We start from the raw sequence: 57,062 nt of genomic DNA, 5'->3' as shown, positions 1-57,062 counted from the left end.
GTGCGCGAACGACATAAGGCGTGGCGCGATGCGGAAACCGCATTGTCGCGTCACCGTGCTCGCGTGGAAGCGGCTGAGCGCGAGGGCGATTATCTGCGCTCCTCCGTTGAAGAACTGACCAAGCTCGATCCGCAGCCCGGCGAGGAAGATGAACTCGCCGAACGCCGTGCGGTGATGATGAAATCCGAAAAGATCGCCGGTGATGTGAATGAAGCGGGCGAACTTCTGTCGGGCAATGGTTCTCCGGTGCCGACGCTGGCAAGCCTCGTGCGCCGTCTGGAACGTAAAATCCCGGAAGCGCCGCATCTGCTTGAGCCAGTCTGCAAAGCCATTGATGAAGCACTGAACAGTCTGGCTATTGCGCAGGATGGCATCGACCACGCCATGCGGGAGATCGATTTCGATCCGCGTGTGCTGGAGCAGGTGGAAGAACGCCTGTTCGCGCTGCGTGCGGCTGCGCGCAAATATTCGGTCGCGGTAGAAGGCTTGCCTGCTCTGCGCGACAAGATGGATGCCGACCTTGCAGAGCTGGATGCAGGTGCTGAAAAGCTGGTGCAGCTTGAAGCGCAAGCAACCGAGACACGCGCCGCTTATGACGCGGCGTCGGCGGGGCTTTCCGCCCGACGCAAGGATACGGCGGAGCATCTCAAAGCGGCCGTTATGGCTGAGCTTCCGGCGCTCAAGCTGGAACGTGCCGAATTCCTCGTCGAGATGATCACGGACCCGCAAGCGCGTGCTGCCGAAGGCATCGACACGGTGGAATATTGGGTCCGCACGAATCCGGGCACGCGCGCCGGTCCGATGATGAAGGTTGCTTCCGGTGGCGAGCTGTCGCGTTTTCTTCTGGCGCTGAAAGTGGCGCTGGCGGATCGCGGTTCTGCGCCGACGCTGGTTTTCGACGAAATCGATACGGGTGTGGGCGGCGCTGTGGCGGATGCCATCGGCCAGCGTCTGGCGCGGCTGTCGTCGCGGGTGCAGGTGCTGTCTGTAACCCATGCGCCGCAGGTGGCGGCCCGTGCCTCGACGCATTTCCTCATCGCCAAGTCTGCGACCAACGAAGATCGCATGTCGACCTCGATCCGGTCTATCGGCGTGGATGAGCGGCAGGAAGAAATCGCCCGTATGCTTGCCGGCGCCAGCATCACCGATGAGGCGCGCGCGGCAGCAGAACGTTTGCTGGCGGAAAACAGCGCTCTGGCCTCCTGACAGCTATCTGACAGTATCCTCTGTTCGTAAAGTCTGGCGGCTGTAGGCTAAATGACATTTCTTGGATATGTTTCTGCTCGATTCAGATAGCCAGGATGCTTGCCGCATATGTCCGAAATTCTCGTTGAAAAACTGACCGACCTTGAAGCTGCTGCCGAACTGGAGCGACTGGCGCGTGAGATTGCTCATCACGATGAGCTTTACCATGCCCATGATAGGCCGGAGATTTCGGATGCGGATTATGATGCCCTCAAGCGGCGCAACGAGGCCATAGAGGCGCGTTTCCCGAAACTGGTGCGCGATGACAGTCCTTCGCGCCGCGTGGGCGCAGCACCCCTGCTGGCGACTTTTGCACCTATCGTTCATGCGCGGCCCATGCTGTCGCTGGACAACGCCTTTTCCGACGAGGACGTGCGCGATTTCGTCGGCAGCGTCTATCGCTTTCTGGGGCAATTGCCGGACAATTCCATTGCCTTTACCGCCGAGCCGAAGATCGACGGTCTGTCCATGTCGATCCGCTATGAAAATGGTGTGCTGGTTAGCAGCGCAACGCGTGGTGATGGCACGACAGGCGAAAATGTAACCGCCAATATCCGCACCATCGGCGAGATTCCGCACAGGCTTCCGGCTGGTGCGCCATCGGTGGTCGAAGTGCGCGGCGAGGTCTATATGGCCAAGAGCGACTTTCTGGCGCTCAACGTCCAGATGGAAGCGGATGGCAAGCAGACCTATGTGAACCCGCGCAACACAGCGGCTGGTTCGCTGCGCCAGCTTGACGCCAAGGTGACGGCAAGCCGCAAGCTTCGTTTCTTCGCTTATGCCTGGGGCGAAATGTCGGATATGCCTGCCGACACCCAGCTTGGCATGGTCGAGGCGTTCCGCGCCTGGGGTTTCCCCGTCAATCCGCTGATGAAGCGCCTTTCGAGTGTCGATGAACTGATCGCCCATTACCGGGCCATCGGTCTGGAGCGTCCCAATCTCGATTACGACATTGACGGCGTGGTCTATAAGGTTGATCGGCTCGATCTTCAGACACGGCTCGGTTTCCGCTCGCGCAGCCCGCGCTGGGCGATTGCGCACAAATTCCCGGCGGAACAAGCAACCACTATTCTGCGCGGCATCGATATTCAGGTCGGACGCACCGGCGCAATGACGCCCGTGGCGCGTCTGGAGCCGATCACCGTCGGCGGCGTGGTGGTGACCAATGCCACGCTGCATAATGAGGATTATATCAAGGGCATCGGCCAGAAGGGCGAGCCTATCCGCGAAGGGCGCGACATTCGCATTGGCGATACAGTGATTGTGCAGCGCGCTGGCGATGTCATTCCGCAGATCGTCGATGTGGTGCTGGAAAAGCGCCCGGCGGATGCGGTGCCGTTTCCTTTCCCGCATCAATGCCCGGTTTGCGGCAGCCATGCAGTGCGCGAGGAGGGCGAAGCCGTCTATCGTTGCACGGGCGGGCTGACATGCGCTGCGCAGGCTGTCGAGCGTATTCGCCATTTTGTGTCGCGCAACGCTTTCGACATTGAAGGTCTGGGCGAGAAGCAGGTCGAATTCTTCTTCCATGCCGACGATGAAAGTCTGCAAATCAAATCGCCTGCCGATATTTTCACGCTGCAAAAGCGACAGGCCGCATCGCCCCTGAAAAAGCTCGAAAACATTGAGGGTTTTGGCGCGACGTCGGTCAAGAAGCTCTATGACGCTATCAATGACCGGCGCCAAATTGCACTAAGCCGCTTCCTGTTTGGCCTTGGTATCCGTCATGTCGGCGAAGTCAACGCCAAGCGTTTTGCGCGGGCTTATCTGTCTTACGCTGCTTTCGAAAAGGCGGCGCTGGAAGCCGTGCCACCAAAGGGCGGGGATCGTACCGACAAGGGCAATGAAGCCTGGCAGGATATGCTTGCCGTTGAAGGCATCGGCTCTATCGTCGCGGAGGCGGTGGTTGATTTCTACGGCGAGCCGCATAATCGCGAAGTGCTGGCCGCACTTCTGGCGGAAGTGACCCCGCTGGACGAAGCGGCCCGTGTCGCCACCGGTTCGCCGGTGGAAGGCAAGACGGTGGTGTTTACCGGCAGTCTGGAACGTATGTCCCGCGATGAGGCCAAGGCCATGGCGGAGCGCTATGGTGCGAAGACGGCGGGTTCCGTCTCCAAGAAAACCGATCTGGTAGTGGCTGGTCCGGGTGCAGGCTCGAAGCTCGCGAAAGCCGCTGAGCTTGGCATCGAAGTCATTGATGAAGACGCATGGTTCACGCTCGTCGGGGAGGAATGATCGAATGGCGCCATTCAAGGGTTTTGGTGACAAGGCTATTCCTTTTCTGAAGGCGCTCGATTTCCACCAGAACCGGGAATGGTTTGTGGAAAACAAGGATCTGTTTGAAGAGCACCTGAAAGAGCCGCTTGGCGATCTGATTGAAGAACTGAGCACGCGCTTTGAAAAAGCGGGGCTGGGCTTCAAGGGCGACCGCGTGAAGTCGCAGTTTCGTATCAAGCGCGATACACGCTTCTCGAAAGACAAGGCGCCCTATAACCGGCACCTGTCGGCGCTGCTTTCACGCTCCGGCACGAAATGGGACGAAAGCGGCTGTTTTTATGTCTGCATCGGGCTTCCGGGTGTACGCGATTGCTATGCCGGGGTTGCCTGGTGGGGACCGAAACCGAAGCTCCTGCTGGCCATCCGTAAAACGATTGCGGAGAAGCCGGATGAGTATCGCGCCGTGGTGGCAAAGCTGAAGAAGAATGGTTTGCAGATCAGCGATAGTGACCGGCTGAAGCGCACGCCGCGCGGCTTTGAAAACGTGACCGAACAGGATCTGGTCGAAGCCATTCGCAATCGTCATTTCGCGGTGCGGATGGAAATCGATCCGGAGAGCATCACGCAGGCAGCGCTGGCGGACCGGCTGGTCGATTTTGTCGAGCGCTCGCGCCCTCTGGTCGACTGGATCAGAAAGATTGAAGGTACGCTACCTCCAGATCAACCGGATTGATCGCCGTATCAATAATCTGCATGAGTGATGCCTAAATGTTGCGTGCGTCAGATAAACTGACCGCAGCGTCTCTATTTGTATGATTTTTGCCGGGAACCTATTCCAACGCGTCATGGAATTGCCTAATGACTCCTCGTCTGGAGGAGGGGATTCCGTGGACCAGGGTTTCAGGCCGGCTAAGGCCTCTGCGAGCAGTGAGTTTCTGCACGGCGCGAAACGCGGCGTGCCAATTGTGCTGGCGGGCACACCTTTCGGGGTGCTGTTCGGCGCTGTTGCGCTCGATCACGGCCTTTCGGTCGGTGAAGCGGTGTTCATGAGCGCAACGCTCTATGCCGGTGCCAGCCAGATGGTTGGCCTTGATATGTTTGGGCAGAATATTGCTCCCTGGATGATCGTTCTCTCCATCTTTGCGGTCAATTTCCGCAATGTGCTCTATTCGGCGACGGTGGGGCGGCGCATCCGTCACTTCTCATTCTTGCAGAAGGCAGTGGCCTTTTTCGTGCTGGTTGATCCGCAATATGCGGAGGTCGAGATTCGCAGCGAGGCAGGCAAGAAGATCACCTTCTCCTGGTATATGGGGCTGGGGCTGATGACCTATGTCTGCTGGATACTGGAAACCTGGGTTGGCGCCATGTTTGGCGACCTGATTTCCAATCCTTATGCGATTGGCGTCGATTTCCTGCTGCCGATCTACTTCCTCGGCATGGTGATGAGTTTTCGTCATCGCAAGCATTGGTGGCCGGTGGTTGTCGTCAGCGCGATCTCGGCCATTGCCGCCTATAAATTCGTCGGTTCGCCCTGGCATGTGACGCTTGGCGCGGCTGGCGGCGTAGTGCTCGCAGCCATTCTTGCCAAGCCGCAGAATGTGAAGGCGTGACACCCATGGACACCACAACCTGGATCATCATTGTCGCCGCGTTCTTCACCTATCTGACCCGTATTGGCGGGCATCTGGTACTGTCGCGCTTTGAACGGTTGCATTTTCGTGTGGAGGCGGCGCTGAATGCCGTGCCTGCAGCGGTGCTGACGGCGATTGTCGCCGCACCTGCATCGGATCATGGTTGGCGGGAGCTGCTCGTGCTCGTCGTTTGTGTCATCCTGTCCTTGCGGGTCAGCATGCTAACGATGTTTTTTGCAGGCGCAGCGCTGTTGATCGCGCTGCGCCATTTCTTTCCAATTTGAACTTATAGTGGTGCAGTCGCCGTTTCGAGCCACTTGCGTTCGGCATCCTTCAGATGGCCGGACAGCTTTGCACGCACGCTGGCGTGGTAATTGTTGAGCCAGTCCAGCTCTTCTTGCGTCAGCAGCGACTTGTCGATCAGACGACGGTCGATCGGGCAGAAGGTCAGCGTCTCGAAGCCCATCATTGGAATGTCGCCACCTTCCGGCACTTCCGGTTCGGTGACGATGATGAGATTTTCGATGCGGATGCCAAACGAGCCCGGCTTGTAATAGCCCGGTTCGTTGGACAGGATCATGCCCGGCAGCAGTTCTTGCGAACCCGTCTTGGCAATCCGCTGCGGTCCTTCATGCACCGAGAGATAAGCGCCGACGCCATGGCCGGTGCCATGGGCATAATCGAAGCCGTTTTTCCAAAGCGCGATACGCGCGAGCACATCGATATCCTGCCCACGCGTACCTGCCGGGAAGCGCGCCGTGCTGATCCCGATCACGCCTTTCAGAACGAGCGTGAAGGCCTTGATGGTTTCAGGCGCAATCTTGCCGACCGGAACCGTACGGGTAATATCGGTGGTGCCGTCGCGATATTGTGCGCCGGAATCGACCAGATAAAGCTCGCCATCCTGAAGCGTGCGGTTGGTGTCGGTGTTGACGCGGTAATGGATGACTGCGCCGTTCGGACCCGCACCCGAAATCGTGTCGAAGGATACGTCTTCCAGCGGCATCTGGAAATCGCGTCCGGCATTGGCGCGTGATTCCTCCAGCTTTTGGGCTGCGCCGATTTCATCCACGGTACCGGGCTTTTGCCCATCAACCCAGGACAGGAAATTGACCATGGCCACGCCGTCGCGTTCATGCGCGGCACGCGAACCGTCAAGCTCAGCCTTGTTCTTCACCGCACGTGGAATGCGGGCAGGGTCCTTGCCGTCAATCACGGAGCCGCCTGCGCCGGTGACGATCAGGCGCAGCTTTTCGGCTGCAAGCGCAGGGTCGAGCAAAATGGCTTCACCCTTTGCGGCACGGGCGCTGAGATGGCCTTCCAGATTGCTGGGGGCCGACAGCTTGGCAAGCTGGGTGAGATAGGCGCGGGGCTCGATAGCGAGCTTGGCTTCGTCGATGAAGATTTCCGGTTCGCCCTTGGCGGGGATGATAGCGAAGCTCAAGGGCAGGGGCGTGTTGGAAACATCCTTGCCGCGAATGTTGAACACCCATGCGACGGATGACGGATCGGTCAGCACGGTGGCCGCAGCACCGCTTGCCGCAACCGCCTTCTGCATTTCCTTGATCTTGTCCTTGGCCTCATGACCGGCAAAACGGGCGGGCTGGATGGTCACGGCGGCGGTCGGTGCCGCTGGCTGATCATCCCACACGGCATCGACCAGATTAGTTTCGACCGGAACCAGCTTGCCGCCCTGCTTTTCCAGTGCTTCGCGAAGCGCATGGGCTTCGGAAATGGTGTGAAGCCATGGATCGAAGCCGATGGTCAGGCCCTTGCCATTCTCGGCCAGCCATGCAGCAGGCGGCGTGCTGACCAGACTTTCATAGGAAAAGATCTTTGGGTCAGTCTGCGCGCGAACCTGCAATTCGTAACGTCCGTCGATGAAGACATAGGCAGACTTCTTCAGGATGAGGGCTGCACCTGCCGAACCGGTGAAGCCGGTCAGCCATGCAAGGCGCTGCGCATGGGGCGGCACATATTCGCCCTGATGCTCGTCGGCGCGGGGCACCAGAAAACCATCGAGGCTGAGCGCCGCCATCTTCTCGCGCAGCTTCGCCACGCGGGGCGTGCCATTGGCTGGGTTGGTGGTGACGTCAAAGGTCTGAAAAGCCATGGGTCTAACTCACAACAGATGAAAGATAACCGTTTCTGGGTTCTGGTTCCGGAATCACATCACTTCAGATGGATCGCCACCCAGCCTTCGCGATGAAGCGTCTTTTGATGCGTCAGGCCCTGTGCCTGATAGGCAGCGAGCACCGCATCGTGCTGGCTTTCCAGAATGCCGGACAGAACAATCGAGCCGCTTGGAGCCAGATGCTGCTTCAACGAAGGCGCAAGTTCAATCAGCGGATTGGCAAGGATATTCGCCACGATCAGATCGAAAGGCGTATAGGACCGGAAGATCGAATGGTCGAAACCTTCCGCCGTCGCCGTAATGACGTGCTCGGCAACGCCATTCTTGGCGGCGTTTTCTGCCGCGACGGTGACCGCAATGGGGTCGATGTCGGTGGCGAGCACCGGGATCGGCGCGAGCTTTGCGATGGCGATGGCCAGCACGGCGCTGCCGGTTCCAAGATCGAGCGCATTGGTCGGATGTTCACTCTCAACGACCTCCTCGATCAGTTCGAGGCAGCCTGCCGTCGTGCCGTGATGGCCTGTGCCGAAGGCCAGACCTGCATCGATTTCAATCGGAATGTCGTTCGGCTCGATCTTGTCGCGGTCATGCGAGCCATGGACGAAGAAACGCCCGGCGCGAACCGGTTTCAGGCCCTCGAGCGAATGGGTGACCCAATCGATATCCGGCAGTTCCTCGGTTTCGAATTTGTCGGCGCCAACCAGCTCGTCCACACGGGTCGCGACCTCTTCAGCACCGTCTTCGACATAGACCGAGACTTCGAAAATCTGCCGGTCTTCATCGATTTCGGTGATGGCGATTGGAAAGCCGTCATCCTCGAAAGCCTGTTCGAGAATATTATAAACGCGCTCGGCTTCCGCCTTGTTCGCCGAAAAGAAAAGTCGTGATTGGGCCATGAGGTAAAAAGCTCTCTAAAAGTTCAAGAGCTTCTGTTTAGCTGTCGGAGCGCCGCGCGTCCATCCGAACACATAAATGGCGCTCCGAATCTTTGGGATTTACATGCCCGCCAAAGGGCGGTTGCCAAAGAAAGCAGATATCGGTTCAGGATTAGCCGGCAGAAGCGCCCTTGGCGAGGTTCTTCAGCTTTTCCAGCGCGGTATCCGGGTTTTCCTGATAGGCGATGGTGCTGCGGAACCGCCCACCCTTGTCGAGCAGGAAGACTGATGCCGTGTGATCCATGCTGTATTCACCGTCTTCGCCCGGAACCTTCTTGGCATAGATGTGGTAGGACTTGACCATGTCGGCGATGTTTTCCGGCGTGCCGGTGATGCCGACAATACGCTTCGAGACATTGCCCACATAGGTCTTCATGATGTCCTGCGTGTCGCGTTCCGGATCGACGGTGATGAAATAGGCCTTGAGGTCCTGTCCGTCGCTGCCAAGCTGGTTCAGCCAGCCATCAAGTTCGTAAAGCGTGGTAGGGCAGACATCCGGGCAGTGCGTGAAGCCGAAAAACACGACAGCCGGTGTGGCGCGCAAGTCTTTTTCGGTGAAAGGCTGTCCATCCATCGTGACGAGATTGAGCGGTCCGCCGAAAGGTTCCTTCGCGGCCTCGCGATCACGAAACATGTTGAAACCAGCAGCGCCGACAATCACGACGATGAAGGCAATGATGAAGATGGGCAGGAATTTTTTCATGTCCAGTCGACCTTGCATATCCGAACGGCATTCGCGCGCCGCTTTATAAACTATTTTCCTGGTGCGGGCAGAACCGTCATCATAGCCGTATTCCGCGATCACGAAGAGCAATATTTTCGAGATTGGTTCAATCTCGAACCGGGGCGAATCCGCCGAACCCGTGGGCCGCTCTTCAGACTGGGCCTAATCTACGGTTCTTTTTCTAATTTTCAATAATTTCTGAAACTTTTGTCGGTTCGTTTGTTCGCCGGACAACCAAAGTTGAATGAGAAAGTCGGCTATTTCGTTTGGATTTGCCCAAGGGATTGTTATATTTCCGTAATAAAACTGCAATATTTTAAGAGAATCGTTTTGGAAATCGATTATATAATCGCGTGGGTGGACGGTCAGGACCCCGCGCATAAGTCTTCCCGGCAGCGATTTGCGCCAGATTCCGAAAAGACCCATTTCGAAGCGGTGACCAGTGAGCGCTACTTCGACAATGGCGAGATTTATTACAATATTGCATCGGTCATTCAGTTCGCGCCGTTCATACGGCGTATTTTCGTCATCACCGACAATCAGAAACCACGACTGCTCGATGCTTTCGCCGCGGAGGGCAAGTGCGATCCGTCCTTCATCCAGATTGTCTCGCATGACGATATTTTCAAAGACCTGCCAGCGGCGCGGCCATCCTTCAATGCGAGAGCAATCGAGGGGGCTGTGTGGCGCATACCCGGCCTGTCGGAACACTTCATCTATTCCAACGATGATTTCTTCCTGAATGCTCCGCTGGACGTGTCCGATTTTTACGAGAACGGACGGCCCAGACTGCATGGTGACTGGGTGCGACCGGAAAATACCCGTTTGAAATACAAGCTGCGGCGCTTTCTCGGGAAAATTTCGCGATACGAATATACGTTCCCGAAATTCCGCCTTGCGCAGTGGAAGGGCGCTGTCATAGCCGGAGTGAAGGACAGGTTTCTAAGCATCCATCACCATCCGCATCCGCTGAGACGCAGCACACTGGCCTCGTTCTTCGCGGCAAAGCCAGATGTGTTGAACCGTCAGGTCGGGTTTCGCTATCGCAATATCGAGCAGTTCAACACGGTTTCCCTCGCCAACCATCTGGAAATTGCGCAGCATCACACGCCGGTCCATGGCGTGCGGGAGCTGGCCTATCTCGATTTTGTGCAGGCCAAGCACTGGGGCGAAGAGCTGGACAAGATCAGAAACGGTTCAGCCCCCTTTGGTTGCGTGCAGGGCTTTGAACGGTTTGAGCCAGAGTTCAGGGCACAAATTCATGCGACATTGATCGCGAAGTTTGACGATGCCCTGCCGAATGCTATCAAGGCATACTTATCGAGCGAACAGAGTTCGCAGCAGGCGGCCTAAGCTGCCTTTGGGCAATTTTGAGACTTTTGATGGCCAATTCCGACGACCTTCGTTTCCAGAACAGCGAGCCGCGCATTCATTCGACGGCGCAGCTCAAATCCTCCAAGCTGGGGCGCTATGCCGATATTGGCGAGCGGGTCATCCTGCGCGATGTGATGGTCGGGGATTTCACCTATTTCGAGCGAAATGGTGAGGGCATTTATGCCGAGATCGGCAAGTTCTGCTCCATCGCGGCCAATGTGCGGATCAATGCGCTGGAACACCCCATGGAACGGCTGACCACGCATAAGTTGAGCTATCGTCCCAACGAGTATTTCCGTTATCTGGGCGTTGATGGCGAGTTTCGCGCGCGCCGCCAGGCAAAGCGGGTGGTGATCGGCAATGATGTCTGGATCGGGCATGGCGCAGTCATCACGCCGGGCGTGACGGTTGGCCATGGTGCGGTGATCGGCGCGAATGCTGTCGTGACGAAAGATGTCGCGCCCTATACGGTGGTTGGCGGCGTTCCAGCCAAGCTCATTCGCAAGCGCTTCGACGATGCCATTATCGAACGGCTGCTGAAACTCAACTGGTGGGACTGGCCGGTGGAAAAGCTGTTTGAGGCTGTGCCCGATATTCAAACCATGGCGATTGGCGACTTCCTCGACAAATGGGAATAGGCGGTTCGGCGGCGGGTGTTTTTCAGTAAGCTCTTGCAAAGACAGGCCAGCCGCGCCACTTCTCCTCACAGGTTTTCAGGGAGAACATGATGAAGCAAACTTTCGCCGCTTTCGCTCTTCTTGCCGTTTCGGTCCTGCCGGCCACTGCCGAGCAGGTTGGCAAGGTTGGCGTGGATTGGGTCGGCAATGATATCGTCATCGACGCGGTGCCCGATCCGAAGGTCAAAGGTGTGACCTGTCATCTTGCATCCTTCTCGCGCAGCATGATCGACCGGTTGCAGAAGGGAAAGTGGTTTGAAGACCCTTCCAATGCGTCCATTTCCTGCGAGCAGACCGGACCGGTTTCAATCGGCGATATTGAGCTGAGCCAGAAGGGCGAACGGGTTTTTTCGGAGCGCACCAGCCTGATCTGGAAGAAGCTGGTCATCACCCGCATTTATGACAAGCAGAACAATACGCTGCTCTATCTCGCCCATGCCAGTCAGGTGCAGGACGGCTCGGCCAAGACTTCGCTCTCGACCGTGCCGCTGTTCAGGGGTGATGTGACTTGGGAAAAGGGCAAGCCGGAGTGATTGACATGTTAACGGTCGAGCTTGCGGCGATCTTCCCCGCTAATATAGTTTGCCGATAATCACCAGCAAGTAACACTGTTAGCTGGATATATACCAACTTCGAGGTCCTTCCGGCCGCTATGTTCTTTTATTTTTAAAAGCTGTGTTGTGATATGGCTTTTTTCCGTTTCGCCCCCGAAGTAAGAGGCATAAATTTTTTTGATGTTTTGATTGGATGATATCTTTTCTAAGATGTGGCCGTCACTGACAATGTCTAGGGAATGACCGTATATAAAAAAGCTACCTTCACAATTTCCAATACTTTCAAAGCAGTAATTTAAATAATGATTATTTCTTATTCTTTCATATTTCTTTTCTTTTGTTCCTTCGCTGACAAATAGAGGGAAGTTTCCCTTTTCAAGGTTATCGCTTATTATATCAATTATCATTTTATTATTGTTGGTAGATCTTGGTTTTAAAACATTGCCAGAATCTTCGAAGAAGAACAGAGTTCCATGGGGGGATAGTATGTTTATCTTTCGCGCTGATGAATCGCCATGAAAAGCAACATAATCGTCATCATGGGTGCCAAATCCATCGGAAACACTTAGGCGATTATTGTCAATAACTCTTAATACCCCCCAATATGCGAGAATGTCTTAGTTCAAGCAATATAGATTTCCTTTACTGTCTAGAAAATTACGTAAAAATAACTGAAAATTTGATACTCTGTTGTCAGATAGCTGATTGCGATCTGATGGGTGGTTTTTCTTGACGGCTTCAATCAGGCTCTTTTTTAAAAAATCAATTGTTTGATTTATTTTTTCCGCATGTTGATTTTCGCCAAATGCTTCAGCGACGGATGCCGAAAAATAAAGAGAACTGGCAACTTTTTCGAAGTCTGTGGTCTCCAAACGTTTGAATATATCGTCAATAATAGGGAAGCTATTAGAAAAATCTGCTGTATTTAACAGGCTGCTGTAGCTGAAAATATCCCTATCGTATGCCATGCTCAATCCGTTGCCAGCAAGAAGATGTTTGGTTCCATCTACATTGGCAATCGCTGCTTCAAGTGACTCAAATTCTATTGTCATAATCTGCTCCATCAATTCGAATGCAGAGCATATAAAGCACTCGAATGTAGAACATATGAAGCAACAGTAAAAAATATACTATGCGCTCTGGACGAAGCCGTCGAGAACGCGCTTTTGTCCTGCCTTGTCGAAGTCGATGGTCAGCTTGTTGCCGTCGATGGCGGCGACTTTGCCATTGCCGAATTTCAGGTGGAACACGCGGTCGCCAACCTTGAAAGCCGAGGGCTTGTCGGCAACCGACTTCGCGACTAGCTCGCCCTCGATTGTGCGGCCTTTGACCGAACCGCGCCCAGCGCCAAAACCGGAATCCGTTTCGCCATAGCCGACACGTTCCACACGGCTGCCGGAGCGTGAACCCCAATTATTGCGTGTGGCTTCTGAGCGATTCTGCTGCGCGCGCTGCCAGCCCGGCGTCGAATAGCTATTCTGGAAAGGATCGGCCCGGTCGAAGCGGGACTGGCCGTAGCCCCCGCCATAGCCGCCGTAATTGCCTTCCAACTCGGCGACTTCGACATGCGCTTCCGGCAGTTCTTCCAGAAAACGTGACGGAATGGTCGACTGCCACATGCCGTGGATGCGGCGGTTGGACACGAACCAGATATGCAGGTTTTTCTTGGCACGAGTGACACCGACATAGGCGAGGCGGCGTTCTTCCTCCAGCCCGGAGCGTCCGCCTTCATCAAGCGCGCGCTGGTGGGGAAACAGACCTTCTTCCCAGCCGGGCAGGAACACGGTTTCGAATTCGAGGCCCTTGGCCGAATGCAGCGTCATGATGTTGACGGCATCCATGTCTTCATTCTGTTCGGCATCCATCACCAGAGCGATATGCTCCAGGAAGCCGCGCAGGCTTTCATAATCCTCCATGGAACGGATCAGTTCCTTGAGGTTTTCCAGCCGTCCCGGCGCTTCTGCCGACTTGTCGTTCTGCCACATCGCGGTGTAGCCGGATTCGTCGAGAATGGTCTCGGCAAGCTCCGTATGCGGCGTGTTGTCGAGCAGAGACTGCCAGCGAAGGAAATTCTCCACGACCTCGCGCAGGGCGGAGCGCGGCTTTGGCTTCAGCTCTTCCGTTTCGATCAGATCGCAGGCAGCAGAGAACATCGAGATGTCGCGGGCGCGAGCGTAATCATGCACCTGACGGATGGCAGCTTCGCCCAGACCGCGCTTCGGTGTATTGATAATACGCTCCAGCGCCAGATCATCGGCAGGCTGCGCGACAACGCGCATATAGGCCAGCGCATCGCGGATTTCGAGGCGTTCATAGAAGCGCGGGCCGCCGATAACGCGGTAGTTGAGACCAAGCGTCACGAAGCGATCTTCGAATTCGCGCATCTGGAAGGAGGCGCGCACGAGGATCGCCATGTTGTTCAACAGATGGCCCTGACGCTGCGCCTGTTCAATTGCTTCGCCAACAGCACGGGCTTCTTCTTCCGAATCCCAAGCTGCATGGACTTTCACACGCGGATCGTCGGGATTCGGCGCTTCGGTGAAAAGCGTTTTGCCGAGACGGCCCTCATTATGGGCAATCAGATGAGCGGCAGTGCCGAGAATATGCGCGGTCGAGCGGTAGTTGCGCTCAAGCTTGATGACAACTGCGCCCGGAAAATCCTTGTCGAAGCGCAGGATGTTGTCCACTTCCGCTCCACGCCAGCCGTAAATCGACTGGTCGTCATCGCCAACGCAACACAGGTTCACTTTGTTTTCGCCCGCGCCGGTTCGTGCCTGCTGGCCGTCTGTCGAAATTGGGGCAGGAGTGGTGCCTTTGGCTTGCGGTCGTTGCGCGAGCAGGCGCAGCCAGAGATATTGCGCGGTGTTGGTGTCCTGATACTCGTCCACCAGAATATAGCGGAACTTGGCGTGATATTCGCGCAGGATATCAGGATGATTGCGGAAGATGCGGATCGGGTGCAGCAGAAGATCGCCGAAGTCGCAGGCGTTCAGCGTGCGCAGGCGTTCCTGATAGGCCTGATACAATTCGCGGCCCTTGCCATTGCCGAACGAGCGTGCATCGCCCTCCGGAATGTCGGAGGGGCCAAAGCCCTTGTTCTTCCAGCCATCGATCATATTGGCGAAGGTGCGGGCAGGCCAGCGCTTGTCATCCAGACCTTCCGCCTGAATGAGCTGCTTGATCAGCCGGATCACATCGTCGGTGTCGAGAATGGTGAAATCGGATGTGAGATTGACCAGTTCCGCATGACGGCGCAGCAATTTCACGCCGATGGAGTGGAACGTGCCGAGCCATGGCATGCCTTCCACCGCGCCGCCGACCAGATGGCCGATACGCTCCTTCATTTCACGCGCGGCCTTGTTGGTGAAGGTCACGGCGAGAATCTGGCTTGGATAGGCAAGGCCGGTGGTGATGATGTGGGCGATGCGGGTGGTCAGAACGCGGGTCTTGCCGGTGCCTGCACCCGCAAGCACCAGAACCGGCCCTTCGGTCGTCAGCACAGCCTGACGCTGTTCCGGGTTCAACCCTTTCAGGTAATCGGGCTCGCCGCGCTGCTGGTTGCGCGCGGCCATGGCGCGCGCAGCAATACCGCCGGTAGCTGGCGCGCGGCCAGCCGGTGCATCATCGCCGAAAAACGGCATATCGTCGGGAAAATCGGACATCTGACCCCGAATGTAATGATTCGCTCACAAAAAACAAAGACCCGGACGGGCTTGTCTATTCGACTACTCTAATTGAGTAACACGCCGATCCGTGAAGTTCAGGCGATGGGCGGCCAGTGCTTCCACAAGGCCGCGCAGTTCCGGCTCGCGCTGCAACAGATCGTCCAGCTCCGTCATCTGGTTCATGGCGATCAGCCGCAGAATATCATCGCGAACGGTGCCGTCTTCACGGCGCGGCAGATGGGCAACCGGCTGGATCAGCTCCAGCTTCTGGCTTTTCAGGCGTGCCCGCAGGCTTTTCTCGTCGGCATCCAGCGTTTCAACAAAAGCATAGAGACCGACGCCCTTGGCTGGCAGCGAATAAAGCGCCAGCGCCACGTCCTTGACGCGCGGATCAGACTTGAGTGCGGCCAGAATTGCCGGACCTTCATTGTCGATACGGTCGCCCGTGCCTTCGCCATCCGACCAGCTGAAAATGCCGCGTGTGATGAAGTTGTAGACCTTCTTGCCGGTGGCCAGCCAGATGCGCGACGGCAGCGAACGGCGCGCCAGAATGCGCTTTTCCGTCGGTGTCATCAGATCCTTGGCAAAAGCCCGCTTCTGCTTGATGAGGTGGCGGAAATCCTCATAGGCCATCATGCGATAAAGGGCACCACGGCGGCGATGGACGCTGGCAAGCTGGAAGTCGATGACGGCTGCTTCGCCTTCTGGTGTCATGAGCCAGTTCTGTGGCTTGGCAAGATCGTTATGCGTAACGCCAAGACGGCGCATGTCGCGCAAAACCCGGTGCGCGGTGCGATACCATTTCGGATCGGAGGGGCGCGCAAGATGCAGCGGCGTGCCTTCGGTCCATGAGCGATAAAGGCCGTCGCGGTCAGTTGCGATCAGTTGCGGAACGCCTTCGATGCCGCGCACGGTCTTCAAACCGCGAATTTCGCGTCGGGCAAGAATCCACGCCAGCGGGCTCGACCACCAGGGCGCGGCACTCACCACACGGCGGATAATGCGTGTGTCGGGATCGTTCGCAAAATAGCCCGCGCGCGTTTCGGAAAACACGTCGCGCTTGAACACGGCTGTTTCCACAAACGGGGGAATTTGGTCGCCCTTCAAAGGCACATCGATATTGGGGTTCTGAGCCATAAGGTTCCACTAGCGCCTTGTGTACCATCAATCAAGTTTGCCGATGAACATCGGTGGATATCCGTTGTTGCAAACATGCGAATGAAGGGGCACAAGAAACGCATATGAGTTTCCAAGGAGCGATAGACGTGGCGCAAAGCGATGACATCAAGCAGATCATCCGTCAGGAACATGCACTGATTTTTTCGTCATTCGACGAGAACGACGCCTTTGCGCTGGGCCAGAGAATTCGCGATATTGCCGTGAAGGAAAAGCTCGGTATCGGTATTGATATTTCTCTGTGGGACCGTCGCCTGTTCTTCGCGGCGACTGCTGGCACCACAGCGGATAATACGGAATGGCTGCGCCGCAAGTTCAATGTCGTGCGCCGTTTTCATGCTTCGACCTATCGTCTCGTTCTGGAACAAAATCGTGAAGACCGGATGTTTGCGCCGCACAAGGCGCTGGATGTAAATGATTACGCACTTGCAGGCGGCGGCTTTCCGATCCGTGTTGCTGGTGCTGGTGTGATCGGCGCGGCCATCGTTTCCGGTTTGCCGCAGCGCGAGGATCATAATCTCGTCGTGCGTGCAATCGCCTTGCAGCTGGGGCAGGACCCTGCGGCGCTCGCGCTTCCTGCTAATTAGAGCGCGTCCCGAAAACTGTGAAACGGTTTTCGGAAAAGATGCGCGTTAAAATATGGGTTAGAGCGCCGATCTGGTTCAATCAGATCGAAACGCACTCCAAGGTTTTGAAATTCGGAGAATGAACAATGTCGCTTGAGCATGTGATCGCGCTTCCACGCAATGAAGAGGGTATCGCCGCTGCTGTCGGTATCCTCAAGCAGCGTTTTGGCGAGCGGGCGCAGACCGGTCAGGCCATTCGCGAGCAGCACGGCCACACCACCAGCTATGTGCCGACGCAAGCGCCGGATATTGTGGTGTTTGCCGAGAACACGCAGGACGTGCAGGATGTGGTGCGCATTTGCGCCGAACATCGCGTGCCGCTGGTGGCTTTCGGTGCAGGGTCTTCGCTCGAAGGTCAGGTGAATGCGGCGGCAGGCGGTGTATCGCTCGATCTGACGCATATGAACCGCATTCTGGCCGTTCATGCCGAAGATCTCGATTGCGTTATCGAGCCGGGCGTGACGCGCCGTGAGCTGAACGAATATCTGCGCGATACGGGCCTGTTCTTCCCCATCGATCCGGGTGCAAATGCAACGCTCGGCGGCATGGCCTCGACCCGCGCTTCAGGCACCAATGCGGTTCGCTATGGCACCATGCGCGAGAATGTTCTGGCGCTGAAAGCCGTCATGCCGGACGGTCGCCTGATCGAAACCTCCAAGCGTGTGAAGAAGACCGCCGCCGGTTACGATCTCACCCGCCTGCTGATCGGCGCGGAAGGCACGCTTGGCATCATCACGGAACTGACCTTGAAGCTTCAGGGCATTCCGCAGGCGATTTCCGGTGGCATCTGCCCGTTCCCGGATGTGGAGTCGGCCTGTCGCGCGGTGATCGATACGATCCAGATGGGTGTTCCGGTGGCGCGTATCGAGCTGGTCAACAAGCTCCAGATGGAAGCGCTGATCCGTTATTCGAAGCTTCCTTACGAAGCACAGCCATATCTGTTCGTAGAGTTCCACGGCACGGATGCCGGTGTTGCTGAACAGGCCGAGATTTTCGGCGAAATTGCTGCGGGACATGGCGGCGGGCCGTTCCACTGGACGCAGGATGCCGAGGAGCGCGATCGTCTTTGGCGCGCGCGCCATGACGCCTATTTCGCCTCGTGCCAGTTGCGTCCCGGCTCCAAGGGCGTCTCGACTGATCTCTGCGTGCCGATTTCGCGTCTGGCCGATTGCATCACCGAGACGGAACGCGACCTCGCAGAGAGCAAGATCATCGCGCCTATCGTCGGTCATGTCGGTGATGGTAATTTCCATCTGCAGCTGCTGCTCAATACGGAAGACCCGGAAGAAATGGAACGGGCAGAAGCTTTCATGGACCGGCTCGTGATGCGGGCACTGGCCATGGAAGGCACGTGCACAGGCGAACATGGTATCGGCCAGGGCAAGATGAAATATCTGGCCAAGGAGCTTGGTGAAGCGACCGATTATATGCGCATGATCAAAAAAGCGCTCGATCCGCTCAATATCATGAACCCCGGTAAAATCCTGATTTCGTGAGTCAAATCAGCTGTCTGCGCCGCTTGGTTCAGACGGCGATTCAATGAGCGCGCATATTTAGATCAGTTGGGCGGCAGCTTGCCTTGTTGTCGCCGAACCGATGCTGTTTTTTGTTGGCGCGCAATCCTGAAAACCGCTTCGCACTTTGTGCGATGATGCACTATGTTGCGTTGATAAATATGGCGTGATTCACCCGTTGTGTTGCGCGTAACCGAATTCACCTGACTGACCGGAGCTGCTTCTTGGGCCGCATATTCGTCATTGTCGGCGGGCTTCTGGTGCTGCTTTTGACAGCCGCGCTGGTGGTGCCGCCTTTTGTCGACTGGAGCGGCTATCGGGCCGATTTCGAGCGCGAGGCAAGCCGTATTCTGGGACGTCCGGTCAAGGTGGCGGGCGATGTAAATGCGCGACTGCTGCCTTTCCCATCCGTGACCTTTTCCGATGTCCGCGTCGGGGCCGATGCAACGCATCCGGTCATGACGCTCGACCGGTTCTCGATGGATGCGGAGCTGATGCCTTTCCTGCGCGGTCAGGTGCTTATTTTCGACATGCGCGTCGAGCGTCCACGCGTTTCGATCTTGCTGGACAAGGATGGCAAGGTCGATTGGGCCATTCGTCCGTCCACGCCGCTCAATCCCTCGCAGATCAAGGTCGAACGGCTCTCGATCAGCGACGGCACAGTCACGCTGCATGACGTGGCGAGCGGACGCATTCACGAGACGACCGGCTTGAATGCGGTTTTGTCGGCCAACAGTCTAGCCGGACCGTGGCAGGCGCAAAGCAGTTTCAACCTTGAAGGCCGCAGGCTTGCGGTCGATCTGACGAGCGGTGAGGCCAAGCCCGACGGTTCGCTACGCTTGCGGGCGCGTATTTCGCCGGAAGCCATTCCTGCCGCATTTGAAACGGATGGCGATATCGTCCTGAAGGATGGCCGGTTGAATTATGCGGGCGCTTTCTCGCTGCGCTCTTCCGATATGGTGGCCCAGAATGGCAAAAGCCAGAAAGATGCATCTGCGGACAAGCCGTTTTTCAGCGGCTTGCGCCTGACCGGAAAGTTCACCGCCGATACCAACCGCTTCGATGCGAGCGAGTTCCGCATGGAGCAGGGGCCAGCCGACAATCCTTATGTCGTCAATGGCAAGGCTCTGATCGATTACGGCAATGTACCGCGCTTTGAAATCAGCGCCGATGGGCAGCAGATTTTCTGGGGGCCAAGCGAGACGGCGGAAGACCAGCAGGTTACGTCCGTCATGCCGTTGGCGGACCGCATCGCCATTGCACGCCGGGTTCTGGAGCAATTGCCGATCCCGACCATACCGGGCCGCATCGACCTCCGTCTGCCAGCGGTCGTTGCGGGGGGAACCACCATTCGGTCGGTGACGATCAATGCCGAACCCGATGGTGGGGACTGGAATATTCGTCAGTTCGCAGCCGATCTGCCCGGGCGCACCAAAGTCGAGGCCAAGGGCAAGCTGTCCGTTGGCGATCATTTCGGTTTCCAGGGCGAGATGCTGGTAGCATCCCGCCAGCCGTCCGGTCTTGCTACATGGCTGAATGAGACGGTGGATGAATCAATCCGCACGCTCGACGGGGCCGGTTTCTCCGGCAAGGTTGATCTGCGCGACGGCATGCAGCGCATTGACGATCTTGAAATAGGTCTGGGCAAGACGTCGCTCAAAGGGTCGCTCCTGCGACAGGTCAATGGCGCGGCGCAGCCGATCATCGACGTCAATCTTCAAGGTGGCGCAGTGGAAAGCGACGCCTTGCAGGCTTTCGTTTCCTTCTTCTCCGGCGGTGAGGGGCTGGCGCTTCTCGATGCGCAGACGCTCAATGTCAGCTTTAAAGCCGGGCCTGTTCGTTTCAAGGATATGGAAGCGGCCAGTGTCGATCTGGCCATGCGCCTTCATGACGGACGGTTCGATTTCGACCGGTTGATGATCAATGATGTCGCCGACGCGACGCTGACGGCAACCGGCGCCTATGAGCCATTTGCCAATTCACCATCCGGAAAGCTGGACGCGACGATCCTGTCCGGCGATCTGTCGCGCTTTATCTCCCTGATGGCCAATCGTTATCCGCAGCTGCCGCTGTTCCGTGCGCTGTCGGCGCGCGCGGCGAATTTCCCCGGCTTGTTTGATGACAGCGAGATCAACGTGATCGCCAATGCGGTCGCGCCGGTCAGGCCGGAAACGCAAGCCAATCCCGCGAAGAATGGTGCAGCAAAGGGCAAAAGCGCTCGCCCGGCTGATCCGAAGGGCAAGACTTCACCCGGCAGCGGCGAATTTTCGTTCAGTGTCACCGGCAAGACCGGCGGAATGAAGCTCGATCTGTCAGGAACTGCCAGCGGCGGCGAGACGGATGCTGACCCCTTGCAGATGCAGCTCAACGGTACAGCCGAATCCGATCAGGGAGAGGCCGTTCTGGCCTTGATCGGATTGCCGTCATTGCCATTGGGGCTTGCCGGTGAGCTGACCGCCGATCTGACCATGCAGGGCGCGCCGAGCGCCGGGATGCGGACGCTTCTCAAGCTGACAGCGCCAGACGGTACAGCTTCGGCTGACGGGGTAATTTCGCTGATCGGCAGCGATATTGCAGCAAGCGGCAAGGCGCAGGTCAAATCCGCCGACCTGCAACCGTTCATCGCGACGGCAGGCTATGCATTGCCGGGGTATGGCGCGGGCCTATCTGCCAATCTTTCCAGCGATTTCCAGTTTGCCAAGGGCATTCTGCGCTTTCCGAATCTTGCGGGCCAATTGGGCGGCGAAGATGTATCGGCGCGGCTGGAGGCGAATTTTGCCGATAGCGGGCTGCCGCAGCTGAAGGGTGAGGCGAAGCTCGCTTCGCTTGAGGTCGATAGTCTGGCGGCCATCATGCTCGGTCAGGATGCATTCGAACCGGCCAAACCGACAGAAAAATCCATCTGGCCGCGTGGGGCTTTTGCGGTTCGTCCATCATTGCCGCTGCTGATCGACGTGAAGCTCAATGTCGCTCAGGCGCATATGCAAGGCTTTGGTACGGCGACAGAATTTTCGACGCGCCTGCAAAAGACAATCGACAGCCTGAGCCTGACGGAGTTGACCGGAAATTGGGCCGGGGGCTATCTCGCTGGCAATCTGTCGCTGCGCAACAGCGATAAGAATGCGCTGCTTTCGACCGATCTCAAATGGAGCGGTGCGGATCTCGCCAATTTCTATCATCTGGAAGATGGATCAGCGCCTTTGGGCGGTGTCGTCAAGGCAGCGGTGACGCTGAATGGCAGTGGCGAAAATGCTGCCGCGCTGGTTAGTTCGCTGGCGGGAACGGCGACTGTGGATGTCGAGAAATTCGCGGTGGCTGGTCTGGATGGGGCGGCACTGCCTGCCATGGTCGCAGCCGCTGATGACATTGGCGATCAGCCTGCCGGCGACGAGAAACTGGATGCGAAGCGATTTGCGGCCATTGCGGATAAGGCAGTTGCGCCGGATGCACGTTTTACGCCGGGCGATGCGCGCTTCGAATTCACGGTGGCGGGCGGTACTGCGCGCATGACAGCCGCCAATCTGTCCGATGGCAATGCGGCTTTGTTGAGCGACCTGCAATTCGATCTGTCGACGCTTGGCGTTGGCGGCAGCGGAACGTTTACATTCCAGGGCGACGAGGGCGCCCAGACCGGCCTTTCACCGCAGGTGGCTTTCACCATCGGCGGAACTTACGATCGGCCCGAAGTGCGGCTTGACCGTCAGCCGCTTGTGCAGTTCCTGACCCAGCGTGCGCTGGAGCGTGAACAGGAGCGTGTCGAGGCCATGCAGGCCAGCCTGATGGAAAAGCAGCGTCTGCGCCGTCAGCTCGGCGTTCTGGAAGCCGACGCTGCGGAACGCGCTCGTGCCCAGCAGGAAGACGAGACACGCCGCCGCACGGAAGCGGCAGCCCGCGTCGCGGCGGAAAAACAAGCCGAGGAGAAGAAGCGGCTGGAGTCGCAACAGCCCCAGCCAGCCAATCCGGAAGGCGGAGCAACAAATGGTGCAACTGCACCGTTGACCAGCCCGGAAGGTGGTCAGTCGCTCAATGAATTTCTGAAAACTCTGGAGCCCACACCGACCGCGCCCGCTCAGCAGCCCTGATTTTAGCAGGCTGGTGGTATCTGTGATTTGAGCCAGTTCAACACGTGAAGCCGCAGGGCCGATGAGAGATTGGTGGTGCGCTCACCCTTGCTGTCCACCTCTGCGACCAGTGCTGCAATCGACTGGCCGCGTGTTTCGGCGATTTGGTTGAGAATTTCGAAGAACTCGTCTTCCAGCGTATAGCTGGTTGCATGGCCGCGAATGCTGACGGAATGTTTGCGCAGGCCGCCGGTGCTCAACGGTCGCCGTCCGTGTCGTCTTTACGCTCCAGGCGGTTCATATCCAGAAAGCGCTCGCTCTTGCGGGTCTCTTCGCGTGCGAAGTCTTTTTCAGTCTTGGTGCGCCCGAAAAGTATGCGGTTTTGATCCGCCTGCTTTTCCTTGGCGTCACGCGCTTTCTTTTTCTTGAACTGCCGCAGATTGACGATGTCGCTCATGTCGATGTCTCGGATGCTTTAGCGCGCGTTTCGACCTGATTGAATCAGATCTGCGCTCTAGCCCTTTGTTTTAACGCGCATCTATTCCAAAAACCGTTTCACACTTTTCGGGATGCGCTCTTAGTGCTTTTCAACACCCATTTATAACGCGGTGCTCCGATGACCTGCAAGCTGTCGGCTTGGCCTACTGTCGGGGTTCCTTGGGATTGGTGAACCACCAGATGGCGACCGAAACGGCCACGAGCAGCAAAAGGCCAACCGTCAACTGCCAAAGGGGAAAGTTTGGCGCATCACTCGCCATGAAGAACGCAGCGATAACGCCGCTTATCCAGAGAACTGCCTGCGCTAACAAACGGACCATGAAATTCCCGCCTCCGCTTAAATTGCCGTGTTGTCTGCCACTATAGCATTTTAAACTTCGGTTGCCTTGATCGAAGTCAAAACGCGTAGTCTAGCCATCGATATACTATGAAATAGTGCGTCGTTCGACCATAGCTTTGTACAAACGGCTTCTGCGCCGCAGCATTATGCTTGCAGCGCAGTCAGTGTTTTCAGGATTCCAAGCAGAGTTGGGAGAGAAAATTTACTTCTTGCGGAAGGCGTCGAGAGAGACCACGTCGGCAGATGGCTTGGGCGTATCTTCGCCTTCAGCATTATCCTTCGCGGCCGCTGCCTGCTTTTCAGCGGAAGACTTGCGCGACTTTGCCTTTGGCTTTTCCGGCTTTTCGGGCGCGGATTCGACCGGCATCATCTCGATTGGCGCGATATTGTTCTCTTCGTCATTGTCGCTGGTCGGCTGAACTGCCGCGACATCGAACTCAAGCTCGAAATTGACGGACGGGTCATAGAAGCCGCGTACAGCAGAGAACGGAATGACCAGTTTTTCAGGAATATCGCCGAAAGACAGACCGACTTCAAAGAGCTGATCCGTAACATTCATGTCCCAGAACTGGTGCTGCAACACGATTGTCATCTGCTCGGGATATTTCTCTTTCAGGCGCGAGGAAATACGCACGCCCGGCGCTCCGGTGAGGAACGTGATAAAGAAATGATGATTGCCCGGCAGGCCAGCCTTGGCCACCTCCGCAAGAACCTTGCGGATGACGCCACGAAGGGCTTCCTGAGCGAGAATGTCGTAACGGATCAAATCCTGTACCATGGGTTTCTTATCCCACGGATTCGCAGGCAGATGTCAAGTTCGTTCTCGCAGGAAACGATGATATATATCGCGAAAGTGAGGCAGCGCTGCTCGATCTGTCAGGGGTGAGGGGTCGCTTCCGGCGACGATTCAGTCACACCAAATGCCAGCAGGAATGTCCTGACACCATTGATGGCGCTGCGTTCGATGATATCATCATCGATGGCGCATCCGTGTAACGCATGCAACTGTGTGTCGGCGTTGATCAACGCTATGAAGTGCAGTGCCGCCAGATCGGGATCGTCGAGACGTAAATGCCCGGCGAGCGCCAGGCGAGAAAGGCATGCGGCAACGGCTGGAATGGCCTGCGCTGGGCCTTTGGTCTTGCAGATATAACCCGTGAAGGACAGATCGGGCGAACTGGACTGCACGAGTGTGCGCAGAAATGCGCCCGATGGATCGTAAACGCAGTTTCGGCTCATGCGGATCGCGAAAGCTGTCAGGTCCTGCTCAAGGTTGTCGCCGGTCTGTGGAAAAGTGGAAAGCACGGCAAACAGGCTCGCATTCATGCGGTCCAGCGCATCTTCCACCACGGCGGCCAGCAAGGCTTCCTTGTCGCGATAGTGGTTGTAGATGGTCTGGCGCGAAACGCCTGCCTCGTTTGCAATAAGATCGATGCTCGCGCCCTGAAACCCGTCGCGCGAGAAAACGCGCGCCGCAGAACACAGGATGAAATCGCGTTTCATGCACTGTCCCGGCTTCATTGCGGCAGAGCCAGCCGCGGCATTCAGCCCTTTTCCGGTGGTGCTACGCTTCACCGGCGGGGCGGCCATTTCGATTATGTCAGTAGGTTTCATAAGCCCAACATAAGATGACTTGACGTTTTGGACAATGGTGTCTAATTTGACATCAATGTCAAATTCCTTTTGGCGTTTCGTCTAGACAATAGACTGTGACAGTTATTTCAGAGGCCAGGTTTGCCCGTTTATGGACGCATATCCCGGACCGAATCTGAAAAGGTGGCGTAGTTCCATGTAGTTATAAGTCCTGTACCGGTTTTGCGAGCCCAGCGATCCATCCTCCCAAGCGAAGTTGGCGATCCGAAACCGGTGTGGGCACCTCACGAAACATTGATGAAAGCGCGTCTCCCATGGCTTCGAGTCTTGTGCGCAATGCGATTGTTCTCGGTCTTCTGTCCGCAGTCGGTCCCTTCGCGATCGACATGTATCTGCCTGCCTTGCCGACCATTGCTGCCGATCTCCATGCGGAGACCGGTGCTGTACAGATGAGTCTGCTTGCCTTTTTTATTGCTTTGGCGATCGCCCAGCTTTTCTGCGGTCCTTTGTCGGACATGGTCGGGCGCAAAATCCCGCTTTACGGCGGCCTGATTCTCTTCGCTATTGGCAGTGTTGGTTCTGCGCTGGCGACCAATATCGATGTGCTGGTGCTGTTCCGCTTCCTGCAAGGGCTTGGTGCGGCGGCAGGCATGGTGATTCCACGCGCGGTGGTGCGTGATTTGCACACTGGCGTCGAAGCCGCGCGACTGATGTCGCTCCTGATGCTGGTCTTCTCGATTTCGCCGATTCTGGCACCGCTTACAGGCTCGGTCATCATCAGCTTCTTTGGATGGCGCGGCGTGTTCTGGGCCGTTCTGGTCGCGGCGCTTATCGGCATCGTGTTGCTTGCCACCGCCCAGCAGGAAACGCGAACGCGTGAAGCGCGGCTTGAAAGCAGCATCGGCAGCGCGTTGCGTGGCTATGGCCGCTTGCTCAAAGACCGCTATTTCCTTGGACTGGTTTTCGTCGGCGGCTTCGGCATCGCGTCGTTCTTCGTCTATCTGGCCAATTCGTCCTTCGTGCTCATTGACCATTACGGCTTGACCCCGAACCAGTATGCGCTGGCTTTCTCGGCCAATGCGGTGTCGTTCTTCGGCGTTTCGCAGCTGAATGGCTTGCTTGGCGCTCGCTTCGGCCTGCGCCGTGTGATGCGCGTTGCCGTATCCGGTTTTGCCGCCGCCATGCTTGCCATGTTCGCAGCCGTGCTGATGGGGCACCAGTCGCTGTGGCTGATCGCAGTCTTCCTGTTTGTCGGCTATGGCTTCCTTGGGCTTGTGATTCCGACCACGGCGGTTCTGGCGCTGGAAGATTACGGCGCGATTGCCGGCACCGCTTCGGCGCTGATGGGCACGCTGCATTTTGTGATTGGCGGTCTGGCAATCGGCATAACGGGTTCGTTCTTCGATGGAACGGCTGTGCCTATGGTCGGCGGTATCGCTGGCTGTGCGCTGACCGCATTCGTGTTGACGCAGATCGTGCTCTCTCGCAAGGCGAGCGACGTCGAAACAGAAGCGGCAGCAGCCTGATTTAAAGAGAGTCTGGTTTGTAAGGGAAAGTGGAGGCTTCTGTTGCCAGGTGCCTCCGAACCCCGCCTTAAGGTGCTAACCCTAAGGGCTTTAGAGTGGGTTTCCCGCACCGCCATTAGGCAGCGAGAGCATAACCCTGAGCTTTGTTGTCATTTGCAACTACTCAATTGACCCGATAACGGTGGTATCATGCCGAGTAAAAGAGCGATCTTTACACCCTTGTCGATCCTATTTCGCCCCCGCCACAGCACAGACTAATGATACAGCCTGTGTTCTGGTGGAGGCGCCGGGTACCGCCCCCGGGTCCAATGGGTTTATTACACCGTCCGTTTATCACCATAGCTGGCTTGCGCCAGCGAGACGTATATAGGCGTGGTCGATCCATATTGGAAGAGGGGCGGTTACATTTGTCAGGGGCAAATCTACTCCCGAATCTTCTGAAGCACGAATAAAGCGGCCCGTTTCGTTGCCGTCCGAAAAGATGAGGTGTTCATAGTCTCATTTTCCGTATGCGCGCCCGCGCTCCATGGCCCCAATCCATGGATGCCTGCCTTTACATAGGGTGTCACGCAGGAAATATCCGCGCCGCCACAGTCCTTCGGAGCTGTCGCCTTTAGTATAGCCCGCAATATTTTCTGCAAGACATCAACCGGTGCCGAAAGTGCATGGGTAGAATGAGGGAAAATTGCAACGCCGTGAGAATTTACAAAGGTCTAAACATAATAAAACCCGTTGTGAAACTGTAAGTAAATTTAAAAAATTAATCAGAATGACGCTATTCATTATGAATGAGTTTTGCGTGGAGAATATGTGAGATCGTATTTTGTTCTTTGCAGGACAAAAGATCATTGTTGTGTGTTGCTTCCCTAAAATGTCGTTGACAGCTTGCTCGCACTGGTCAATCTTGGTTGCATATATTGGAAAGGCTGGGGTTTTCTTCCGGTCGATCGGGATTTGCAGTTGATATTGGGCAGTGTGCCCATACTGAAGGAGAGCCGATATATGAGTGAATACCTCGCAGATGTCCGTCGCTATGATGCTGCTGCCGATGAGGCGGTTGTCGAGAAGATCGTCAAGCATCTGGGCATTGCGCTTCGCAATCGCGACTCCTCGCTCGTTTCGGCGACCGATCCGGAAGAAATGAAGCGTGTGCGCGACAGCTGGGTTGGCAAGAAGCTGGGCGTCACCGACGCGGCCAAGGCTGAAGAAGTGGTGAACCACGTCGCGGAAGTCATGAAGGGCGACCGCAACAAGCACCGCGTGACCTTCTACTATCTGGTTGCCAAGCAACTCGGCAAACTCGGCGATCTCTGAGAGCCTGTTCCAAAAGTCGTCCTGTGTGGCTGCAAATGGCAATTTTCTCCATTCCGGTGCTCACGTACCAATAGTACGCTCCGCTCCGGTATTCGAAAATCACCATTTTCGCGCACACATGCCGCTTTTTGATTCAGACTCTGATCGGTGCATATTGCCTGTGGAATTCGAACCCCGGTGCCCCGCGCCGGGGTTTTTCCTTATAGTAGGGGTGAACCGAATCGATCCCGAAAACCCCATCTGGGAACATCCCATGCGTACCTATCTCGATCTTCTCCAGCATGTGCTCGATAATGGCACCGATCGCGGCGACCGCACGGGAACGGGCACGCGCTCGGTTTTCGGCTATCAGATGCGCTTCAATCTGGAGGAGGGCTTTCCGGTCCTGACCACCAAGAAGCTACATCTGCGCTCGATCATCTATGAACTGTTGTGGTTCCTGAAGGGCGATACCAATATTGCCTATCTCAAGGAAAACGGCGTTTCGATCTGGGATGAATGGGCAGACGAAAAGGGTGATCTCGGCCCGGTCTACGGCTATCAGTGGCGCTCCTGGCCAGCGCCCGACGGTCGTCATATCGACCAGATCGCCAATCTCATGAAGATGCTGCATGGCAATCCGAATTCTCGCCGCCTGATCGTGTCGGCCTGGAACCCGGCGCTGGTCGATGAAATGGCTCTGCCGCCATGCCATTGCCTGTTCCAGTTCTATGTCGCGGATGGCAAGCTGTCCTGCCAGCTTTATCAGCGCTCGGCGGATATTTTCCTCGGCGTGCCGTTCAACATCGCCTCCTATGCGCTTTTGACCATGATGATCGCGCAGGTGGCGGGTCTCAAGCCCGGCGAATTCATCCACACGCTGGGCGATGCGCATATCTATTCCAACCATTTCGAGCAGGCTCGTCTGCAACTGACCCGCACGCCGAAAAAGCTGCCGGTCATGCGCATCAACCCGGATGTGAAGGACCTGTTTTCCTTCCGTTACGAGGATTTTGTGCTGGAAGGCTATGAAGCCGATCCGACGATCAAGGCGCCGATTGCCGTATGAGTAACAGCGTGAGCACGGACAAGCCCGTCGTTTCGATTATCGTGGCCGCAGCCGAGAATGGCGTGATCGGGCGCGACAATGACATGCCTTGGCGGCTCTCGACCGATCTGAAGCGCTTCAAAGCGCTGACGCTCGGCAAGCCGGTCATCATGGGGCGCCGCACCTGGGAATCGATTGGGCGGCCTTTGCCGGGACGGCCGAATATCGTCGTGACCCGCGATGCGAATTTTCAGGCTGATGGCGCTCACATCGTCGGTTCGCTGGAAGAGGGCATTGCGCTTGGGCTCAGTCTTGCGGAAGAGCTTGGCGTTGGCGAAGTCTGCATCATTGGCGGCGGCAAGATTTATGCGCAGGCCTTGCCGCTGGCGGGCCGGGTGCATCTGACACGCGTTCTGGCGGAAATCGACGGGGATACGCATTTCCCGGAAATTAAGCCGGATGCATGGCGTCTGGTGTCGTCGGAAGACGTGCCAGCCGGGGAAAAAGACAGCCATCCGACCCGTTATATGGTTTACGAAAAGCGTGATGCGTAAAGCATAACATAGGAATTTTATTGCGCTTCCGTTGAAAGCGCGCCTCCCGATGCCTATAAAACGGTAACATTAGTTGATGACGGGGGTTTGCGCCTTGCTTTCCCGTCTTCCGGGAGCATCTCCGTTAGAAGCGCTGACGCGTTTTTTGCCGGAGATGCGGGAAACAGAAGCTTAGAGGTGAGGATGCCCTGGAGCAATCAGAATGGCGGCGGCGGCCCATGGGGTGGCGGCGGCGGTGATAACAATAATAATAACAACAATAATAACGGCCCCTGGGGACAGGGCCCGAAGGGCCCGCGCGGCGGCGGACAGAACACGCCACCTGATCTCGAAGATATTTTGCGCAAAGGCCAGGACCGCCTGAAGCAGGTATTCCCAGGTGGCGGTGGTCGTAGCGGCGGCAATCGCCCGATCTATCTGTTGATCGGCGCGGCCTTGCTTGGCTTCTGGGTTTTCCAGTCCGTCTATACGGTGCAGCCTGATGAGCTGGCGGTTGAACTTCGTTTCGGCAAGCCGAAGGATGAAGTTTCCGAGCCGGGCCTGCATTTCCATTGGTGGCCGATTGAAACCTATGAAAAGGCGCAGATCGTCGAAAAGCAGATCAATATCGGCGCTCAGGGTTCTCGTACGGCGACGCAGGGTCTCATGCTGACTGGCGACCAGAACATCGTGAACGTCCAGTTCTCGGTTCTCTACCGCGTTTCCGATCCGCGCGCCTATCTGTTCAACGTCGACAGCCCGGATGCGATGGTGCAGCAGGTGTCCGAAAGCGCAATGCGTGAAATCGTCGGTCGCCGTCCGGCGCAGGACGTTTTCCGTGATAATCGTGCCGAGATCGCACAGAGCGTGCGTGCTATCGTGCAGCAGACGCTGGACAGCTATCAAGCCGGTATCCAGATCAACGCCGTGTCGATCGAAGATGCGTCGCCGCCGCGTGAAGTGGCAGATGCCTTTGATGAAGTGCAGCGCGCCGAACAGGACGAAGACCGTTTCATTGAGGAATCGAACCAGTATTCCAACCAGAAGCTCGGTCAGGCCCGCGGTGAAGCAGCTCAGGTTCGCGAAGAGGCAGCAGCCTATAAGAACCGCGTTGTTCAGGACGCCGAAGGTGAAGCGCAGCGTTTCAGCTCGGTCCTCGGCCAGTATGAAAAAGCGCCGGAAGTGACCCGCAACCGTCTCTTCCTCGAAACCATGGAACAGGTGCTGAAGAGCACCAAGAAAGTCATTGTGGAACCCGGAAAGGACGTCGTGCCCTATCTGCCGCTGAACGAACTGATGCGCCAGCAACCGCGCGCAGGCGCAACGGGCGCTACTCCGGGCGCTAATGTGACCACGACTCCCTCGACCGGCGGAGGTACCCAGTAATGGCTCAGAACAGACTTCCGATCATTGCGGGTATTATCGCTATCCTCGCCTTCCTGCTCTATTCCGCGACGTTCATCGTTTCGGAGCGCCAGCAGGCAATCGTTCTTCGTTTCGGTCAGATCGTCAGTGTGAAGACCGAGCCGGGCATCTATTTCAAGCTGCCATTCGGCTTCCTTGACGCCGATACGGTGCAGATGATCGATGACCGTCTGCTGCGTTTCGATCTGGACGATATCCGCGTTCAGGTTTCGGGCGGCAAGTTCTATGACGTCGACGCGTTCCTCGTCTACCGCATCACCGATGCCCGCAAGTTCCGTGAAACGGTTTCGGGCAGCACGCTCCTTGCCGAACAGCGTCTGCGCACCCGTCTGGATGCAGCGCTGCGTGGTGTCTACGGTCAGCGCGGCTTTGAAGCCGCTCTTTCGGAAGAGCGTGGCGACATGATGCGTGAAGTGCGCGATCAGCTTCGTCCCGATGCAACATCGCTTGGTCTGACCATTCAGGACGTTCGTATCCGTCGCACGGATCTGACGGCCGAAGTCTCGCAGCAGACCTATGAGCGCATGAAGGCGGAACGTCTGGCGGAAGCCGAGCGTCTGCGTGCCCGTGGCCGTGAAGCAGCCCAGCGTATTCGCGCCGTGGCCGACCGTCAGGTGGTGGAAACCATCGCCGAAGCGCGCAAGGAATCGGAAATCCTTCGCGGTGAGGGCGATGCGCAGCGCAGTGAAATCTACGCAGCCTCTGCATCGAAGGATCCGGGCTTCTTCGCCTTCTATCGTTCGATGGCCGCTTATCGTGAAGCGCTCGAAACCCCGGATACGACGCTGGTTCTCTCGCCGGATTCGGAGTTCTTCAAGTTCTTCCGTGATGCTGGCGGCAAGCTGGCAACGCCTTCCCAGTAAAGCACGGGAACAGCTCTGATGAGCGATTTTCTAGCCGCCGTAGGACTTCTCTTCGTTATCGAGGGGCTGCTCTACGGCGGCTTTCCTTTTTTCGCCAAGAAACTCGCACGTGAAGCGAGTGAAGCGCCGGAAAGCGCATTGCGCATTGCCGGTATCGCGGCGCTGGCCATCGGCGTCGGCATCGTCTGGCTTGTCAGGGGATAAGCCCCCAACGTTCCGTTATTTATGGCCCTTCGTCTATACGGGGCCGTAAACAGGCCTTAATTTGCGGCGATCTAACCTTTAGGTTATTTGCGTAGATATTCAGGATCGGAGCAGAGCTTTATGGCAATCGTACCGAAGGCGGGGTTCGCTCGCACCCTATTCGCAACCGTGGCAATGGGCGCGCTGGCTGTCACCGGAACGCTAACGGTCGCAACACCGCCAGCCTTTGCTCAGGACGCACCTGTGAAAGGCATTCAGGGTCCGGGTTCTGTTGCCGATCTTGCGGAAGGCCTTCTGGATGCGGTGGTGAATATCTCCACCTCGCAGACGGTAAAGGACGATGGCGGCGAGGGTGATGGTCCCGTACCCATGCCGAAGGTGCCGGAAGGCTCGCCGTTCCAAGAGTACTTCAAGGATTTCTTCAACAACAAGGACGGTGAGCAGAGCGACGAATCCCGCAAGGTGCAGTCGCTTGGATCGGGCTTCGTCATTGATGCCGAAAAGGGCTTCATCGTCACCAACAATCACGTCATTGCGGATGCTGACGAGATTGAAGTCAATTTCAACGACGGCACCAAGCTGAAGGCCGAGCTGGTCGGCAAGGATATCAAGACTGATCTGGCTGTCCTGAAAGTCGATCCCACCAAGCACAAGCTGAAGGCCGTGCAGTTCGGCAATTCCGAAAAGGCGCGCATTGGCGATTGGGTTCTGGCGATCGGTAACCCGTTCGGACTGGGCGGAACGGTAACGGCTGGTATCATTTCGGCGCGCAAGCGCGATATCAATTCCGGCCCCTATGATGATTTCATCCAGACGGATGCGGCTATCAATCGCGGTAATTCGGGCGGCCCGCTGTTCGACATGAACGGTCAGGTAATCGGGATCAACACCGCGATCATCTCGCCTTCGGGCGGCTCTATCGGCATCGGTTTTGCCATTCCGGCTGAAATGGCCGTTGGCGTGATCGATCAGCTGAAGGAATTCGGTGAGGTCAAGCGCGGCTGGCTCGGTGTGCGCATCCAGCCGGTGACGCAGGATATTGCGGATAGTCTCGGCCTGAAGGACCCGAAGGGCGCACTGATTGCCGGACTGATCGAGAATTCCGGCGTGGACAACACGGCACTGAAGGCCGGTGATGTTGTCATCGGCTATGAAGGCAAGCCGGTCGATACCGCGCGCGATCTGCCACGCCTTGTTGCCGAAAGCCCGGTTGGCAAGGAAGTGGAAATCAAGGTTGTTCGCGATGGCGCGGAGCAAACCGTTAAAGTGAAGCTCGGTCGCCTTGTCGAAGATGACAAGAGCACGGATGCTGCAACCGAAGATCAGGCGCCGGTTCCGGATGGAACAGAGGGCGAAGACGGACAGGAAGCGCCAGCAAAGCCGAAGAAAGAGCAGAAGAGCGAAGCCACGGGTCCGACCGTGCTTGGCATGAAGCTTTCCGAACTCAATGACGATGTGCGCGGCGAATTCGGCATTGCCGAAGACGTGCACGGTGTGGCCATCCTTTATGTGGCTCCAGGTTCGGCTGCGGGTGACAAGCGGGTCGAGACGGGCGATGTCATCGTCGATATCAATCAGGTCACCGTCAAGGCGCCCGAGGATGTGAAGAAGCGCATCGACGCGCTGCGGCGGGAAGGGCGCAAGAACGCGCTGCTTATGCTGGCGTCGCGTTCCGGCGAGTTGCGTTTTGTGACCGTTCGCATCGACTGAGACTTTTGTAAGATAGAATTCGAGCGGCGCTGCGGATCATCTGCAGCGCCGTTTTCATTTGCGATTTGAATCAAATAGCGGCAAGTGCTGAGAATGAGATTCAGGATTGAAGCGCCAAAACGCTTCATGGAGTGGTGTGCGAGTTGGAAACTGTCGATATTGTCGTGATAGGCGCGGGCGCGGCCGGAATGATGTGCGCCATCGAAGCGGCCAAGCGCGGACGCTCGGTGCTGGTTGTCGATCATGCCAAGTCGGCGGGTGAGAAAATCCGCATCTCCGGCGGTGGCCGGTGCAACTTCACCAATATCCATGCCAGCCCGAAGAACTATCTGTCGCGCAATCCGCATTTCTGCATCTCTGCGTTGAGCCGCTATACGCAGCGCGATTTCATCGCATTGGTCGAACGGCATCGCATTGCCTATCACGAAAAGACCCTGGGCCAGCTTTTCTGCGACGGCTCGGCAACGCAGATCATCGATATGCTGCTGGGCGAGATGAAGCGCCATGGGGCGCGGCTGAAACTCTCCTGCGGTGTCGAAACCGTAGCCAAGAGTGGCGACGGGTTTGAACTGCGGCTGATGGAAGGTGGTGTACGAATGACGGTCAGATGCCGTTCTGTGGTCGTCGCCTGCGGTGGCAAATCCATTCCGAAAATGGGCGCAACCGGCTTCGGCTATGACCTTGCCGAACAATTCGGGTTGCGGTTGATCGAGACGCGCCCGGCACTGGTCCCGCTAACCTTTGAGCCGAATACGCTGGAACGTCTGAAGCCGCTGGCCGGTATCGCTGTCGATGCGGTGGTGTCATGCGGTAAGACGAGCTTTGCCGAGGCCATGCTGTTCACGCATCGCGGCATCAGCGGTCCATCGATTTTGCAGATATCGTCCTATTGGAAAGAGGGCGATGAAATTCGCATCAGCATGTTGCCGGGAACGGACCTGTTCGAAGTCTTGCGCACACAGCGCACGCAGAATGGCAAGCAGGCCTTGCAGACCGCGCTCGGCCTGCATCTGCCGAAGAAGCTTGCGCAGACCATCGCCGAGGAAAACGGTGCCAGCGGTCATCTCGCCGATATGTCCGACAAGCTGTTCCGGCGTGTGGAAGCCGCTGTCAATGACTGGCGCATCAAGCCCGCCGGCTCCGAAGGCTATCGCACGGCGGAAGTGACGCTGGGTGGTGTCGATACGCGTGATCTCGATTCGCGCACCATGGAGGCCAAGTCAGTGCCCGGCCTCTATTTCATTGGCGAAGTGGTTGATGTTACCGGATGGCTCGGCGGATATAATTTCCAGTGGGCCTGGTCGTCGGGCTGGTGTGCCGGTCAGGTGGCGTAAGCGCGATAAACGACGAGGCGTTTCAGGTGAGGTGTTTCGTCCGGTACGCGCGGATGATTGAAATCACTTGAGGCATCGCGCACCATGCCGATGCGCTGCATGACGCTCGTCGAGCGATCATTAGCTTCCACGGCGAAGGATACAACCTCAGACAGGCCCAGCGGACCGAAGCCATAGGCCAGAAGGGCTTTGCCAGCTTCGGTCACAAAGCCCTTGCCCCAGAAGGGGCGGGCAAGCCGCCAGCCTATTTCCACTGTTCCATCCGGCAAATGCGGTTCAAGATTGGTGCGCAATAGCCCGGCGAAGCCGATGCACTCGCCGCTTGCTTTCTCTTCGAGTGCGTAGAAACCAAGGCCGGTTTCCGAGATCATCGTGCGCAGTCGGTCGAAAAACTCGTCCGATTCTTGGCGGTTACGCCGGAATGGGAAGAAATGCATGACCTCTTCATCGGAATTGATCGTGTGAAAGAGATCGCGGTCGCGATCCTCCCAATTCCGAATGACAAGCCTTGGCGTTTCCAGAATCATCATTCGACGAAGTCCGTTTTCCTGTAACCCTGAATGTAGAGAAGTGCAGTCAGGTCGCCATGGTCGATGCGCACCTTGGCTTGTGCCGCCACTGCCGGTTTGGCATGAAGCGCCACGCCCGTTCCTGCGAGCTGGATCATGCCGAGATCGTTGGCGCCATCGCCCACCGCGATTGCGTCATCGGGTGACAGACCCAGACGGTCAGCAATTTCTTCTAGCCGTTCCACCTTGGCTTCGCGACCGAGAATCGGCTCCGCGACAACACCTGTCAGCTTGGTGCCATCATCCAGAAGAAGATTGGCGCGGTCTTCGTTGAAGCCGATCATTTCGGCAATGCGGTGGGTGAAGGATGTGAAGCCGCCCGAGACAAGCGCGGTATAAGCGCCGTGCTTGCGCATGGTGCGCACCAGTTCCGGTCCGCCGGGTGTGAGTGTAATGCGGGTGGCGATTACCTTGTCGATAACCTGAAGGGGCAAGCCTTTCAGAAGTGCAACGCGTTCACGCAGGGCCGGTTCAAAGGCGATTTCGCCATTCATGGCGCGGGCGGTGATTGCGGCCACATGCTCGCGCAAGCCTGCTTCTTCGGCGAGTTCGTCGATGCATTCCTGCTGGATCATGGTCGAATCCATGTCGGCAATCAGGATTTTCTTGCGGCGGCGATCCTGCTCCTGCACAACGACATCAACCGGTGCGCCATCGAGCGTCGCGCGCAGCGCAGCGTCGGCGTCATCCGCGCTCAGGCCGTTTGGCAGGGGGATATCGCAGGCAATACCGTCTGCAAGCCAATAAAGTCCTGTTGCATTCACTGCCGCTGACGCTTTAATCCCGAGCGACGGAACAAGAGCGGCCTTGGCCGGGTTGGCGATCAAAGTGGCAATGAGCGAAGCGGATGCAGACATGAGGGAGCGATTCCTGCGATGAGTGAGGAGGCGATCAAGAATGCCATCCTGATAGCTGGCCCAACGGCCAGCGGCAAGTCGGCACTTGCTGTTCATATGGCAAGGGAGACCGGCGGTTTCATCGTAAACACCGATTCCATGCAGGTTTATGACGTGCTTGATCTGTTGACGGCGCGTCCGGGAGCAGATGATCTGGCTTCAGCCGAGCATCATCTCTACGGCCATGTCACGCCGTCCGTGTCCTATTCTACCGGCAAATGGTTCGCCGATGTGGTGGCGCTTCTGGCGCAGCCGGAGTCGGCAGGTCGGACCCCGATTTTCGTTGGCGGCACTGGTCTTTATTTTCGCGCACTGCTGGGTGGTTTGTCGCAAATGCCGGAAGTATCCCCGGAAGTGCGCACTCACTGGCGCGCACGTATGGAGGCGGAAGGGGCTGAAGCGCTGCATCGGGCGCTGTCCGAGCGTGACCCGCAGATGGCGGCAACGCTTCAACCAACCGATAGCCAGCGCATCGTGCGGGCGCTGGAGGTGATCGAGAGCACCGGAAAATCCTTGAGCGAGTGGCAGCAGACCAAGGGGCGTGTGCTGGTGGATGACCAGTCGGCGCGCAAGGTTGTGCTTTTGCCAGAACGGGGCTGGCTCTCTGAACGCATCGCGCGGCGCTTTGCCCTGATGTGGAACAATGGCGCTATCAATGAGGTGAAGGCGCTGTTGGCTTTGCAGCTTGATCCGGCGTTGCCCGCCATGAAGGCCATTGGCGTTCGGGAGATTAGCGCTTTCCTCGAAGGTACGATGAGTGAAGACGAAGCCATCGAACGATCAGTGATTGCAACGCGGCAATATGCCAAGCGCCAGTCGACCTGGTTTCGCAATCAGCTTGATAAAAGCTGGAATTTTTTAAGTAATTCTGATGAAGCACTACTTCAATTAACGACACTGAAATAACTCGCTGGCAATCTCCGAAAAGAGAGGCGGGCGCGAAATATGCGGTTTCATAAATCGGAGCGGGCATTTTTTATTCTGATTATTTTGATGTGCGGGATAGGCATATTGCTTTATCGCGTGCATGTGGATTTGGGTATGCTTGCAGCTAGCCCTCTCGATGCGTCCGCTGCCGAACTGGTGGCCGTTCTCGGACGGCTCAATCACGCGGCGATCTGGGTCCTGATCGCTTCCATCGTTTGCGGGCTTTTGCTGATCTATCCGCAGATACGCACCGAGGCGCTGGATCGCGGCAAGTTGCAGATCATCACACAGGATTTGTCCGAACGGTCGCAAACGCTCGAACATGCCGCCCTGACCGACAGTCTTACCGGCATGCAGAACCGGCGCTATTTCGATGAAGCGCTGAGGGAATATCTGGTTCAGTTCGATCGTATCCAGCGACCGGTCGGCCTGATGATTATTGATCTGGACCACTTCAAGTCCGTCAACGACACCCATGGACACGATATTGGCGACGTGGTGTTGCAGGAAGTCGCGCGCTGCCTGCGCGATTATACCCGATATCACGATGTGGTTGCGCGTCTCGGCGGCGAAGAATTCGCCGTACTGGCTCCGAATATGGATGCGGAGTTGATGATCAAGCTCGCCAATCGTATCCGCAAGGCCATTGCGGGGCTGGAAATAGATCTTGGCGATGTGAAGCTGACAGTCACCGTCAGTATCGGGCTTGCCGTATGGGACAGGCGCGAAACGTCGAAGGACCTTTATCGCCGCGCCGACAAGATGCTCTATGCCGCCAAGAATATGGGGCGCAACCGCGTCTGCGCTTGATGCTGTGTCGCTGAGGGTCTTGTATCAGCCCTCAAAATCCTTACGGAAATTGCGCACCAGATCGCCAAGCTTTTTCATGCTTTGGGCTGTCTCGCTGTTATGAGACACGACTGGCGCTGGTCGCTCCGGTGCAAGTGCTGCCGCTGTGACGGTTTCCAGCCTGCTGATTGTCGCAGGTTTCTCCAATAGATCGCTGTCTTCGGATGGTTTTTCAGGCACGCCGGTTTGCGCATTGTTTTCGAAGGAGCGAAGCCGATCCACAATGCGGTCCAGCGCGATCTTGTCATCGACCTGCCAGGATGCGGTGGGGTTTTCGGCTTTGCGGCGTCCCGGCAATTGATGCGGTGGGACTGTTTCGAAGGTCAGTCGCATCGGCGTTGAGAACGCTTCGCCAAAGGCGATGGCTTCACGGTTGGCAATTGACGAGAGGAAACCGGCCATGCTGCGGGCGCCGCCGCGCAATGCGCCCTTGATGATTTCCTGATCGCGCTCATTGCCGAGGCGCATTGCAAAAATGGAGTTGCACTGCGAGAGAATGGTGGCGTCCAGTTCGCCGGGGCGCTGGCTGATCACGCCGAGATAGGAGCCATATTTGCGCCCTTCCTTGGCGATGCGGGCAATGGCCTGTCGTGTCGGCCAGAAACCGGCATCCTTATCGGCGGGAATATAACGGTGTGCTTCCTCGCAGATGACGAGGGTTTGCAGGCTGCCTTCGCTCGACATGGCAATGTCGAACGAGAGGCGGCACAGAACCGAAGCAACCGCATTGACCACCTCGGATGGCAGGCCCGCGAGCTGGAAGGTGCAAATCGGCTTGCCATTGTGCGGAATGCGGAAAATGCGGGCGATGGCCTGACGCATGGTTTCCGGGCCGCCAGTGACAGCAAACATGAAGCGAAAGCGCGGATCGCTGGCGATGGATTCCAGCCGTGCTTTCAGGTTGCGCAGATAGGGGCGCTCGGCTTTGCTGTCGAGAAGGCCGATCCGGTCTTCGATCAGGGTCAGGAGATCGCGCAGGCGATAGGCAATCGGTGTATCGACGCTGACCGTCCTGTCCGATAATTTGCGCCGCAAGGTCTGGCGGCCGCCGGTCTCGCTGTCATTGGTCTTTTCGCGGGCAAGCTGCACAAGGTCGCGCAATATGTCGTATTCGGTCGGCTCGGGGGGGCGACCACGAAAGATGACATCCGCAAACTCGTCCAGCCGCAACATCCAGAACGGCAGTTCGATATTGGTCTGGTCCACCGCGATGGCGAGATCCGGAAACGCGCCCGCAAATTCATTGTGCGGATCGAGGATGAGGATGCGCAGATCAGGCCGCTGCAAGACGATGCGGCGCAGCAGCAGCATGACCGCGCTGGATTTGCCTACGCCCGTGGTGCCGACAACGGCAAAATGGCGTGAGATGAGGTCTTCCACCGAAACATAAGCGGGAACGGAAGTATCCTGCGTCAGCGCGCCGATGGGGACGCTTGTCTGCCCCATCTGGGCATAGACAGCGGACAGGTCGGTGGCGCGGATGCGGTGGGCGATGGCGCCGGGATAAGGATATCTGGAAATACCGCCGCTAAACGACATAGCGCCATCCGGTTCGCCGCGGACCTCTCCAAGAAATTCGACATGGACGTGCACGATGTTGTCGCCGCCGCGCGTCCAGGCATTGTCGGGCACGGTGACATTATGGACGAGGCCGACCAGACGATTGCCACCAGACTGTATCGAGATGAGCTGACCAACGGTCCAGTAGTCATCGGATGCCGTGGAAGAGGGGCCGGACAGAGCTGCGATGATCGCGCGCTCGCCGTCGCACTGGATGACATGACCTTCCGTGCGGTTGCGCTGTACAAAGCCGCGGTCTTTCATCTCGGCATTGCCGTCAATATCCCCGCCCATGTTCATTTCGCTAACTTTCAAAAGAGTGTTGAACGAAACTAACAAATCCGGGTTGAAATAAAGTTATCGAAAGGGTGGGGTGAATCTTAAGAAAATATCGCAGGGCCCGTATTTATGCGTTGACGGCTCGTTTTCAGGCGATTAGTGTCCCGCCCCATGAACACGTTTATTATTCTTGTGGTACGGGCGCGCATGGGCAGGATGGTGTAACCATCCGGCGAAAGCTCCCATGCGCGAAAGACAGGCTCCCTCGGGGGCCTTTTTTATTATCCAAAAAAGCCCGATGCGGCTAAATCTAACACCGAAATATCGACTAGACGGGAAGAGAACGATGACTGCAGGTAAACAAGAGGCGGAAGCAACCGCCGCAGGATCACAGGAAACAAGCCATCCGCGCGAGATGACCGGCGCGGAAATGGTTATCCAGGCCATGATTGATCAGGGCGTGGAAAGCATTTTCGGCTATCCGGGCGGCGCAGTGCTTCCGATCTATGACGAACTGTTCCAGCAGGACAAAATTCAGCACATTCTCGTGCGTCACGAGCAGGGTGCAGGCCATGCTGCCGAAGGCTATGCCCGCTCCACCGGCAAGGTTGGTGTGTTGCTTGTGACCTCCGGTCCCGGCGCAACCAATGCGGTTACGCCGCTTCAGGATGCGCTGATGGATTCCATCCCGCTCGTCTGCATTTCCGGTCAGGTTCCGACCTCTTTGATCGGTTCCGATGCTTTCCAGGAAGCGGACACAGTTGGTATTACCCGTCCCTGCACCAAGCACAACTGGCTGGTGAAGGACGTCAATGACCTGTCGCGCGTTCTGCATGAAGCCTTCCAGGTCGCATCCACGGGTCGTCCCGGCCCGGTTCTGGTCGATATTCCGAAGGACATCCAGTTTGCCAAGGGCATCTATACGCCGCCACAGACCACGCCGCGCACCACGTACCGTCCGGTTCTCGACGGCAATGCGCAGGCGATCGCCGACGCTGTTCGTCTGCTCGCCACGGCGAAGAAGCCCGTCATCTATTCCGGCGGTGGCGTGATCAATTCCGGCCCGGCAGCTTCCCGTCTGCTGCGCGAGCTGGTTGAACTCGGCAATTTCCCGATCACCTCCACCCTGATGGGCCTCGGCGCTTATCCGGCTTCCGGCAAGAACTGGCTCGGCATGCTGGGCATGCACGGCACCTACGAAGCCAATATGACGATGCATGATTGCGACGTCATGCTGTGCGTCGGCGCGCGCTTCGACGACCGTATTACCGGTCGCCTCAATGCCTTCTCGCCGAACTCGAAGAAGATTCACATCGATATCGATCCGTCGTCGATCAACAAGAATGTACGCGTGGATGTGCCGATCATCGGCGATGTTGCGCATGTTCTGGAAGACATCGTTCGTCAGTTCCGCGCTTCCGACAAGAAGCCGGAAAAGAAGACCATCGCGGCCTGGTGGGAGCAGATCGACCGTTGGCGCGCCCGCAATTCGCTGGCCTATACGCCGAACAAAGACGTCATCATGCCGCAATATGCTATTGAGCGGCTGTATGAACTGACCAAGGATCGCAAGACCTACATCACCACCGAAGTTGGTCAGCACCAGATGTGGGCTGCGCAGTTCTATGGTTTTGAAGAACCGAACCGCTGGTTGACCTCGGGTGGTCTGGGCACCATGGGTTATGGTCTGCCTGCGGCCCTCGGCGTGCAGATCGCCCATCCGGATGCGCTGGTTATCGACATTGCTGGTGATGCATCGATCCAGATGTGCATTCAGGAAATGTCGGCGGCCATCCAGCACAATGCGCCGATCAAGATCTTCATCCTGAACAACCAGTATATGGGCATGGTGCGCCAGTGGCAGCAATTGCTGCATGGCAATCGTTTGTCGCATTCCTATACGGAAGCGATGCCGGATTTCGTCAAGCTGGCTGAAGCCTATGGCGCGCATGGCATTCGTTGCGAAAAGCCGGGCGATCTGGATAGCGCCATTCAGGAAATGATCGACATCGACAAGCCGGTCATCTTCGACTGCCGCGTTGCCAATCTGGCAAACTGCTTCCCGATGATCCCGTCCGGCAAGGCGCATAATGAAATGCTGTTGCCTGACGAAGCTACGGACGAAGCCGTTGCCAATGCCATCGACGCCAAGGGCCGCGCGCTCGTCTGATCCGGAGGATTTAATTATGAATGCACAGAACCTAGCTTCCGGATCGGCTTACTTCATCGCAGCCGAAACCCAGACCCCGGAAACCCACACGCTTGCGGTCCTCGTCGACAACGAGCCGGGTGTCCTTGCCCGTGTGATCGGACTTTTTTCCGGCCGCGGCTACAACATTGAAAGCCTGACGGTTTCGGAAACCGAGCACGAGAAGCATCTGTCGCGCATCACCATCGTGACGCGTGGCACGCCGCATGTGCTTGACCAGATCCGTCATCAGCTGGCGCGCATCGTTCCGGTTCACCGCGTGGTGGATCTGAGCCATCGTGCGAGCGAACTTGGGCACGATCGTCCGATCGAGCGTGAACTGGCGCTGGTCAAGGTGGCTGGCAAGGGTGAAGCCCGTGCCGAAACCCTGCGTCTTGCCGATGCGTTCAAGGCCAAGGTGGTCGACGCGACGACAGACCACTTCATTCTGGAGATCACGGGCAAAACCGCCAAGATCGACCAGTTCATCTCGATCATGAAGCCGCTCGGCCTCGTCGAAATCTGCCGCACTGGCGTGGCGGCGATGAACCGCGGTCCTGAAGGGATGTAAGTATAGCTTCTCTGCCAAGGGCAGGGGATCGATACAATAAGTCTTAAAACCGGCACAATGTTTCGATTGTGCCGGTTTTTTATTGAGCTAATTTGTGCGGGTAAATCGGGTTCATCATATGTCTGTCGAAATATTTCTGGCGCTGATCGCCTTCGCTTTCGTTTCTTCCATAACGCCGGGTCCGAACAATCTGATGCTTTTGGCGTCGGGTGTGAACTTCGGTTTTCGCCGCACAATCCCGCATATGCTGGGTATTGGCGTCGGCTTTTTCGGCCTGCTTCTGGCGGTCGGGTTCGGATTGGGCGTGTTGCTTGAAACTATGCCGGCCTTCTACACCAGTCTGAAATTCGCTGGTGGAGCATATATGCTCTATCTCGCATGGAAAATCGCGACATCGCGTTCCATCGGCGAGGCAAAGGGCAATCGTGACGGCAAGCCGATGACGTTCATGCAGGCCGCAGCCTTTCAGTGGGTCAATCCCAAGGCGTGGGTAATGGCTGTCACCGGCATCGCCACCTATGCCACGCATGACAATTACTATCTCGCGGTGTCGCTGGTGAGCGTCGCTTTCGCGCTGGTCAATCTGCCAAGCGTGTCGGTTTGGGCTGGCTTTGGCATGTTGCTGCGCAACTGGCTGGACGATCCGGTGCGTCTCAAATGGTTCAACATGGCTATGGCCTTGCTGCTTATCGCAAGCCTTTGGCCGATGTTAAGGTAATTCAATCAGGAGCACGAGCATGTCGGCACTTCCCACCTATGACGATGTTGCATCCGCAGCGAGCCAGATCGAAGGTCACGCGTTTCATACGCCGGTTCTGACTTCCACTGCACTGAATGATGAGACGGGCGCAGAGTTCTTTTTCAAGGTGGAAAGTCTGCAGCGCATCGGCGCGTTCAAGTTTCGTGGTGCATTCAATGCCCTGTCGCGTTTCAGTGACGAGCAGAAGAAGCGCGGCGTGATCGCGTTTTCGTCGGGCAACCATGCCCAGGCCGTGGCCTTATCGGCAAAGCTGCTTGGCATTTCCGCCACCATATTGATGCCGGAAGATGCGCCGCAGTCGAAGCTCGAAGCAACGCGCGGCTATGGTGCCAATGTTATCACGTTCAATCGCTATAAGGATGACCGCGATGCCTTGACGAACCGTCTGGCGGAGGAGGGCGGTCTGACCCTGATCCCGCCCTATAACCACCCGCATATCATTGCCGGGCAGGGCACGGCGACCAAGGAGCTGATCGAGGAAGTGGGCCCGCTCGACGCGCTTTTCGTCTGTGTCGGCGGTGGTGGATTGATTGCCGGATCGGCTCTGGCCGCCAAGGCGCTTTCGCCCGATTGTGCGGTTTATGGTGTTGAGCCGGAAGCGGGCAACGACGTCCAGCAGTCGCTGCGTGCGGGCAAGATTGTGCGCATCGATACGCCGCAGACGCTGGCCGATGGCGCGCAGACGCAAGCACCGGGCGATCTGACCTTTGCCATCATCCGCGAAAAGGTGACGGATGTGCTGACGGTCAGTGATCAGGCGCTCGTTGATGGCATGAAGTTCTTTGCCCGGCAGATGAAGCTGGTGGTCGAGCCGACCGGCTGTCTGGCCTTCGCCGGTGCCCGCCAGATTGCGGATCAATTGCGCGGAAAGCGCGTGGGCGTGATCATCAGCGGTGGCAATGTCGACCTCTCCCACTATACTGCTCTTCTGAATACGGCTGTTTGATCACGGTTTGATCTTGTTTTCAGGTCGCGAATCCTGTCTGAAAGAGCCATGCAGTTTTCCCCGGAACAGGATCAGGCGCTCAAGGCCGTGGGACAATGGCTGAAAGACGGCCGTAGTCCCATTTTCAGACTGTTCGGCTATGCCGGAACAGGCAAGACGACACTTGCGCGCTATTTCGCGGAACATGTCGACGGCGACGTGCAGTTTGCTGCCTTTACCGGCAAGGCGGCGCAGGTTCTGCGTTCCAAGGGCGCGAGCAATGCGCGCACGCTGCATTCGCTGATCTATCGTCCGCGTGGCGAGGAAGCCATCGAGGACGAGACAACCGGCAAGACGTCTATCGCCCCGACATTCTCGCTCAACCGGCAAAGCCCGGTCGCCAAGGCGGCGATGATCGTGGTCGATGAATGTTCGATGGTGGACGAGGCGCTTGGACGCGATCTCATGAGCTTTGGAACGCCGATCCTTGTGCTGGGCGATCCCGGCCAGTTGCCACCGATTTCGGGCGGCGGCTTTTTCACCGAACATGAACCGAACTATCTGCTTACCGAGATTCACCGGCAGGCGCAGGACAATCCGATCATCCGCATGGCGCTCGATGTCCGGGAAGGGCGCGAATTGCCTTATGGCGATCACGGCGCAGCAAAGGTCATCAGCAAGAACGAAGTCAATCAGGAGATGGTGCTGAAGGCGGATCAGGTGCTTGTCGGCACCAATCGCACGCGGCGTCGCTACAATCAGCGTCTGCGTGAGTTGAAGGGCTTCACAGCTGATTTTCCGCAAGCGGGCGACAAGCTCGTTTGTCTGCGCAACGATCCGGCCAAGGGCTTGCTCAACGGGTCGCTCTGGAAGGTCATGACCTCATCCAAGGAAACCGTGAAGCCTGGCATCAATCTGCTGGTTGCGCCGGAAGACGATGATCGCGGTGTCGCGAAGATCAAGCTTTTGAAGGCGCAATTCGAGGACCCGGATAGCGAAATTCCCTGGCAGACCAAGAAGCGCTACGACGATTTCGACTATGGCTATGCGCTGACGGTGCATAAGGCGCAGGGTTCGCAGTGGGACGATGTTGTGCTGTTTGATGAGAGCTTTGCTTTTCGCGATACGCGCGAGCGCTGGCTTTATACGGCCATTACCCGTGCGGCTGAACGCCTGACGATTGTAAAATAATCAGCTTTCAATTGGTTTGGCGCTTAGCCACTCCCATGCGTCCTGTTCTTCGTCGGTTTCGAACGAGCGCATTTCGATGGAGAGAAAGGGCTGCATCAGGGTGATGCTGGCTTGAATCCACAATGGCCCGCCCACAATCGCATAGCGGCGCAGATGCTTGAGCGATTTTGAACGCATCGACAGCATGCTTTCGGAAAAGGCTGCCGTCCAGTCCACACCTTCATAGCCGGTGAGACGGATCAGAAGATCAATCTCGTCAAACTGCTCATAGGCGGCGTCAAGCAGACCGTAGAGATTCTCCAGCGATGAATCGTCCAGATGCCCTTCAATGGCAAAGGCGAATACATCATTCCGGTCTGTGGGAATGCGGCGGACGACGGGGATGTCCTCATTGCGCATCATCGGTCTCCAAGCGTCTTTCTATCATCAATCGTCAAAGCGAGCCCTTAGCGGGACAGGATTCAAACGTCTGGACCCAGCGAAAGGTTGCGGATTGTTGTTCCAATTTTGGCGTGGAAAAGCTTGCCCCATGCTCGAAAGGCGGGAAACGGCAACATTTGGGGATGGGTGAACGGGTGCGACGGGAAAACACTCACACTTTCCTGCGGCGGGCGATATAAAGCGAAAACCGATAACGGGAGAAATGCCTCCATGCCTGCGAAATTATCTGTCAATCTCAATGCGATTGCCATGCTGCGTAATCGCCGCGATCTGCCCTGGCCGAGCGTCACCGGTCTTGGACGGATAGCACTTGCGGCAGGGGCTGCGGGTTTGACGGTGCATCCGCGCCCGGACCAGCGCCATATCCGTTTTTCCGATCTTGGCGATATTCGTGCATTGATCGACGATGAATTTCCGCAGGCCGAATTCAACATTGAAGGCTTTCCGAGCGAAGCTTTCCTTGAGCTGGTTGAAAAGCACCAGCCGGAGCAGGTGACACTGGTGCCGGATGATCCGACACAGGCCACTTCCGACCATGGCTGGGATTTCCTGTCCAAGGCCGATTATCTTGCGCCCATCGTGGCGCGGCTGAAGAAGGGCGGTATGCGCGTTTCGCTGTTCGCCGATCCCGATCCGCTGGGTTATGACAAGGCCAAGGCTCTTGGTGCCGACCGGCTTGAATTCTACACTGGGCCTTACGGCGCGACTTATGACGACCCGGCAGCGGCAGCGCGTGAGCTGGACCGGATAGGCAAAGCCGCTGAAGCCGCGACGGCACTCGGCCTTGAAGTCAATGCCGGTCACGATCTGACAGTTGAAAATCTTCCCGCACTGGTCAAGCGCATGCCGCAATTGAAAGAAGTTTCCATCGGACATGGATTGACGGCGGACGCTTTGACGTATGGTATGTCGGCGACAGTGGCACGTTTCATCGCTGCTTTGGCTGGGTAATTGGTGCGTTCAATGCGTTATATGCATAGCTTCTCTGCGAGCTTTGCGAAAAGCGCATTTGTGCCAAAGCTCAACAAGCTATAGGCGTCCGCGGCTGGTTCTATCCGCGTCGGGGGCGCGCAGGAACGTATGAGGGAAGCATTGATACAGTTTTCCGAAGTCCGCATTTCACATCGGTGCGCCCCGGCGAGTTTCGCCTTGCGGGCTTCATCGGAGCGGTGCGTTTCTGCCGCTCGGTCCGGTGATCATGATTGAACCTGATTGGGGCAAAGGTGCGGCACGGTTGTTGCAATCCGCAATCTTTTGCGGGCGTTCCTGTGAGTGGACTCCACATAAAATGATTTCCAGCCAGAATGACTTCAGGACGGTGCGAGGTGTTTGCAAATGAGCGATGAGCTGAACGGCCAGAACGCGCAACCGCAACCCACCCCGCAGGACGCTGCTGCCGCTCCGCTTGTTGGCGGCGCCACGGGTTCCGAAGGCGGGTTTGCCGCCGAAGAGAACGATCATCACAATGACAGCATGAAGACGCTGGTGTTGGGCGCTCTCGGTGTCGTCTATGGCGATATCGGTACCAGCCCGATCTATGCTTTTCGCGAAGCGCTGCATGCGGCGGCTTCTGATGGCGTTCTGTCGCGCCCTGATATTCTTGGTGTCGTGTCGCTGATCTTCTGGGCGCTGACACTGGTCGTCACGATCAAATATGTCCTGTTCGTGCTGCGTGCGGATAATAACGGCGAAGGTGGTATCCTGTCGCTGATGGCGCTGGTGCGCGGTGCGCTGAAGGGACGTCCAAATCTCATTCTCGGCGTCGGCATTGTCGGTGCTGCGTTGTTCTTCGGCGATGCGGTGATTACGCCCGCCATTTCCGTGCTTTCCGCCATGGAAGGTCTGGAAATTGTCGCGCCCAGCCTCACCCCCTTCGTGGTGCCCATCACAGTGGTCATTCTTGTGACGCTGTTTTCGGTGCAAAAGCTTGGCACCGGCAGGGTGGCTATCGTGTTCGGCCCGATCATGGCAATCTGGTTCCTGGCGCTTGGCGCGTCGGGCCTCTGGCATATTTTCGACGACCCGACTGTGATCGCCGCGCTCAATCCCTATTATGCCCTGCATTTTCTTATCATCAGCCCGGGTATAGCCTTCATCACGGTTGGTGCTGTTTTCCTGGCCATGACGGGTGCGGAAGCGCTTTATGCCGATCTCGGTCATTTCGGGCGCAAGCCGATTGTGCGTGCCTGGCTGTGGATCGTGTTTCCGTGCCTGGTGCTCAATTATTTCGGACAGGCTGCCTTCATCCTGTCGCATGGTGAAGCGGCTGCATTGCCATTCTTCCAGATGTTACCGGATTTCGCCTTGTTACCGATGGTGCTGCTGGCGACGGCGGCTACGGTGATCGCCAGTCAGGCGGTCATCACTGGCGCTTATTCGGTCGCGAGACAGGCGGTGCAGCTCAATATTCTGCCGCGCCTTGAAATTCAGCATACGTCTGAAAAGCTGCACGGGCAGATCTATATTCCGCGCGTCAATCTGCTGCTCGGCCTTGCCGTGGTCATTCTGGTGCTGGGCTTCGAGAAGTCGACCAATCTGGCCGCTGCCTATGGTATCGCGGTCACCGGCAACATGCTGGTGACGACCGTGCTGCTCTATATTGTCATGACACGGATCTGGAAGTGGCCGGTGGGTCGTGCTCTGCCTTTGATGCTGGGCTTCCTGCTGATCGACATCATGTTCTTCAGCGCCAACATCATCAAAGTGCATGAAGGCGGCTGGGCTTCCATCGGTATTGCTGCCGTGCTCGTCATCATCATGTGGACCTGGGTGCGGGGTACGCGGCACCTGTTCCTCAAAACGCGCAAGGGCGAAGTTCCGCTCGATCTCATCGTCGAGCAGATGGCCAAGCGTCCGCCGACGATTGTGCCGGGAACAGCGGTCTTTCTGACGGGCGATCCGAAAAGTGCGCCCACCGCGCTGATGCACAGTTTGAAACACTACAAGGTTCTGCATCAGAACAATGTCATTTTGACTGTTGTCACAGCTTCCAAGCCGTGGGTCTCAAGCGCGGATCGCGCCCGCGTCTCGCAATATAACGAGCGCTTCATGCAGGTGACGCTCAAATTCGGCTATATGCAGCAGCCGAATATTCCGCGCGCGCTTGGCCTTTGCCGCAAGCTTGGCTGGAAGTTTGACATCATGACGACGTCTTTCTTCCTGTCGCGGCGCTCGCTCAAGGCGTCGGTGCATTCCGGCATGCCTTTGTGGCAGGACAAGCTGTTTATTCTGCTGGCGCGCACGGCATCGGACGCGACCGAATATTTCCAGATTCCAACCGGGCGCGTGGTGGAAATCGGCACGCAGGTGAATATCTGATCTGGAATTCGCTTTAATTGCCGTATGTCTATGAGGGCGTTATCTGAGAATTTGATTCCGGATGACGCCCTAATTTTTTGTTTTTCCTACTATTTTCACGCAAGTGCACAGTTCAATCGCGCTATTGGCACCGACATCTTTAGTACACGCCTTTACCATCCGAATTTTTCAAAATCTCGCTTGACCGTCCATGTGGCAAGGTCTAATAGAATGGGAACCGTACCGTACGGTACAAGAGGAGGAAGTGACCCGTGACTGATGGTAGCGACGAATTGCAGGCTCAAAAGCAGCAGGCTCTTTCGCCGCGTCAGAACGATGTTCTGGAGCAGGCGTTGCGCCTTCTTGTCGAGGGCGGAGACCGCGCTTTGACAACGGCGAGCATTGCGCGTGCCGCCAACTGTTCCAAGGAAAGCCTCTATAAATGGTTTGGCGACCGTGACGGTCTTTTGACGGCGATGGTTCGCTGGCAGGCCTCCAAGGTTCGCGTTGTGCCGCTGGCGCGCGAGAAGCTTGATGCGGAATCGCTTTTCTCAAGTCTGGAGCACTTCGCCCGCGACTGGTTGCTGGTGCTTTCGGGACGCACGTCGATCGCGCTTAACCGTCTGGCGGTCAGCCATGCGGCGTCGGGCAAGTCGGCGCTGGGCGATATCGTTCTCTCCAATGGACCGGTGGCCATGGCCAAACGCCTGAAGCCGATCCTTGAAATGGGGATGGAAGCGAAGCTGCTTGCTTTCGACGATATCGATGAAGCATTTCGCACGTTCTTCGGGCTTGTCGTCCGGGACATGCAAATCCGGTTGCTGTTGGGCGACCGGCTGGAACTGACTGACGACGTGGTCATCCGGGACGCCCGGCGCGCCACCAAGCAGTTTTTCGCTCTGTATGGAGCCTAATCAGATCGGCTGACGCAAGAAGGCCAGAGAATAAACTGGAAACGAAGGGAATAGGAAATGCGCGTTTATTACGACCGGGATGCAGACGTTAACCTGATCAAGTCCAAGAATGTGGTTATCGTCGGCTACGGCAGCCAGGGCCGCGCCCATGCGCTGAACCTGAAGGATTCCGGTGCTGCCAACGTGCGCGTCGCCCTTCGCGAAGGTTCCGCAACCATCAAGAAGGCTGAAGCTGACGGCTTTCAGGTGATGAGCGTTGCTGATGCCGCCAAGTGGGCCGATCTGATGATGATGGCGACCCCGGATGAGCTGCAGGCTGACATCTACCGCGACCATATCCACAGCAACCTGCGCGACGGCGCTGCGATTGCTTTCGCACACGGCCTCAATGTTCATTTCGGCCTCATCGAACCGAAGAAGTCGGTCGACGTTGTCATGATCGCACCGAAGGGCCCAGGCCATACGGTTCGCGGCGAATACCAGAAGGGCGGCGGCGTGCCTTGCCTGATCGCTATCCATCAGGATGCTTCCGGCAATGCCCATGACCTCGCTCTGTCCTACGCTTCGGGCGTTGGCGGCGGTCGTTCGGGCGTCATCGAAACCACCTTCAAGGAAGAGTGCGAAACCGATCTGTTCGGTGAGCAGGCTGTTCTCTGTGGCGGCGTGGTCGAACTGATCCGCACCGGTTTCGAAGTTCTGGTTGAAGCCGGCTACGCACCGGAAATGGCTTACTTCGAGTGCCTGCACGAAATGAAGCTGATCGTGGACCTGATCTACGAAGGCGGCATCGCCAACATGAACTACTCGATCTCGAACACCGCTGAATGGGGCGAATACGTCACCGGCCCGCGCATCATCACTGCTGAAACCAAGGAAGAAATGAAGCGCGTTCTGAAGGACATTCAGACCGGCAAGTTCACCTCCGATTGGATGCAGGAATATCGTGCAGGTGCTGCTCGCTTCAAGGGCATCCGTCGCAACAACGATGCGCACCAGATCGAAGAAGTTGGCGAAAAGCTCCGCGCCATGATGCCGTGGATTGCAGCGAACAAGCTGGTGGATAAGGCTCGCAACTAAAAATCAGTGATATTCAGGTTCTGGCTGTCTGCAAATGGCATTTTCTTCCGCTTCCGGTGCTCATGTACCTTTAAGTACATTCCGCTCCGGTTCTCAGAAAACACCATTTTCGACGGACCAGAACCAGAATCTCATCTGATTTTGAGAGCTTCCATAACAAGCAAAAAGAGGGGGCGTTTCAAACGCCCCTTCATTACTTGACGCTGGATGGTTGGATTGATCGCGATTAAGCCGCGAACGAAAAGAACCAAAACACAGCGCCAGCTTTCCGTTTCATGCACGTCGAAGGCTAAAAGAATTTCGAATAGCTTTATTCCATAGAAGCATGGGAAAAGCTGTTCTCGTTGGTTTAAAATTGCGCTAGAGCTTCCCCCTATTAGCTAGGGTTTGAGGAGATCTGGCTAGTACGAATTCCATCAGATGGATGGTTAAGTCTAATTGAGGAGATTTCCCGTGTTGGACTGGGAAAATGTTTTTGCAACGCGCTCCAAACGCATGCGCGCATCGGAAATCCGTGAACTTCTGAAGCTTCTGGAACGTCCGGACATTATTTCGTTTGCCGGTGGCATTCCCGATCCGGCGCTGTTTCCGCATGAAGCCTTTCAGGCTGCCTATAAGGAAACGCTGACGGGCGCTGAGGCAAATGCCGCACTGCAATATTCGGTATCCGAAGGCTACAAGCCGCTGCGCACATGGCTCGTTGGCGAACTGGCCAAGATTGGCATTCCGTGCACTGAGGACAATGTTTTCATCACCTCCGGTTCGCAGCAGGCGCTCGATTATCTCGGCAAGCTGTTCATTTCGCCCAATGATACCGCGCTGGTGACTGCGCCGACCTATCTGGGCGCTTTGCAGGCATTCAATGCCTATGAGCCGACCTATGACACGCTGTCGATCACCGGCAACCGCACGCCTGCATCCTATGCGCAAGCAGCTGAAAAGGCTGGCGGCAAGGTGAAGTTCAGCTATCTGTCGGCTGATTTCTCGAACCCGACCGGCGAAACTGTCGATCTGGCTGGCCGTGAAAAGCTGCTGGCGCAGGCTGACGAGCTGAATATCCCGATCATTGAAGACGCAGCCTATCAATATCTGCGCTACAATGGCGAAGCCATCCCGCCGATCCTTTCGCTCGACATCGCCCGCAATGGCGGCGACATCGAAAAGACCCGCACCATTTATTGCGGCTCGTTCTCAAAGACCCTCGCACCGGGTCTGCGCGTTGGCTACGTGGTTGCCTCGAAGGATGTAATCCGCAAGCTCGTGCTTATGAAGCAGGCGGCTGACCTTCATTCTTCGACCATCAACCAGATCGCGATCTATCATGTCGCGACGCATGGCTTCGATGCGCAGGTTGCCAAGATCGCCAAGGTCTACAAGCATCGCCGTGATCGCATGCTGGAAGCGCTTGCCAAATATATGCCGGAAGGCACCAGCTGGACCAAGCCTGAAGGCGGCATGTTCATCTGGGTCACGGTGCCGGAAGGCATGGATGGCGCGCAGCTGCTGGCATCGTCCATCGAGACCGAGAAGGTCGCTTTCGTTCCGGGCAAGGCATTCTTTGCCGATACCAGCGGCGCGAACACGCTGCGTCTCAGCTATTCCTGCGCCAATGACGAAATGATCGACGAAGGCATCATGCGGCTTGGCCGCCTGATCCGCACGCACAGCAAGTCTGCTGCTGCTTGATCATCGGAAGAGAATTGAAAAGGCCGGGTTCAACCCGGCCTTTTTCGTTGGTTCGTCTTTTATTGAAATGGCAAGTTGCAGCTGGTGCGCGGTCCGGCGAGCGGCTGATAGGTGTCATCGGAGCTGCGATAGCTCCGATAGCGATTTGAGCACCACTGCATGTGATTGACGCTCGGTCCGAAGCGCTGAACCTGCGGACGGGTGGATGGGCGCACTTCCAGCGGTTCGCCGTTCTTGTAGCGCAACACGCCTTGGCCGGAGATATAGCTTTCGCTGTTGCGGCAGGTGACCGAGCCATAGCATCCCGGCGAATTCGGGCCGGGGCGATTGGCATTCGAATTCGGATTGACGATCGGTGGTCTGGCTGGTTGCAAGGAAGGCAGATAAGGGGTCTTGCGCAATTCGACAGCCATGGTCGGCGCGACGAAACCGACCGCAAACAGGCTGGAAATCATGGCTGCGCATAGGGCTTTCTTGAGCATTCCGACCTTTGCCTTTCGTGCATGGCGTGCGGGCATTCGCTATCGCCATACACCCAATATGGGTGTTTTATCTTCCAAAATCATCCGCTCGGGGGAAAAATCCCGGCGCGGCCAAGAAGTCCTTGCCAATCGCGATGCAAGTGGCGAGATTGCTCGCACATGTTTACGATAGCCACATTCAATGTCGAGAATCTGATGCGCCGGTTCGATTTTTCCGGCTTCCGCAATGAATTGCATCAGGACCGCAGCCTACAATTGTTCGAAATCGGTGACGAGGCGCAATACCGTCTGCTGGAGCAGGCGCGTGCTGTCGCCCATGCCGACGATACAAGACAGATGACGGCGCTGGCAATCGCCGAAACCCGTGCTGACATTTTGTGTTTGCAGGAAGTCGATAATCTGGCCGCGCTCAATGCCTTCGAATATGGCTATCTTTTCAAGATGATCGGCCATGGCTACCGGCACAAATATCTGATCGACGGCAATGACAGCCGGGGCATCGACGTGGCCGTCATGATCCGGGATACGACCCGCGACGGCCAGCCCATCGAGGTGGGTGAGGTCACCAGCCACGCGCATCTGACTTATAATGATTTCGGACTTTACGAGCCTGTTCTTGCTGAGCTTGGCATTGAACCGCACGACCGCATTTTCAAGCGGGATTGCCTGAATGTGGATTTGCGCATTGCGGGCAAGCCGGTGTCGCTTTTCGTGACGCATCTCAAATCCATGACCGGTGCGCGCAACGGCTTTGACGGGCGCACTGCGTCCCTGCCGGTACGTCGCGCCGAGGCGCGGGCGATCCGTCGCATCATCGAAGACAAGTTTGGACCGGCCAAGGCCGCAGATCGGCGTTGGCTGATCTGTGGCGATTTCAACGATTATCGCGAGCGCATCCTCATCGGCGGCGATGAATGGAACGGCTATGAATTTACGCCGGTCGAGGAAGAGGAAAGCGCGCTCGACGTGCTGCTCGGTGATGGCTTTGCCGTCAACCTCGTGGAGCGCCGCCCGGTCATGGATCGCTGGACGCTCTATCACACACGCGGACCGCAGGAGCGACATCTTTGTCAGCTTGATTACATCCTGGCGTCACCATCCTTTGCTTTGAAGAATGAAAGCGCGGTGCCGCAGATCGTCCGGCGCGGCCAGCCATGGCGCACGGTCTTTCCACCGGACCAGCAGGTGGACCGCTATCCGCGCACGGGCTGGGACCGGCCAAAAGCCAGCGATCATTGCCCGGTTGCCGTGACGTTGAACATTGTCTGAGAAGCAGGACCAAATTCTTATGGAACATGTGCGGGAAAATACGGTTCATGTCATCGATGACGTCGATGTCCGTGTCGTTCCGGGGGCGCTGGAATATACCCGGCAGCATGAACAGACGATTGCGCTCAACTGGAAGCGTGAACAGGCTGCGAAGCCAGCACTGTTCGACGGTGAAATCTATCTGGCACCGGAGGCGATACTGGCCGATGGTGTCTTGCAGGCGGGGTTCAGGCGCAGCAGCTTTGCGACGCTGATGCATTGGCGGAACGATCCGGAGCCGATCCGTCCGTGGCACATCTTTGGTGTGGGCGTCATCGTTTCAGGCGAGGGTCACCTGATCGCGGCACGCATGGGCCTGCAAAATGCCGGCGGTGGTCGCATCTATTTCCCGGCAGGATCCATCGACGATAACGACATTGTCGAGGGGCGCGTGGATTATGTCGCCAACATGCAGCGCGAGGTGCAGGAGGAAACCGGGCTTGATCTGGCCGACGCAGAAGGCGAGGCGCAGCTCAATCTGGTGACCGGCAATCGCAGCATTGCCCTGTTCCGTCGTTACCAGTTCGATGCGTCGTCGCGGGAGCTGGTTTCCGGGATCGAAAATTTCGTGGCTTCGCAGGCGGAACCGGAGCTGGCCGAGATCATTCCTATTACGGGTGCGGGCATGATGGGTGATGCAACGCCGTCTTATGTTCGTGCTTTTGCCGACTGGCATTTCAGCCATTGAACAAATAAGCCAGACTTGCTGATGACAGAGCCGATAAATTGGCTATGCTCGACTGAATTCTATAAATGTGATGCTTGAATATAATTGTTGAAGATACTGGTTCTGGTTGATTTCCGGAAAAGTGTCGAGGGGAGAATGAGGGATGAGTGAAGCCGCTGTTTCCGGCCGTTTTTATGAGGTTTTCGACGTTTTCGCCGAGAAAGCTCTGGCTGGAAATCCGTTGGCCGTCGTCCATGACTGCGAAGGGCTGAATGACGCCCGCATGCAGGCCATCGCCCGCGAGTTCAATCTGTCCGAGACCGTTTTCATTTTTCCGCCTGCCAATCCCGCGCATGAAGCTGCGGTGCGGATTTTTACCCCCGACTACGAACTGCCTTTCGCCGGTCATCCAACGGTGGGTGCAGCCGTTTCGCTGGCGCGCCGCCGCAATACGGGCGACGAGGCCGATCGGCTTGTCGCGCTGGAAGAAAAGGTTGGCATTGTGCGCTGCGGCGTCATTCTGGGCGACAATAGTGCTTTTGCCGAATTCGATCTGCCGCGCTTGCCGGAGAAGGTCGACGTGCGGGTCGAAAAGGAGGAAGCTGCTGCTGCCATCGGGCTTGGAACGCATGAGATCGGTTTCGAGAATCACGTGCCCGGCATCTGGAGTGCGGGGACGCCCTATCTGCTCGTGCCGGTTCACAATCTCATCGCTGCAGCCAAGGTGTCGATTGATCCGGTTTATGTGACCGAAAGTCTGCCGCATGTCGAGGGGCGCCCGCTGCCGATCTATGTCTATTGCCGCGAGACGATCCTCTTCAACAGCAATTATCATGCGCGCATGTTCGTGACCGGAGCCAATGTCTATGAAGATCCGGCGACCGGTTCAGCCGCCGCTGCCTTTGCCGGGATGATCCAGCAGAACGACAAGCCGGTCGACGGCAGTTCGCAATGGTGGGTCGAGCAGGGCATGGAAATGGGGCGTCCGTCGCTTATCCGTCTTGAACTCGACGTCAACGGGCAGAAGCTCACGGGTGCGCGCATCGGCGGCACGGCGGTGAAGATCGCCGAGGGCCGCTTGTTCATCTGACGCAAATTGCTTTCGCGCCATTGATCGCTGTCAAGGCAATCTCGCTGCCCTATGTATTAGAGTATTTCCAGCAAAAGTGCGGAGCGGTTTTGCGTAGGAAAATACTTGAAAACAAATGGCTAGAGCGGTTCTGATGATCCCGTCGAACAGGAACTGCTCTAGCATGTGCAGCAGAGCTTTTTCAGGAGACGACGTGCCATGATGATCAAGGAAATGTCGGACTACGATCTTCGGGAGATGATTCAGAATTCGCATGTGGGGCGGCTGGCTTATATTCTGGACGACCGCCCCGTTATCGTGCCGATGAGTTTCCGGTTTAACGGCGGGTCGCTCTATTCCTTCACGACCGATGGGCAGAAGACCGCAGCCATGCGCAAGAACGATGCTGTCTGCATCCTCTTCGACCACATTGTATCGCGTACCGAATGGAAAACCGTGGTGCTGCACGGTCGTTATCGCGAAATCGCCCGCGAAGACGAGAAGGCGGC

Annotated in this window: 51 protein-coding genes, 1 other RNA gene and 1 pseudogene (2 of these 53 cut by a window edge); 36 read left to right on the top strand and 17 right to left on the bottom strand. The window is 57.0% G+C overall.

The window, feature by feature from the left end; translation table 11 throughout:
- The 5 genes from recN to ACTJKP_RS03715 all read left to right on the top strand — a co-directional run.
- Window positions 1-1,206: the 3' portion of a DNA repair protein RecN gene (gene recN, locus ACTJKP_RS03735; RefSeq protein ID WP_440629740.1), read on the top strand. 474 nt of this gene lie to the left of the window's left edge; only the last 1,206 of its 1,680 coding nucleotides appear in the window; its start codon lies beyond the left edge, outside the window; its stop codon occupies window positions 1,204-1,206.
- Window positions 1,207-1,314: 108 nt separating this feature from the next.
- Window positions 1,315-3,477 carry an NAD-dependent DNA ligase LigA gene (gene ligA / locus ACTJKP_RS03730; RefSeq protein ID WP_440629739.1) on the top strand — a complete coding sequence of 721 codons (2,163 nt, stop codon included), beginning with the start codon at window positions 1,315-1,317 and terminating at the stop codon, window positions 3,475-3,477.
- Between the two features lie 4 nt (window positions 3,478-3,481).
- Window positions 3,482-4,192, top strand: coding sequence for a DUF2461 domain-containing protein (locus ACTJKP_RS03725; RefSeq protein WP_440629738.1), 711 nt, complete (start codon window positions 3,482-3,484; stop codon window positions 4,190-4,192).
- Between the two features lie 154 nt (window positions 4,193-4,346).
- On the top strand, window positions 4,347-5,069 hold the full coding sequence (locus ACTJKP_RS03720; protein ID WP_078339401.1) for an AzlC family ABC transporter permease: 723 nt from the start codon (window positions 4,347-4,349) through the stop codon (window positions 5,067-5,069).
- Window positions 5,070-5,074: 5 nt separating this feature from the next.
- Window positions 5,075-5,374, top strand: a complete 300-nt coding sequence (locus tag ACTJKP_RS03715; RefSeq protein ID WP_078339400.1) for an AzlD family protein — start codon at window positions 5,075-5,077, stop codon at window positions 5,372-5,374.
- Window positions 5,375-5,376: 2 nt separating this feature from the next.
- Here the strand turns inward: ACTJKP_RS03715 and ACTJKP_RS03710 are convergent, their stop codons facing one another.
- The 3 genes from ACTJKP_RS03710 to ACTJKP_RS03700 form a co-directional block, all read right to left on the bottom strand.
- Window positions 5,377-7,203 (bottom strand): aminopeptidase P family protein, encoded by a 1,827-nt coding sequence (locus ACTJKP_RS03710; protein WP_440629737.1) that lies wholly within the window; start codon window positions 7,201-7,203, stop codon window positions 5,377-5,379.
- 59 nt (window positions 7,204-7,262) lie between these two features.
- On the bottom strand, window positions 7,263-8,120 hold the full coding sequence (locus ACTJKP_RS03705) for a 50S ribosomal protein L11 methyltransferase (RefSeq protein WP_440629736.1): 858 nt from the start codon (window positions 8,118-8,120) through the stop codon (window positions 7,263-7,265).
- A 151-nt stretch (window positions 8,121-8,271) separates the two neighbouring features.
- Entirely contained in the window at window positions 8,272-8,862 is a 591-nt protein-coding gene (locus ACTJKP_RS03700; RefSeq protein WP_440629735.1) for an SCO family protein, read from the bottom strand.
- Window positions 8,863-9,213: 351 nt separating this feature from the next.
- On the opposite strand from ACTJKP_RS03700, the gene ACTJKP_RS03695 reads away from it, so the two are divergent.
- The 3 genes from ACTJKP_RS03695 (at window position 9,214) to ACTJKP_RS03685 (ending at window position 11,467) form a co-directional block, all read left to right on the top strand.
- Entirely contained in the window at window positions 9,214-10,236 is a 1,023-nt protein-coding gene (locus ACTJKP_RS03695) for a hypothetical protein (RefSeq protein WP_440629734.1), read from the top strand.
- 29 nt (window positions 10,237-10,265) lie between these two features.
- Window positions 10,266-10,895 carry a DapH/DapD/GlmU-related protein gene (locus tag ACTJKP_RS03690; RefSeq protein ID WP_440629733.1) on the top strand — a complete coding sequence of 210 codons (630 nt, stop codon included), beginning with the start codon at window positions 10,266-10,268 and terminating at the stop codon, window positions 10,893-10,895.
- A gap of 89 nt (window positions 10,896-10,984) precedes the next feature.
- Complete coding sequence (locus ACTJKP_RS03685) at window positions 10,985-11,467, top strand: CreA family protein (protein ID WP_078339395.1); 483 nt, start codon at window positions 10,985-10,987, stop codon at window positions 11,465-11,467.
- A gap of 59 nt (window positions 11,468-11,526) precedes the next feature.
- Here ACTJKP_RS03685 and ACTJKP_RS03680 read toward each other — a convergent pair.
- The 3 genes and pseudogenes from ACTJKP_RS03680 to ACTJKP_RS03670 form a co-directional block, all read right to left on the bottom strand.
- A pseudogene (locus ACTJKP_RS03680) lies at window positions 11,527-12,540 on the bottom strand (DUF4917 family protein).
- Between the two features lie 78 nt (window positions 12,541-12,618).
- Window positions 12,619-15,150: an ATP-dependent helicase gene (locus ACTJKP_RS03675; protein WP_440629732.1), complete on the bottom strand. Its 2,532-nt coding sequence runs from the start codon at window positions 15,148-15,150 to the stop codon at window positions 12,619-12,621.
- Between the two features lie 63 nt (window positions 15,151-15,213).
- Window positions 15,214-16,290 carry a serine/threonine protein kinase gene (locus tag ACTJKP_RS03670; protein ID WP_440629731.1) on the bottom strand — a complete coding sequence of 359 codons (1,077 nt, stop codon included), beginning with the start codon at window positions 16,288-16,290 and terminating at the stop codon, window positions 15,214-15,216.
- A 104-nt stretch (window positions 16,291-16,394) separates the two neighbouring features.
- Here ACTJKP_RS03670 and ACTJKP_RS03665 point away from each other — a divergent pair, with 104 nt between their 5' ends.
- The 3 genes from ACTJKP_RS03665 (at window position 16,395) to ACTJKP_RS03655 (ending at window position 22,551) form a co-directional block, all read left to right on the top strand.
- Window positions 16,395-16,916 (top strand): heme-degrading domain-containing protein, encoded by a 522-nt coding sequence (locus ACTJKP_RS03665; protein ID WP_440629730.1) that lies wholly within the window; start codon window positions 16,395-16,397, stop codon window positions 16,914-16,916.
- 125 nt (window positions 16,917-17,041) lie between these two features.
- Window positions 17,042-18,451 (top strand): FAD-binding oxidoreductase, encoded by a 1,410-nt coding sequence (locus ACTJKP_RS03660; protein ID WP_440629729.1) that lies wholly within the window; start codon window positions 17,042-17,044, stop codon window positions 18,449-18,451.
- A gap of 242 nt (window positions 18,452-18,693) precedes the next feature.
- Window positions 18,694-22,551, top strand: a complete 3,858-nt coding sequence (locus ACTJKP_RS03655) for an AsmA family protein (RefSeq protein WP_440629728.1) — start codon at window positions 18,694-18,696, stop codon at window positions 22,549-22,551.
- 2 nt (window positions 22,552-22,553) lie between these two features.
- Here ACTJKP_RS03655 and ACTJKP_RS03650 read toward each other — a convergent pair whose 3' ends face one another.
- From ACTJKP_RS03650 to ACTJKP_RS03630, 5 genes are all read right to left on the bottom strand, one after another.
- Complete coding sequence (locus ACTJKP_RS03650) at window positions 22,554-22,790, bottom strand: ribbon-helix-helix domain-containing protein (protein WP_440629727.1); 237 nt, start codon at window positions 22,788-22,790, stop codon at window positions 22,554-22,556.
- Entirely contained in the window at window positions 22,787-22,987 is a 201-nt protein-coding gene (locus tag ACTJKP_RS03645; RefSeq protein ID WP_440629726.1) for a DUF4169 family protein, read from the bottom strand. The genes ACTJKP_RS03650 and ACTJKP_RS03645 overlap by 4 nt, the downstream gene beginning before the upstream one ends.
- Window positions 22,988-23,171: 184 nt before the next feature.
- Window positions 23,172-23,348 (bottom strand): hypothetical protein, encoded by a 177-nt coding sequence (locus tag ACTJKP_RS03640; RefSeq protein ID WP_171058798.1) that lies wholly within the window; start codon window positions 23,346-23,348, stop codon window positions 23,172-23,174.
- Between the two features lie 222 nt (window positions 23,349-23,570).
- Window positions 23,571-24,146: an SspB family protein gene (locus ACTJKP_RS03635; RefSeq protein WP_078339387.1), complete on the bottom strand. Its 576-nt coding sequence runs from the start codon at window positions 24,144-24,146 to the stop codon at window positions 23,571-23,573.
- 98 nt (window positions 24,147-24,244) lie between these two features.
- Window positions 24,245-24,982, bottom strand: coding sequence for a TetR/AcrR family transcriptional regulator (locus tag ACTJKP_RS03630; RefSeq protein ID WP_440629725.1), 738 nt, complete (start codon window positions 24,980-24,982; stop codon window positions 24,245-24,247).
- 293 nt (window positions 24,983-25,275) lie between these two features.
- Between ACTJKP_RS03630 and ACTJKP_RS03625 the strand changes: the two genes are divergently transcribed.
- Complete coding sequence (locus tag ACTJKP_RS03625) at window positions 25,276-26,487, top strand: multidrug effflux MFS transporter (RefSeq protein WP_440629724.1); 1,212 nt, start codon at window positions 25,276-25,278, stop codon at window positions 26,485-26,487.
- A 28-nt stretch (window positions 26,488-26,515) separates the two neighbouring features.
- Here the strand turns inward: ACTJKP_RS03625 and ssrA are convergent.
- Window positions 26,516-26,883, bottom strand: a transfer-messenger RNA (tmRNA) gene (gene ssrA, locus ACTJKP_RS03620).
- Between the two features lie 606 nt (window positions 26,884-27,489).
- Between ssrA and ACTJKP_RS03615 the strand changes: the two genes are divergently transcribed.
- From ACTJKP_RS03615 to ACTJKP_RS03580, 8 genes are all read left to right on the top strand, one after another.
- Window positions 27,490-27,801: a DUF2853 family protein gene (locus tag ACTJKP_RS03615; protein WP_078339383.1), complete on the top strand. Its 312-nt coding sequence runs from the start codon at window positions 27,490-27,492 to the stop codon at window positions 27,799-27,801.
- Between the two features lie 253 nt (window positions 27,802-28,054).
- On the top strand, window positions 28,055-28,849 hold the full coding sequence (locus ACTJKP_RS03610) for a thymidylate synthase (RefSeq protein WP_151589382.1): 795 nt from the start codon (window positions 28,055-28,057) through the stop codon (window positions 28,847-28,849).
- A gap of 83 nt (window positions 28,850-28,932) precedes the next feature.
- Window positions 28,933-29,382 carry a dihydrofolate reductase gene (locus ACTJKP_RS03605; protein WP_440629875.1) on the top strand — a complete coding sequence of 150 codons (450 nt, stop codon included), beginning with the start codon at window positions 28,933-28,935 and terminating at the stop codon, window positions 29,380-29,382.
- Between the two features lie 183 nt (window positions 29,383-29,565).
- Window positions 29,566-30,747 carry an FtsH protease activity modulator HflK gene (gene hflK, locus ACTJKP_RS03600; protein WP_440629723.1) on the top strand — a complete coding sequence of 394 codons (1,182 nt, stop codon included), beginning with the start codon at window positions 29,566-29,568 and terminating at the stop codon, window positions 30,745-30,747.
- A complete protein-coding gene (hflC, locus tag ACTJKP_RS03595) occupies window positions 30,747-31,649 on the top strand; it encodes a protease modulator HflC (RefSeq protein WP_078339380.1) in 903 nt (300 codons plus the stop codon). Before hflK ends, hflC begins: the two co-directional genes overlap by 1 nt.
- An 18-nt stretch (window positions 31,650-31,667) precedes the next feature.
- Window positions 31,668-31,853, top strand: a complete 186-nt coding sequence (locus tag ACTJKP_RS03590; RefSeq protein WP_078339379.1) for a DUF2065 domain-containing protein — start codon at window positions 31,668-31,670, stop codon at window positions 31,851-31,853.
- A gap of 120 nt (window positions 31,854-31,973) precedes the next feature.
- Entirely contained in the window at window positions 31,974-33,563 is a 1,590-nt protein-coding gene (locus tag ACTJKP_RS03585; protein ID WP_078339378.1) for a DegQ family serine endoprotease, read from the top strand.
- A gap of 143 nt (window positions 33,564-33,706) precedes the next feature.
- Window positions 33,707-34,897, top strand: coding sequence for an NAD(P)/FAD-dependent oxidoreductase (locus tag ACTJKP_RS03580; RefSeq protein ID WP_440629722.1), 1,191 nt, complete (start codon window positions 33,707-33,709; stop codon window positions 34,895-34,897).
- Here the strand turns inward: ACTJKP_RS03580 and ACTJKP_RS03575 are convergent.
- Together ACTJKP_RS03575 and serB are read right to left on the bottom strand one after the other, a co-directional pair.
- Complete coding sequence (locus ACTJKP_RS03575; protein WP_440629721.1) at window positions 34,885-35,427, bottom strand: GNAT family N-acetyltransferase; 543 nt, start codon at window positions 35,425-35,427, stop codon at window positions 34,885-34,887. The two genes, ACTJKP_RS03580 and ACTJKP_RS03575, sit on opposite strands and share 13 nt — an antisense overlap.
- Window positions 35,424-36,323, bottom strand: a complete 900-nt coding sequence (serB, locus tag ACTJKP_RS03570; RefSeq protein ID WP_440629720.1) for a phosphoserine phosphatase SerB — start codon at window positions 36,321-36,323, stop codon at window positions 35,424-35,426. The genes ACTJKP_RS03575 and serB overlap by 4 nt, the downstream gene beginning before the upstream one ends.
- Window positions 36,324-36,341: 18 nt before the next feature.
- On the opposite strand from serB, the gene miaA reads away from it, so the two are divergent.
- Window positions 36,342-37,268 carry a tRNA (adenosine(37)-N6)-dimethylallyltransferase MiaA gene (gene miaA / locus ACTJKP_RS03565; protein WP_440629719.1) on the top strand — a complete coding sequence of 309 codons (927 nt, stop codon included), beginning with the start codon at window positions 36,342-36,344 and terminating at the stop codon, window positions 37,266-37,268.
- Window positions 37,269-37,307: 39 nt separating this feature from the next.
- Entirely contained in the window at window positions 37,308-38,099 is a 792-nt protein-coding gene (locus ACTJKP_RS03560; RefSeq protein WP_440629718.1) for a GGDEF domain-containing protein, read from the top strand.
- Between the two features lie 24 nt (window positions 38,100-38,123).
- On the opposite strand, the gene ACTJKP_RS03555 is transcribed toward ACTJKP_RS03560, so the two are convergent.
- Window positions 38,124-39,992, bottom strand: coding sequence for an ATP-binding protein (locus tag ACTJKP_RS03555; RefSeq protein WP_440629717.1), 1,869 nt, complete (start codon window positions 39,990-39,992; stop codon window positions 38,124-38,126).
- Window positions 39,993-40,323: 331 nt separating this feature from the next.
- Here ACTJKP_RS03555 and ACTJKP_RS03550 point away from each other — a divergent pair, with 331 nt between their 5' ends.
- From ACTJKP_RS03550 to ACTJKP_RS03530, 5 genes are all read left to right on the top strand, one after another.
- A complete protein-coding gene (locus tag ACTJKP_RS03550; protein WP_440629716.1) occupies window positions 40,324-42,147 on the top strand; it encodes an acetolactate synthase 3 large subunit in 1,824 nt (607 codons plus the stop codon).
- Window positions 42,148-42,163: 16 nt separating this feature from the next.
- Window positions 42,164-42,736, top strand: coding sequence for an acetolactate synthase small subunit (gene ilvN / locus ACTJKP_RS03545; protein WP_078339370.1), 573 nt, complete (start codon window positions 42,164-42,166; stop codon window positions 42,734-42,736).
- A gap of 118 nt (window positions 42,737-42,854) precedes the next feature.
- The gene (locus tag ACTJKP_RS03540) at window positions 42,855-43,454 is read left to right on the top strand and encodes a LysE family translocator (RefSeq protein WP_440629715.1); all 600 of its coding nucleotides are present in this window, start codon (window positions 42,855-42,857) and stop codon (window positions 43,452-43,454) included.
- Between the two features lie 19 nt (window positions 43,455-43,473).
- Window positions 43,474-44,442, top strand: coding sequence for a threo-3-hydroxy-L-aspartate ammonia-lyase (locus ACTJKP_RS03535; RefSeq protein ID WP_440629714.1), 969 nt, complete (start codon window positions 43,474-43,476; stop codon window positions 44,440-44,442).
- A gap of 48 nt (window positions 44,443-44,490) precedes the next feature.
- The gene (locus tag ACTJKP_RS03530) at window positions 44,491-45,612 is read left to right on the top strand and encodes an ATP-dependent DNA helicase (RefSeq protein WP_440629713.1); all 1,122 of its coding nucleotides are present in this window, start codon (window positions 44,491-44,493) and stop codon (window positions 45,610-45,612) included.
- Here ACTJKP_RS03530 and ACTJKP_RS03525 read toward each other — a convergent pair whose 3' ends face one another.
- The gene (locus ACTJKP_RS03525) at window positions 45,613-46,011 is read right to left on the bottom strand and encodes an STAS/SEC14 domain-containing protein (protein WP_440629712.1); all 399 of its coding nucleotides are present in this window, start codon (window positions 46,009-46,011) and stop codon (window positions 45,613-45,615) included.
- 252 nt (window positions 46,012-46,263) lie between these two features.
- Between ACTJKP_RS03525 and ACTJKP_RS03520 the strand changes: the two genes are divergently transcribed.
- The 5 genes from ACTJKP_RS03520 to ACTJKP_RS03500 all read left to right on the top strand — a co-directional run bounded on the left by ACTJKP_RS03520 (window position 46,264) and on the right by ACTJKP_RS03500 (window position 53,027).
- The gene (locus ACTJKP_RS03520; RefSeq protein ID WP_440629711.1) at window positions 46,264-47,004 is read left to right on the top strand and encodes a pyridoxine 5'-phosphate synthase; all 741 of its coding nucleotides are present in this window, start codon (window positions 46,264-46,266) and stop codon (window positions 47,002-47,004) included.
- A 522-nt stretch (window positions 47,005-47,526) separates the two neighbouring features.
- Window positions 47,527-49,371, top strand: coding sequence for a potassium transporter Kup (locus ACTJKP_RS03515; protein ID WP_377514835.1), 1,845 nt, complete (start codon window positions 47,527-47,529; stop codon window positions 49,369-49,371).
- Between the two features lie 251 nt (window positions 49,372-49,622).
- Window positions 49,623-50,264: a TetR/AcrR family transcriptional regulator gene (locus tag ACTJKP_RS03510; RefSeq protein WP_078339363.1), complete on the top strand. Its 642-nt coding sequence runs from the start codon at window positions 49,623-49,625 to the stop codon at window positions 50,262-50,264.
- Between the two features lie 57 nt (window positions 50,265-50,321).
- Window positions 50,322-51,341, top strand: coding sequence for a ketol-acid reductoisomerase (ilvC, locus tag ACTJKP_RS03505; protein WP_078339362.1), 1,020 nt, complete (start codon window positions 50,322-50,324; stop codon window positions 51,339-51,341).
- A gap of 453 nt (window positions 51,342-51,794) precedes the next feature.
- Window positions 51,795-53,027 carry a PLP-dependent aminotransferase family protein gene (locus ACTJKP_RS03500; RefSeq protein ID WP_440629710.1) on the top strand — a complete coding sequence of 411 codons (1,233 nt, stop codon included), beginning with the start codon at window positions 51,795-51,797 and terminating at the stop codon, window positions 53,025-53,027.
- Between the two features lie 59 nt (window positions 53,028-53,086).
- On the opposite strand, the gene ACTJKP_RS03495 is transcribed toward ACTJKP_RS03500, so the two are convergent.
- Complete coding sequence (locus tag ACTJKP_RS03495; protein WP_440629709.1) at window positions 53,087-53,509, bottom strand: BA14K family protein; 423 nt, start codon at window positions 53,507-53,509, stop codon at window positions 53,087-53,089.
- Window positions 53,510-53,668: 159 nt separating this feature from the next.
- On the opposite strand from ACTJKP_RS03495, the gene ACTJKP_RS03490 reads away from it, so the two are divergent.
- The 4 genes from ACTJKP_RS03490 to ACTJKP_RS03475 all read left to right on the top strand — a co-directional run.
- Window positions 53,669-54,778, top strand: a complete 1,110-nt coding sequence (locus ACTJKP_RS03490) for an endonuclease/exonuclease/phosphatase family protein (protein WP_440629708.1) — start codon at window positions 53,669-53,671, stop codon at window positions 54,776-54,778.
- A gap of 19 nt (window positions 54,779-54,797) precedes the next feature.
- Window positions 54,798-55,505, top strand: coding sequence for an NUDIX hydrolase (locus tag ACTJKP_RS03485; RefSeq protein WP_440629707.1), 708 nt, complete (start codon window positions 54,798-54,800; stop codon window positions 55,503-55,505).
- A 142-nt stretch (window positions 55,506-55,647) separates the two neighbouring features.
- Complete coding sequence (locus ACTJKP_RS03480) at window positions 55,648-56,574, top strand: PhzF family phenazine biosynthesis protein (protein WP_440629706.1); 927 nt, start codon at window positions 55,648-55,650, stop codon at window positions 56,572-56,574.
- 198 nt (window positions 56,575-56,772) lie between these two features.
- Window positions 56,773-57,062 carry the 5' portion of a pyridoxamine 5'-phosphate oxidase family protein gene (locus ACTJKP_RS03475; RefSeq protein ID WP_078339357.1) on the top strand. It continues 145 nt past the right edge of the window, so only the first 290 of its 435 coding nucleotides appear in the window; it begins with the start codon at window positions 56,773-56,775; its stop codon lies off the right edge, out of view.

Origin of the sequence: Brucella sp. 22210 (assembly GCF_052045675.1) — a bacterium.
Lineage (GTDB): Bacteria > Pseudomonadota > Alphaproteobacteria > Rhizobiales > Rhizobiaceae > Brucella.
Note: the sequence above shows the minus strand (reverse complement) of the source record. Positions and strands in the feature narration are given on the sequence as shown.

Bases quoted from the DNA above. Each gene is read 5' to 3' on its own strand.
- ligA (WP_440629739.1), top strand. From the start codon at position 1,315: ATGTCCGAAATTCTCGTTGAAAAACTGACCGACCTTGAAGCTGCTGCC.
- ACTJKP_RS03725 (WP_440629738.1), top strand. From the start codon at position 3,482: ATGGCGCCATTCAAGGGTTTTGGTGACAAGGCTATTCCTTTTCTGAAG.
- ACTJKP_RS03715 (WP_078339400.1), top strand. From the start codon at position 5,075: ATGGACACCACAACCTGGATCATCATTGTCGCCGCGTTCTTCACCTAT.
- ACTJKP_RS03710 (WP_440629737.1), bottom strand. From the start codon at position 7,203: ATGGCTTTTCAGACCTTTGACGTCACCACCAACCCAGCCAATGGCACG.
- ACTJKP_RS03705 (WP_440629736.1), bottom strand. From the start codon at position 8,120: ATGGCCCAATCACGACTTTTCTTTTCGGCGAACAAGGCGGAAGCCGAG.
- ACTJKP_RS03700 (WP_440629735.1), bottom strand. From the start codon at position 8,862: ATGAAAAAATTCCTGCCCATCTTCATCATTGCCTTCATCGTCGTGATT.
- ACTJKP_RS03690 (WP_440629733.1), top strand. From the start codon at position 10,266: ATGGCCAATTCCGACGACCTTCGTTTCCAGAACAGCGAGCCGCGCATT.
- ACTJKP_RS03685 (WP_078339395.1), top strand. From the start codon at position 10,985: ATGAAGCAAACTTTCGCCGCTTTCGCTCTTCTTGCCGTTTCGGTCCTG.
- ACTJKP_RS03675 (WP_440629732.1), bottom strand. From the start codon at position 15,150: ATGTCCGATTTTCCCGACGATATGCCGTTTTTCGGCGATGATGCACCG.
- ACTJKP_RS03670 (WP_440629731.1), bottom strand. From the start codon at position 16,290: ATGGCTCAGAACCCCAATATCGATGTGCCTTTGAAGGGCGACCAAATT.
- ACTJKP_RS03665 (WP_440629730.1), top strand. From the start codon at position 16,395: ATGAGTTTCCAAGGAGCGATAGACGTGGCGCAAAGCGATGACATCAAG.
- ACTJKP_RS03660 (WP_440629729.1), top strand. From the start codon at position 17,042: ATGTCGCTTGAGCATGTGATCGCGCTTCCACGCAATGAAGAGGGTATC.
- ACTJKP_RS03645 (WP_440629726.1), bottom strand. From the start codon at position 22,987: ATGAGCGACATCGTCAATCTGCGGCAGTTCAAGAAAAAGAAAGCGCGT.
- ACTJKP_RS03640 (WP_171058798.1), bottom strand. From the start codon at position 23,348: ATGGTCCGTTTGTTAGCGCAGGCAGTTCTCTGGATAAGCGGCGTTATC.
- ACTJKP_RS03635 (WP_078339387.1), bottom strand. From the start codon at position 24,146: ATGGTACAGGATTTGATCCGTTACGACATTCTCGCTCAGGAAGCCCTT.
- ACTJKP_RS03630 (WP_440629725.1), bottom strand. From the start codon at position 24,982: ATGAAACCTACTGACATAATCGAAATGGCCGCCCCGCCGGTGAAGCGT.
- ACTJKP_RS03625 (WP_440629724.1), top strand. From the start codon at position 25,276: ATGGCTTCGAGTCTTGTGCGCAATGCGATTGTTCTCGGTCTTCTGTCC.
- ACTJKP_RS03615 (WP_078339383.1), top strand. From the start codon at position 27,490: ATGAGTGAATACCTCGCAGATGTCCGTCGCTATGATGCTGCTGCCGAT.
- ACTJKP_RS03610 (WP_151589382.1), top strand. From the start codon at position 28,055: ATGCGTACCTATCTCGATCTTCTCCAGCATGTGCTCGATAATGGCACC.
- ACTJKP_RS03605 (WP_440629875.1), top strand. From the start codon at position 28,933: ATGCCTTGGCGGCTCTCGACCGATCTGAAGCGCTTCAAAGCGCTGACG.
- hflK (WP_440629723.1), top strand. From the start codon at position 29,566: ATGCCCTGGAGCAATCAGAATGGCGGCGGCGGCCCATGGGGTGGCGGC.
- hflC (WP_078339380.1), top strand. From the start codon at position 30,747: ATGGCTCAGAACAGACTTCCGATCATTGCGGGTATTATCGCTATCCTC.
- ACTJKP_RS03590 (WP_078339379.1), top strand. From the start codon at position 31,668: ATGAGCGATTTTCTAGCCGCCGTAGGACTTCTCTTCGTTATCGAGGGG.
- ACTJKP_RS03585 (WP_078339378.1), top strand. From the start codon at position 31,974: ATGGCAATCGTACCGAAGGCGGGGTTCGCTCGCACCCTATTCGCAACC.
- ACTJKP_RS03575 (WP_440629721.1), bottom strand. From the start codon at position 35,427: ATGATGATTCTGGAAACGCCAAGGCTTGTCATTCGGAATTGGGAGGAT.
- serB (WP_440629720.1), bottom strand. From the start codon at position 36,323: ATGTCTGCATCCGCTTCGCTCATTGCCACTTTGATCGCCAACCCGGCC.
- miaA (WP_440629719.1), top strand. From the start codon at position 36,342: ATGAGTGAGGAGGCGATCAAGAATGCCATCCTGATAGCTGGCCCAACG.
- ACTJKP_RS03560 (WP_440629718.1), top strand. From the start codon at position 37,308: ATGCGGTTTCATAAATCGGAGCGGGCATTTTTTATTCTGATTATTTTG.
- ACTJKP_RS03555 (WP_440629717.1), bottom strand. From the start codon at position 39,992: ATGGGCGGGGATATTGACGGCAATGCCGAGATGAAAGACCGCGGCTTT.
- ACTJKP_RS03550 (WP_440629716.1), top strand. From the start codon at position 40,324: ATGACTGCAGGTAAACAAGAGGCGGAAGCAACCGCCGCAGGATCACAG.
- ilvN (WP_078339370.1), top strand. From the start codon at position 42,164: ATGAATGCACAGAACCTAGCTTCCGGATCGGCTTACTTCATCGCAGCC.
- ACTJKP_RS03540 (WP_440629715.1), top strand. From the start codon at position 42,855: ATGTCTGTCGAAATATTTCTGGCGCTGATCGCCTTCGCTTTCGTTTCT.
- ACTJKP_RS03535 (WP_440629714.1), top strand. From the start codon at position 43,474: ATGTCGGCACTTCCCACCTATGACGATGTTGCATCCGCAGCGAGCCAG.
- ACTJKP_RS03530 (WP_440629713.1), top strand. From the start codon at position 44,491: ATGCAGTTTTCCCCGGAACAGGATCAGGCGCTCAAGGCCGTGGGACAA.
- ACTJKP_RS03525 (WP_440629712.1), bottom strand. From the start codon at position 46,011: ATGCGCAATGAGGACATCCCCGTCGTCCGCCGCATTCCCACAGACCGG.
- ACTJKP_RS03520 (WP_440629711.1), top strand. From the start codon at position 46,264: ATGCCTGCGAAATTATCTGTCAATCTCAATGCGATTGCCATGCTGCGT.
- ACTJKP_RS03515 (WP_377514835.1), top strand. From the start codon at position 47,527: ATGAAGACGCTGGTGTTGGGCGCTCTCGGTGTCGTCTATGGCGATATC.
- ilvC (WP_078339362.1), top strand. From the start codon at position 50,322: ATGCGCGTTTATTACGACCGGGATGCAGACGTTAACCTGATCAAGTCC.
- ACTJKP_RS03495 (WP_440629709.1), bottom strand. From the start codon at position 53,509: ATGCTCAAGAAAGCCCTATGCGCAGCCATGATTTCCAGCCTGTTTGCG.
- ACTJKP_RS03490 (WP_440629708.1), top strand. From the start codon at position 53,669: ATGTTTACGATAGCCACATTCAATGTCGAGAATCTGATGCGCCGGTTC.
- ACTJKP_RS03485 (WP_440629707.1), top strand. From the start codon at position 54,798: ATGGAACATGTGCGGGAAAATACGGTTCATGTCATCGATGACGTCGAT.
- ACTJKP_RS03480 (WP_440629706.1), top strand. From the start codon at position 55,648: ATGAGTGAAGCCGCTGTTTCCGGCCGTTTTTATGAGGTTTTCGACGTT.